Origin of the sequence: Bartonella sp. AP72JLCBS, from assembly GCF_042195705.1 — a bacterium.
GTDB lineage: Bacteria > Pseudomonadota > Alphaproteobacteria > Rhizobiales > Rhizobiaceae > Bartonella.
On sequence record NZ_JBHIOU010000002.1, the window covers coordinates 57,672 to 115,342 of the forward strand.

Consider the following 57,671-nt stretch of genomic DNA (forward strand, 5'->3'; position numbering starts at 1 on the left):
AAAGAACAAAGTTTGACGCGTAAAAGGGGTTAGTTTACAGATGCGTTCAATATCAGGAATAAAGCCCATATCCAACATGCGATCAGCTTCATCAATCACAAGGATTTCAACGCCCATCAGGAGCAGTTTACCGCGCTCGCAATGATCAAGAAGGCGCCCTGGTGTTGCTATAAGAACATCAGCTCCCCGTTCAAGTTTGCGATCTTGGAGTTCAAAAGAAACGCCACCAATCAAAAGAGCAACATTTAAACGATGATTTATGCCGTATTTATCGAAATTTTCTTCAACTTGAGCTGCAATTTCTCTTGTTGGTTCTAAGATAAGCGTACGGGGCATTCGTGCTCTTGCACGACCTTTTTCAAGGAGAGTGAGCATAGGCAATACGAAAGAGGCGGTTTTACCTGTTCCCGTTTGGGCGATTCCTAAAACGTCTTTTCTTTGAAGGACATGCGGAATTGTTTCACTTTGAATAGGTGTCGGAGCTGTATACCCCGCTGATTTCACCGCATTAATAACCTTTGCGGAAAGACCTAAATCATCAAAACTGTTTAAAGATGGTATCATTTTTTTATCAACTGCTCTGTGATTTTAACTGCGCTATCTAATGATGATTATAACCAATATTCTACACTCTTTAAAAGTGTTAAGATGTTTTCACAAAAAAAACTAACTATAACAATCATATACATATAAAACGCATAATACAATCATTAATAGCGAAATTGTTCTGATAAAATGCGCTCATCCCATGAATGATTTGAGTCAAAAAGGATTGAAGCTGTTACTTCTGTTGCCATTGAAATAGTAACTGAATGAACAGATTTAACTTCAATATTATCTGCAGCAGCGTTTACAGGGCGTTTGTCAGGTTCAAGCATATCAAAGCGCACTGTTACTGTATCGGGAAGCAAAGCTCCATGCCAACGCCGAGGGCGAAAAGGGCTAACGGGAGTGAGGGCCATAAGGGGAGCCATAAGAGGTAAGATAGGTCCTTGTGCTGATAAATTATAGGCGGTTGATCCAGCTGGTGTAGCGACGAGGACACCATCACAACTTAATTGTTCCATGCGTACGTTGTTATCAATGGTGATGCGAATTTTTGCCGCTTGATAAGATTGCCGAAAGAGGGATACTTCATTAATTGCAAGCGCCTCGATAGAATCTTGACATTCAGATTTTGCAATCATGCGCAGGGGATGGATTTCTTTTTTATGTGCGGCAGCAATACGATTGGGCAATTTTTTTTCATGAAATTCATTCATAAGAAATCCTACAGAACCTTGATTCATACCATAAATAGGTTTGCCTGTGTTCATGACATCTCGTACGGTTTGTAACATTGTCCCATCACCACCGATTGCAACAACAATATCAGTTTCTTCCAGAGAAGAATGACCATAAACGGAAATTAATTTATGGGTAGCTTTGATAGCCTCCTCAGTTTCTGCGGAAATAAAATGAAAGCGACTTGGTAATGTAGCCATTTAAAAATTATCCTGATACTTATAATTTATGTTGTAACTTATTTTTGAGAGTTTTGAAGTTGTAATAAAAGCTCTTTTTATAATAAAAAGAGCATTGAATAAAGAGAAGTTATTTCAAGGTAAAGTATCATTAAAAAGTAAAAGGAATGCGTCGTTAGATAAATTACAAACGAGTAATTTTTTTATTAGAATGATAATTTAGCATTGAAGCTAAGAGTATGATTAGTTAAAAGACCATAACTGATTTTAATAATCAGTGTGAAGCACCCGTAGCTCAGCTGGATAGAGCGCTGCCCTCCGAAGGCAGAGGTCACAGATTCGAATTCTGTCGGGTGCACCAAATTCTTCAACTTCATATCATCCTAAATAACAAGATTACCTAAAAAGAAGCCAATTTCCTCTTTTATGAAAATGGTTATTTGAGTTGTTTATTAAGTTTTGCAGCGAATAAGCAAATGATTTTAAGAGAAGTAAAATTTACGGCTGCGTATATAATTTTTCGGTTAGTCATTTTGAATATCGAGATAAAAAAGCAAGGTTATCTAAATATGCTTTCAATTTAACTATAAACATTTAAAAAGTACATTTAATTCAATATGTTATTGTACAACTGATCTGGCGATGTTGATAGTAGATCACTAAATATATTGTTTTGAGCATTAAAATAGATAGCTAAATTTGCTTTTATTCTATTTTTGGAGTTAAAGGCTGTTATGGTGATATGGAACGCGGATGAGGAATATCACCAGTTAAAGGAATAATAAGGGGGAAAAAACAACCGTCAAGATTTGAATTGTTTCAAAATGCTGTATTCGATATGGTTTTGATATGGGTATCTGGTGATTTCTCTATACACCAATACTGCCAGTTATGTTGGATGAAGGATTATTTAGCTTTAATCAACTTTCTTATATACCGAACACTAATTATGGTGGTTATTTAGTTGGGAGTATGTTCTTTACGTTTGGCAGTAATTGGGATTATATCTCTTGCTCCTCGCATACTATCTTGTGCAGCTATAGTAATGAGTGCACTTAATTATTTTCATGGCGTTAACACTTAGTCCTTTTGATCCGTTTTGCTGCTGGTGTTGCGAGTGTAGCAATGATGGTTTTGGGTTCTATTATAGTCATACAGCATAGCCATATGGGCGGATTATTGCTTCGCTTTATGCAGGTGTAGAAGTTGGTATTCTACTACTAGGTAATGAATATGTTATTATTAGTTTGAACAGAGCGCTTGATGCAACAAACATTTGGTTTGGAGCTGGCTTAATGTCTGTTCAAAACTTTTAAAAACATACAGGTTTAATTATGATAACTATATCAAAAAACACCTCCGTTATTTCTTTCATTGCAAATGAAACCGCTCCTGTTAATCAGAAAAAACCATCCAAAATATGAATAGATCAATCAAATGGATTTCGTGACTGGTAATATATATATATATTATCGCATTCGTGCTTTAAACGATTTTGGTGATGTAAAAAAAGCGATCTGGATGGCTTTTATTGAAAATGAAAGCAATCTCTCTCATGATGGTAATTGCTGGGTTGCTGATAATGTCTGTGTTGTAAAATCTGGTTGTGTTTATGAAAATATAAGGGGCTATGGCAATGCTGCCATTGGTGGCTATGTGTATGGCAATACCCTTATATGTGATAAAACCCATGTGTATTTTGGTGTTCATGTTTATGACAATGCTCATCTTTCTTATAACGTTTGAGTTTATCATTAAGCGCGGGTTTATGGGAATGCAAAATTATCCGGTAGTGCACGTATTCATAGCAATGCCGCGGTTTATGATCATGCGGTTGTTATAGGCAAGGTTTACGGCAATGCTAGCGTGGGGTGTCATACTAAGGTCTACGGCTCTGTTTATGGCAATGCCAAGATCTCCTGATTATATCGTGATTAGAAGTAATGTATATGGCAATGCAAGAATAAAAAGACATAGCGATTTATATTCGGTTCCCATAAATTGAGAGGTTTATGAAAGTGATGATGTTATCAAGATTGATAAACAGAATAAATGACAGACGTGGAGGGTGCTTCTTTGATGGTTATAAACGCATCATAAAAGAAAGCTGTGCCAATTGATATGACGCTGCTTTTAAATAGAGGTACTACAGATCATACAAAAGAAGTCAATAATGAATGTATGTATACAAAACGTATCATATTGCAAACGCTCTATTCTATTGATTAAAACTGATCAAAAGGAACGTAAATGACAGATATGATCTTTAATCACTCATTTGAATTACAGAACCTATAAACACTTTATGTATGGCTATAAAGCGTATTAAGAATAACGCTCGCATTTTTGAAGTGGTCATTTGACACAAAGTACATTATCAAAATGTCTCAACGCTTGGTAGGTTCATATCAAGACAATCAAGAGAAAATGCGTATTAAGTGAATATTTGTAACAAAACCCGTTGTTTACATTTACGAACATTGGTTTTTAAAAGCAGCTTTTCATAAGACAATAAACAACCGCTTTTTATAAAATCTAAGGCTTTTAAACTGTTATAAATCTAGGTTTCAAACGTATTTATAGAGATATCATTTTATGTCTCTAAACGTTTAAACGTTCATTTAGTGAGGTTCTCATAAGCGTATTTTCACTTTGCATTTAAACATAACTTCTTTTCAAATAAGCCGCTCTATATTTGGGCTGGTAAAATTAACCAGCTCAAATTCGAGTTCGTTAACTTTAGAATAGAGCATTCTTTAAACATTGTCGCTTTTGACTCAAAATTGAGTAAAACACCATGCCTTTGTAATATGATTGCAATCCTTTTGAAATTTATCTACTTATCTTTGTCTTAATAAGTATCCTCAAATTTTAGGGGACTTCATTTGGTTTCGTATTTTTAAACTGTAACTTTTAAAACGTTTTTTGCTTGTTTGCCTGCGTTATATCATTAAAAATCTTTTGATTTCTACGACATAACATTATCAATTTCATTACCTGTTGTGATGATAGTATCTATATAATGTCTGCTTATTATTGACTAACTTTTTAGTAAGCGGCGCTTTAAAATCGACTTGTCTTTAAATCCTTTTATGTGCCCTTAATGAATTAAAACCTATTCTATGATAGTTTCAAATGATTATTTCTTTTAAGGTTTAGCTCAAAAAAAGAGTAAACCCCATACCGTTTTTTAAACGCATGCAATTTATGTTATCGATAATTTCAAACGATTACGTTTTTAATAATGCGATTTGTGTGTGATACAAACGTATCATAAAATTTATGAACTGTTATGAATGATAGCTGCGTTCACTTCATTTGAATGTTTACATGCGTTTTATGGTCTATCCATACATGGTAATTGTTTATGAAAAATGGTTAATTAAATCACGTATAAAAGTGTAGATTTTAAATGGGATTCATATAAAATAATTGCATGCAAACTATTGACTTTATTGTATTTTTTATGAATAAGATTCCATCTCGTTTAGACGTTGTAAAAGAAATCACCAAAGACCTTATTGATAAGATTCTTCTCTTACACGGCGTTATCACTTTTGTTTGCAAAAATCTGCTTGTCTTTTGACTTTTGATATGGATACAACCTCTTTTGAGGTAGAGCAAAGAATTTTTTAATCATGGAGAGTGCAACAGTGTTCTTCAAAAATCTTGATTGGTTTGTTGAAAAAATTAAAGAGGTAGATAATTATTCAGCATGTTATCAACTACCAGATTGTGAAGTACAAATTCTTTATAATGACGCAATTATCAAAGGTTATCAGTAAGTTGATGTTGGAGTTTCGATTAGTACTGGTATTTTAGCTGCTGCCTGTATGGTAATTGATCCCTATCAATTCTCAGCACTTACAAGATCTACAACTTGATTTTTATAAAAAGGGGTTGAGAGTTTGTGAAGAAGGAATATATGCAGATTGGTTGGAATTAAGCGGGATTATGTCTTGAAATAGGCGATAGAAAAAATTGATCTTCATAAATGCTTTTATTCCAGATATGGAGCACCATCTTGGCGAAAGAATGAAGTTGGAGGTACATAAGGTTATCAAGGTAGATTATGCTGATTATAGCTTACTTCATATTGGTGCACTGGCTTTATTGGGTGATGTTGCAACCTTACAATCTTATTATCAAAGTTTCAGTGTAGAGGATCATTTAGGCTTTGATGAAAATACCCAACAGATTCATTTTGAACGTGCATTGGCTTTAGTCAAAGAAGTAGTCAAATCTAAGCAACTCAGCTACGCTTTCATTGCAAAAGTAGTAAAAAATATGAACCATCTGGAAGAAAAACAAAGTTCTTAATAAGAGCTTTCCAGAGAGGTGGAGTTTTATCCATTGGCGGAAATCTGATGTTTGAAAGAGGCTTTCTTGATGTGAAGGTAATGTTGTAATAAATAATTATTATAAATCAATATGTTGTATATATTCATTGTTTTGAGATTAATGACCATTGACAAATAATTTTGCACCATTTTCTCTCTTCCAGCTTTTCGTCAATCATCAATGAAAATTTTTTATAATGGAAAGTTCATTGATAATATAACTTTTGTATGTCATTACTTTACGCTTAAAAAAAATATAAAAATAATGAAATGCAATTGAGTTATCAACTGCTTATTCGTTTCAATTTTTAATCATAAAAAAATCTTTTTATTCATTTTGCTTATAAAAAGAATTAGCTTTTTTCTGGTGATACAAGTGGAGAAATAAGGATTTTAGATATGTTTCGGCGTTCCATTTCAATCACTTTAAAGTGTAAACCATCAGTTTCAAAGCTTTCTCCCTCATTTGGTAAATGACCAAACTGCCAAAGCATAAAGCCTGCCAGAGTCGTATAACGATCTGCTTCATCCACAAGGTTACGCCCAAGATAACCACTTAAACGGCGGATATCAGCATATCCCTCAACAAGAAGACTGCCATTTTCAAGTTGTTCTGCGATCATGAGTTCTTCATCGTCATCAGGAAAGTCTCCTGCAATAGCTTCAAGAATATCGGTTGGTGTTGCAATTCCTTCAAAAGATCCATGCTCATCAACAATAATTGCAAGCTGAATCGAAGAATGACGTAATTGCTCCATCAATCGTAAAACACTTGTATTTTCATGAACAACGAGGGGTTCTCGCATAGCTTTTTTCCAATTAATCTTTTTCCCCTCAGCCAAATTCAAAAGAAGATCTTTTGTCAACGCAACGCCAACAAATTCATCCACTTTTTCACGCGCAAGAATTAAGCGGCTATGTTTAACCTTTTGTAATTCTTCACGCATTTCATTTTCATCAGCATTTAAATCTAACCACTCAATTTCATTACGCGGCGACATGATAGAGCGAACAGGGCGATCAGCTAAATCGAGAACACCACGAATCATCTCCTTTTCTTCTGGTCTAAACAACTCAGAAGCTGCGGCCTGTTCAGCAATAACATCTACAGTCTCAGCAAGGTGACTATCTTTGCTTCCTCCTCCTAAGAGTCTCAAAACAGCATCAGCTGTTCTACTGCGTAGATCATTCGTTTTAATCATTTTTTCACGGTTACGACGTCCAATTTGATTAAAAGCTTCGATAAGAACAGAAAAACCAATAGCAGCATACAAATACCCTTTTGGAATATGAAAACCAAATCCTTCAACAATGAGAGTAAAACCAATCATCATCAAAAAACCAAGACAAAGGATTACAATAGTGGGATGACGATTAATAAAACGCATAAGAGCACGAGATCCGCACATCATTACTCCCATAGCAGCTATGACTGCGATATACATAACTGCTGCCTGCTCTTTTGCAATCATACCTGTTGCGGTAATAATACTGTCTAGTGAAAAAACGGCATCCAGCACCACGACTTGGACGATTACTTGCCAAAAAACAGCATAACCAACGCCTGTTTTTCTTTCATGTGATACTCCTTCTAACCTTTCATGTAATTCTAGCGTTCCCTTTGCGAGCAAAAAGGCTCCACCACCGATTAAAATAAAGCTATGCCAACTAAATACAAAAGATGAAAGTGAAAGAATGACCCTATCGAGTCTCATAACCCATCCAATAACGGTAAGAAGGAAAAGCCGCATAATTAATGCTAAAGTAAGACCTATAAAGCGTGCGCGGTCACGCAAATGCAGTGGCAATTTTTCAGCTAAAATTGCAATAAAGATAAGGTTATCTATTCCTAAAACAATTTCGAGAAAAACCAGCGTGATCAAACCAAACCACGCATGGGGATCAGTGATCCATTCCATCATTCCTTACCTTTTAGAAGCTTAAAAGCGCGCGATTGACAAAAAAAATTCATAGGCTTTTATTCGTATATTGGATCATGAACATTGAATGTAAAAAACTTATATTCAAAGAAAAAAACAGCACAATATTGCTTGAATACATGTGATTGTTGATAAAACAAAATGATGCCCCATCCCGCTTACAACCACAAGAAGGTTCCTCTAATTTTCGCTCGGGCATTATGCTCGATAATCCTCTAACTATAGGTTCTGTATAACAATCAGAACATTTATTTATAAAGCTTCTTATAATGGGTTTATTTTTATATAAGATCAAGTGGTGAATATCATATTTTTAACCTTACAGACAATGAGTTTATATAACAAACAACAAAATATCTGGACATCTATCCTTAGGAGCGTTATAGAAACGCTCATTCTCGTCTTTTGAGAAGCTTATGGGTGATTAGCTCAGTCGGTAGAGCAGCTGACTCTTAATCAGCGGGTCGTGGGTTCGATCCCCTCATCACCCACCATTTTATTTTATACCGTAAATAACTTATTGATTGCGTAATTTTTTTAAGGTACGAGTTGCTAAATAAAATTGGGCAGTAGGATTTCCCCATATCTGTTTGTTTAAAAGTGAAGATTGTTGATATAGCTTAGTCATCGGTGTTTGTACTTTTTAGGGGACTCAAAGAACTTCCAAAGGACATTTAAAGATCTTTTAATGCGTATTGTTTCTTTTTTTTAAGTTGCAATTGGTAAGGAGAAGCCTCTTACCGACAATTGTGTTATTTAAAGGGGTATAAAAATCAACAGTTTTCACTTCTTTTAATATAAATTGATTAAATTTTTTTTGGATTTTTAGCATATTGTTTAAAGACAGAAGAAACTTTACACTTTAGTTGTGTCAGCAGCGTGGATATTTTTTGATAACTCTCCCGCTTAAACAAAAAACTTCTGTAATAATCATCAGTATTCCAAGAGGGTAAATCAAGATAAAATAAAGTAGTTAGCTGGACATACAAGTAATAAAATTAGATCAGTTTAATTGTTTAAAGCTAATACCTGTTAAACGAAAGACAATAAACTTTAATGAGGCTTAAAGTTTTGAAATATTAAGCTGTGTGGTTACGCTATGCTGTCTTTCCGTTAGCTAAACCTCTAAAAATATAAATATTAAGAAAGCCACTCAGATTCATTATAATATATTGATTTATAAAGAATTGATTATTCTTTATTTAAAAAAAACTTTACTATCATAAACTTCTTTTGTTTCAATCCCTCTTATAATGAATTAATTAAAATCATTCATTTTTGCATCATAAATGGGATTAACGTGTGGATAAAGACTATTGAAGAATGGCATAAAAATAATTCTTATTAATGTTCTTAAGTGCTAAAAGTTATCATAACATTGGAAAAATAGTATAATGGCGCAGGCTTGCTCTTTTATTAAGTATAAAGATGATGGTGCAACAATAGCTTTACTATTATACCATTTACGGGTATTGTTGTGTAATGGAGAAGAGCGTTGAGAGAGGTTTCTTAAAAAAGATATGTAAATTGGCAACACGATGGTGTTTTGTTCTTTTATAGGTACATAAAAAAGAAGTCATTGATAGCCTTTTATTTATTCAGGTGGTGTTTTGGGGGCTCTTTTCCAATATTGTTGCGCCTCAAAAATGACGACCACAAATAATGAAAGGATGAGCGGTATAATCAAATAAAACATTCTAAAGACAATAAGTGCTGCAATAACATCGGTTGGATTTATATTGGGCATGCCTGTTATGAAGAGAGCTTCAAGAACTCCTACTCCTCCTGCTGGAGCATTAGAGAGAAGAGTTATCGTAAAAGATGCTAGGAAAACACCAAGAACAGAGATAAAATGAATATCTGCGTTATGTGGGAGAACAGCATATATAATTCCTGCTGCTCCTAAAAGCTCTAGAGGGCTAATGAGAAGCTGTTGAATAACAATTTTCAGCCGGGGATAGGAGAGTTGAATTTTTTTACCCAAGCGTAAGGGCTTTAACTGAAGCCAGCTGCCAAACGTATAAAGTGCTATACAGCTGAGTAAAATTGCTCCAGCCGTTGTTCCGAGCCATTCAGGAAGTTCTTTATGAATGAGGGTGATAATTTCGGGTTGCAGCACCAAAACGATTCCCAAAAGTAAGATTGTGCCGATTACAAAAGTAAAAGAGCAAAAACCTACTAATATTGCGATTTCTGTTCCGTTTAATCCTTTCATTTTATAGGCGCGATAGCGTACAACGGCACCAGAAAAAACTGAAGCACCGATATTGTGTGAAAGAGCGTAGGTTGTAAATGAACATATAGCGATAAAAATCCAAGAAATTTTATGGCCTAGATGTTGCAAGGCAATTCGATCATATCCAGCAAGAGCAGCATAAGCTAGGAGAGAACATAAACAGGCTAATAACCAGTGCTGTGCATTTAAATTGCTCAAGCGCTCCAATACATCCCCAAATGAAATGGCAGAGAGCTTCATGTAAAGAATTCGAATAGATACCAGCATTGCTAAGATACCAATCAATGGCCATATAAATTGCTTTATTTTCACGATTCTGTATCCATTTTATGTTTTCTGTAAATTTTCATGATTGAGCATATTCCTTACAGATCTTCGTTCTGTTATATACTCTATAATGCCATTGGCAATTTCTTCATCATCTGTTACTACAACATCAGCACCTAAATCAATGAGATATGTTGTTTCTGTGTCGGATAATGCATGTGTGATTATCTGGATATCTTTCTTCATATCACGGATATTCACGATACATTCTCCTACTTCAATGGTACTTCGCATTGTAATAACAACTTTATGTGCATTATTTATATTTGCTGCGTTCATTATTTCTTGTTGAATGATATTGCCGCAAATAGCCTCAAAGCCATCTGCAATCGCTTTATCAGAGAGGCGTTTTGATTCTTCTACGATCACTATAGGTTCACCTCTATTTATTAAAGATAATGCAACACACTTACCGATACGACTATAGCCAATAATTACGATATGGTTGTTTTTTAAGGTCATCGGTAAAAAATCTTGGTCAGGATCTTGTGGATCAATATCAATAATTGTTTGGGTATTTTGTGAAGATGCAGAATTTTTTTCTAGACGTTTTTTAATTTTATTACAGGCAATGAAAACAAGAGGATTGAGCAAAATAGAAAAAATTGCTCCTCCAAGAATTAAATCATGAGCGTCATTGTTTAAAAGTCCTAAGCTTAAACTTAAACCAGCAAGGATAAAGGAAAATTCTCCGATTTGGGCAAGGCTTGCAGAAATAGTCAAAGCTGTTGCATTAGAATAGCGAAAAGCTTTAACGATGAAAAAGGCAACAGCAGATTTTCCGATTACGATAATGAATAAGGTTGCTAAGAGAGGGAAAAAATGAGTTAAGAGTTTCTCGGGGTCAAATAACATGCCTACAGAAACAAAAAAGAGAACAGAAAAAGCATCGCGCAGTGGTAAAGATTCTTCCGCGGCACGGTGGCTTAATTCTGATTCGCTCATGACCATACCAGCAAAAAAAGCACCAAGAGAAAGAGAAACTCCAAATAAATGAGCGGCTCCGAAAGCTACTCCTAATGCAATAGCAAAGACGCTAAGACGAAATAATTCACGTGATCCCGATTGTGCGCTCATTTTTAAAAGCCATGGGATAACGCGTCGCCCAATGACGAGCATAAGTGCAATAAATACAATTACCTTCAGGATGGTGAGACCAAAAATACCCCAAATACTTAAATCCAACCATTGAACAAGAGGATCCAACGCTTCTTTTTTGGTATTGCTGAGGGCACTTGCCAAGGAAGGGATGAGGACAAGTATAAGGACCATTGCTAAATCCTCAATAATCAACCATCCAACGGCAATGCGTCCTTTTTCTGTTTCAATAAGATGACGCTCTTGCAAAGCACGTAGCAGGATAACGGTACTTGCTATGGATAAAGCAAGACCGAAAATCAAACTACCACTAAAGCCCCATCCCATAATCAGACCAAGGCACAAACCTAGAAAAGTAGAAAATGCCATTTGTGCAATAGCAGCGGGGACAGCAATAGCTTTGACAGATAAAAGGTCTTTTAATGAAAAGTGGAGCCCAACACCAAACATCAGCAAAATAATACCAATTTCAGCAAGTTGATTAATGATGACGGAATCTATTTTAAATCCGCCTGTATTGGGTCCCACAATAACACCAGCTAACAAATAGCCTACAAGGGGTGAAATACGTAAACGGCTAGCAATCATTCCCAAGAGAAATGCTAAACATAAGCCTGCAACAATAGTTGTGATAAGTGGTGTGTCGTGGAGCATGGATTATTTACTATTCTTGATCAAAAAGCGAATGAATGAAAACGACTATATTTCTATGAGAAGAGAGGCGAGATGTACCATACGCATTAAAGGGCATTTTTATTTCACTTTGATATTTGCACGATTATTTCGCTCACGCCACCAATTTCCTAGCAGGAGTAAAATAGGAGCAGCAATAAAGATAGAGGATGATGTTGCAATAATAATCCCAAAGACCATGGGTAATGCAAAATTATGAACAGCACTTCCACCCCATATCGCCATGGGGAGCATCGCAAGAATTGTTGTGGCTGATGTAAAAAAACAACGTACAAGAACCTGATTAATTGACAGATCAATCAGCTCGCGCAACGGCATTTTTTTATAAAGACGCATATTTTCGCGCATCCTATCATAGACGACAACTTTATCATTTATAGAATATCCAACAATTGTTAAGAGTGCGGCGATAGCCGTTAAATTAAAATCAAATTGAAATAAAGCAAAAAAGCCAATCATTTTTGTGGTGTCTAGAATGAGAGTGATAATTGCTCCAATGGCAAAGAACCACTCGAAGCGTAACCATATATAGAGAGACATGGCAATAGCCGCAAGAATAACAGCAGTAAAAGCAGCTGTGGCAAGCTCACCTGAAATTTTGGGACCAACAACTTCTATTTGATCGAATGTGGTATCGGGATAGATATTTTGTACAGCTGTTTTGACCTTATCAATGGCGGTGGTTTGTTGTGCTTCGCCACCGCTTTGTTTCTGCATGCGAATTAATACGGTATTTTCGTTATCAATATTTTGCAAGGTAACTTCACCAATATTAAGAGTAGAAAGCTTGGAACGCAGAGTTGCTAGATCTGCTGGTCCTTTCGTGGTAATACTCATTTGGCTTCCGCCAATGAAATCAATACCAAAATTTAATCCAGGCTTAAAAAAGAGAAAAACTGAAGCCATTGATAAAACAATTGAGACGCCAATACCAATGAAACGTGCTTTCATAAAGTGGAAAGTTGTGTTTTGTGGCATGATGTTGAAAGCAGAGTGAATATGCAGTTTTTTAATCTTCCATTTACGAACGATCCAAATCATGATGATGCGTACAATGGTGATATTTGTAAACATGGAGATGATAATACCAAGCAACATTGTTACGGCAAAACCACGAACGGGACCGGTCCCGAACCAAAATAGTAAGACGGTCGCTATAATTGCTGTAACATTTGCATCAACAATGGTTGCAAAAGCGTGTTTAAATCCACGATCTAGGGCTGCAAAAGCACCCACACCTTTTCGACTTTCTTCACGGATACGTTCATTGATAAGGATATTAGCATCAACGGCAATACCGATGCCTAAAATAATACCAGCAATACCAGGCAGCGTAAGCGTAGCTCCCAAAAGACTCAGTGCAGCAAATGTTAAAATTGTGTGCAGAGCTAGTGCTATATTGGCAATTAATCCCCAAATACGATAGAGAAGAAAAATAAAAATTGCAACAAGAATAAAGCCAATTATGCCGGTGTAAAGTCCCATTTGGATAGCATCAGCACCAAGATTTGGACCTACGGTTCTCTCTTCAATGACTGTGAGTGGTGCGGGGAGGGAACCAGCACGAAGCAGAGCAGCCAGAGTTGAGGCTTCTTTGGGGTCAAAGTTTCCTGTAATTTGACCTTGTCCATTGGGAATGACACTATTGATGGTCGGAGCGGTTAAAACTTTATTATCCAGAACAATGGCAAAAGGACGGTTAATATTTTGTCGTGTTATATCGGCAAATATTTTTGCACCAGCGGAATCTAGCGTAAATGAAATAATGGAACGTCCTGGTATTTGGGGGTCAAAACCTGCACGGGCATCTTTCAGGACATTTCCATCTAAAGCAATTTGATCATAAATTGCATAATGTTGTGTTGCATCAGTGTATCCAGGGAGAATAGAAACACCTATAGGGGGGTTATTGGGGTCCACATTAGAAGGAACAAGATGAAAACTCATCTTAGCGGTTGTTCCTAAAAGATCACGCAGTTGTTTTGGATCTTGTAGTCCAGGCAATTGGACCATAATACGATCATTTCCGACCTTTTGGATGGCTGGTTCTGAAACACCAACTTGATCTATACGACGACGGATGATTTCTAAGCTTTGTTCAATAGCATTGCTGACACGGTCTTTTATACCAGCTTCTGTTAATGTGACGCGGAGAGTTTCATTTTGAGCACTGATCGTGATGTTATGTTCTGTTGTGCCAAAGCTACTGTGTATGGGGGTTATTAATGTTTTCAAAGCAGAGAGTGCTTTTTCAGTTTGCGATGGGTCAGAAATAAGGGCAATAACGCTATCTTCAACGATACGCACACTTGAGGTGCGGATTTGTTTTTCACGCAATACATTGCGCACATTGCTTAAAACTATATGTAACTGATCGCGTTTTAACGTTTTGCTATCAACCTCGAGCAGGAGAGAAGAGCCTCCTTGAAGGTCAAGACCAAGTGCTACACGGGTGTCGGGTAAGAATTTCGAGTTTTTAACTTGTTCGTGTGAAAATAAATTGGGTAAGGCAACATAAATGCTGCTTAAAAGAATAAAACAATAAAGGGTAGTTAACCAACCAGGTGTACGCATGATATATTCCGTAAATAGGCAATCTAACAGTTATTCAAAGTTAAAAGCACAAGTAAAATAAGATGATCGTTTTTATATTCAAGGAAGAGAATTAAGTATGTTCATTGGGAGGAGCGCGTTTATTTGAGAAATATTGTGTTTTAACGTTACGAAATCGTGTGTCAACAGCTGGAATCTTTATTAAAAAGAAATCCAATGTTAGGATTTTTTGAAAGGTCCTCATAAAAATAGATTCTGTATGGAGTGTTACAAGTTTTTTGTTTTCAGTTGTGGTAACATTCACCTGATCACACTTATGATGTAAATCAAATCTATTCGTTTTAATGACATTATTGGTGTGTGATTGTTTGATTAAATAAGCACGCGTTTCTAGGTTGCTCGTCAAGAATACACCTAAACTGGATAGAAAAATCCAGGTTGTCAAAGGAAGAAAATCTTCTTTTTTGCAATAAAGGTGCAAAAAAAACATGCTAGAGTGCCTTCTTTAATCTTATTGAGTTCAGCTTATTTATCATTCTTTTATCTTATTACCAGTATTATAGGATAAGGGAAAGCTTTTATAAGATTATTCTATAAAAGTTGAAAATATCTACTTTATACCATATTTAAAAGAGAAAAATAAAATCCCTTTTGTGCTCATAAGGTAGATATGTATTCATTTTGTAGAAAAAACATCCACATACTTTTCCTTCTTTTGGGGATTATCTTTGTATTTAATTCTGGTGCATGGGGTAATAGGGGGGCACAAAATACAATTGTCGAACAAACGATAGCTTCTTATTCAGTTGATGAAATTATTCTGCAACAACAGTTGATTATTAAGACTCTTGAAGAAAATACTGAAACTTTAAAAAGAGATTTTGACAGAAAGCCAGAAGATGAGCGTGCTTTAGAAGAATTACGGTTACGTGCACAAGATATCAGTGAACGTGCTATTGAGGCAGCATTTGTTTTGCGTCCTCCTCTTAATGAGATTAATACACTTCTTGATCAATTAATGGAGCTCCATCGTGACGTGAAAAAACTGAAAAGCTCTGTGAAGGAATATTCCTATTTGATAGAGCAAAAAGCTAAAATTAACAGTATCATGCTTCGTTTTGAAGCAATTTTCTTAGCGGCAAATAGAATAGCTGAACTTTCTATTTCTCAATCTCGGGAGCTTTTTAAACGCACGCTTACGTATAGGCTTGAGTTTTCGATTCCGATGGTTAAACATCTCGTCCAAAAAACAAAAGAGGCTTCATCAGATTTTCTTGTGTTGTTAAATTCTTGGTGGAATTTTATATTTTACTTCAAGTTTTTACAACTATTTCTTTGCTTTTTAATTCCACTTTTTATTACTTTGGGACTTTCCTATTTTTCTCAAAAAGTTCTTGTTCATGTGTATTGCCACTTTACGAAGTCTAATGAGGAAATATCTTATTTACAACGCTTATTGATCGCCTTTATTTCAGTTCTCTTACCTTCACTTGTATGTATTCTTTGCGTTTATCTTGTGTTGTTTTTGTTTCGTAGTTTTAACTTAGATCCAGGTAAGCTTACAACAGTTTTTGATATGATAGGTTGTCAAATTATTTTATTATTTTTAATCAATCGATTAGCTGTTGTTCTTCTATCATCGAATAGGCCCCATGTAGGTCTTCTCAAGATTACATCATCGTCTGCTTATCAATTAGTGATTTTACTCACTTCTTTAGGGGGTATTTTGGCATTTGACGCTGTTCTTGATAGTATTTATCAAATCATTTCAGCGCCTCTATCTTTAACAATTGCTAAAAGTTTTATTGCTGTTTTTCTTGTAGCGATATTGCTATTTATAATATCATTTGTACCTTTGCGGTTTAGACGTAGGCGTGTTCAAGAAGAAAAAAAAGAGCCATACTTTTGGCCGTTTTATATACGCATTCCTCTTATTGGCTTGGGGTTACTGCTCTTTGTATTGAATTTTTTAGGTTACGTTGGACTTGCGCGTTTTATTACGCAGCAAATTATGATTGATGGAGCATTTTTAGTTCTCATGTATTTAGGAATACAAAGCGCTCAAGCACTTGGAACTAAAGACCAATTTATGAAAACAACGGTTGGTCATCTTTTGATGCAGAGGTTTCATTTAGAAGAAAAAACGATGAATCAATTGGGAGTTTTTGTGAGCGTTTTTCTCAATTTATTTGTTGTTATATTTTGTGCAATGCCAATTGCTGTACAGTTTGGATTTTCCTATTCTGATTTAAAAGCAGTTTTGTGGCAATCGGTGACCGGTTTTCAGATTGGAAATATTAGTCTTTCTTTGATTTCTCTTGTAACAGGAATTATTTCTTTTTGTGTTTGCTGGTTTCTTATTCGCCGATTTATTGGTTGGTTAGATAATGTGGTGTTGGTTCATGGAGAGTTCGATTCTGGTATACGTAATTCTATCAAAACAGTGATAAGTTATGGAGGCGTTGTTGTATCTTCTTTGACCGGATTATCAATGGCAGGTTTGGATCTTAGAAATTTCGCTCTTATTGCTGGAGGACTTTCACTTGGTATAGGTTTTGGTTTACAGAATATTGTCCAAAACTTTGTCTCTGGACTTATTATTTTAGTTGGAAGACCATTTAAAATAGGGGACTATATAGAATCTGGATCAGTAGGGGGTGTTGTTAAGCGTATTAGTGTGCGTGCAACGGAACTTGAGACAATTCAGCGTAAGACGATTATTATTCCCAATTCAAGCCTTATTAATAACAACGTTAGTAATTGGACACGACGTAATAAAGTAGGACGAATTGATATACCAGTTACTGTATCATCTAAGGTTGCTCCAGAGCATGTTGCTGAAATTTTGTTAGAGATTGCTTCTGCGACAGAAGGCGTTTTAAAAAATCCTATCCCACAGGTGAGTTTTACAGCATTTGATCGTAAGAGTTTTTCCTTTAATTTGGCTATTTATGTGCCTAATATTACCTCATCTTCTCATGTAACCAATGCTCTTCGATTTAGCCTATATAAGCGTTTTGCTGAGGAAGGAATCTTAGAATGCTGAAATATACTTATATTTTGATTACAGTTATTCTATTAAGTATTTTTACCATAACAGCTTTTGCTGCAACAGTGAAGAATACTGATTTAAAGATACAATCTCTTATTGTTGTTGAAGGAAGTATACCTTCAAAAATTTCTTTAAATACTCATCAAACAATTACAATTTGTATGAAGGGATGTTTTATAACTTTTCCTAATAAAGACCGTTTTGCAATAAAGGCAGATGATAATATAGAAATCAGTAGGGGAAGAGCAATTTTTAAATAAAATGATTGAGAATTTTTGTTTGGGGACAAGATTTAGAAGGATAATGATATTGTGTGTAATTAATAATCTCATCCTTTAGAAAATGGTAAAAAAGTATGATTTTAGTATAAAATGGGTGTTTTTTATACTATGTAGAATCTACAGTATGCATTTTGGATGTAAGAATATTGAGGTATTTATAATATTGTTAATGAACATCGATTCTCTAAAAATAATTACATCATTTTTAGATTTTTTTCATAAAAAAAGGCATAAAATATACTATTTTGTGATTTTTTTGCGGTAATTTTAATACAAAATGTTTTATATTTCCTCCTTTTGACAAGATAATATGTATTTTTATTAAATATTTATTATTTGAAGTATTCATTATTCTAATATTTTAAAATTTATTTGATAATATTAAATTTTGGTGTAATGATATATTATTATAGTGATAAATTTAAATGTAACTATAAAGGAGTACATGCAATTTTACAGCATAAGATTTTATAAAAATTTGTTTTTTTAAATGTGATTTTTGATTATATTTAAATTTAGCAATGGGGTATAATTTTATGAATACAAAATTTATAACAGCATCTGTTTTTTCTTTGATTTCACCTTCTATAGTACAGGCTGCAGATGTGGTGGCTCACGAAGAGCCATTACATGTTGCCTCAGAAGTTGTTGCTTCTTCACCTTTTTCTTGGGCAGGTTTTTATTTCGGGGGGCAAGTTGGTGGCTTTTCAAGTAAGATTTCTGCAATAACGCGTGATGTTGATATTCCTCTCTATCCCGATGAGGAGAGTAAAAGTAAACCATGGGTGCCTGTCGAGAAGCAGTATATGCCTGAGCTTTCTGGATTTATAGGTGGTTTTTATGCGGGTGTTAATTTTGATCTCGGTAATAATTTTATTATGGGGATTGATACGGATATCATTTTAACGGAAAAAAAGGATACAAAAACAAGATTTCATGCAGATGAATCGAGTGCTGGTGGAACTGAAGGATCGGGCACTGAAGGATCGGGTACTGAAGGATCGGGTACTGATACTGAGGAATTAGGTACAGAAGGAAAAAGTCGAAAAAAGGCAAAACTTGTCAGAAGACAGGGTAGAGACTTTTCTCGCTCTTCTGCAGAGGATAAAGAAGAGAAAGACAGTTTAACTTTTAATCATACGTTAAAACAAAAATGGACAGGAGCTACACGGGTGCGTGTTGGGTTTTCTGCAGGGCGTGTGATGCCTTATATTGCTGGTGGTGTTGCTTATGGACAGTTTCAGGATATTTTGTCGACAGTAATTACGGGAGGTGAGCCATTTAATAGGACATCGGATGTAACAAAAACGATGATTGGTTATACTCTCGGTGGTGGTGTTGATTTTGCAATGACAGACCATCTTGTTGTGCGTGCGGAATATCGTTACTCAGATTTTGGTAAAAGGAAATTTAAAGACGAGATTGAAGTTAAGTATAAGACGAATGATTTTCGCGCAGGAATAGCTTACAAATTCTAATTTTGTAGGATAAAGGAGCTTAAATTTAAGAGGTCCTATTTCTTTGATAGGGCCTTTATTTTTTAATTTTATGCATTGTAAACACTATTTTATGGTGAAAAAAAAGGGGCTTTGACTTTGAGTGAGAATGAGGAGGTAAGGAAGAGTTACTCAGATTCTTAATTGTTAAGAATAAAAAATTTTTAGTTCACGAGGTGTGGTTGAAACATTTGTTGGCAAAGAAGGATTGCTTCGTCTTTCATATTATTACAGTTATCACTTTATAATACCGTTATAGAGTTGCAAACAGTAAACTTAAAGAGAGTTTTTACTATCTAAGTAATGAGAAAATAAAGAAAATTCACATAGAGTGGTGCGGACGGCGTGCACGTTTGTGCAACAATTTTTTCTTCCCTTAGAACTCTCTACAATATCACCTGATAGCACAGTTTATCTTTTTTCTGTTTAATAACTAATTGTTTTTATTTTATTTTATTTATTAAATTGCCTTTTATATATAATCTTGGTACCAGATGAAAGTGCTCCAAGTGCAATTCAAAAGGTGGTTTTTAAAAGGTGGTTCGAAGAACGTGATAGACTGTCTGTCTTATCTGTAAAAAATCTATCTAAAGGAAAATATGCTGATAGAGCTGGTTTATGGCTTATCAAAACTACACCAGACCAAGGATGATGGGTTTTTAGGTTTGACCTCAATATAAATACGACGAGAAATGGGATTAGGCTCTTGTCGCAATGTATCTTTAAAAGAAGCACTGTTCAAAGCTTTAGCTTGTCGTGATCTTTTAGATCAAAGAATTGACCCGATTCGCCGAAAACAAAAAGAAAATTTACGTCGAGCAGGGGGGTATTTCTTTACGAGAAATTGCCTCTAGTACTTTTGAAGCGAAAAAAAACGAATTGAAAAATGAAGGAAAAGCAGCAAACTGGTTAACACCTCTTGAGTTACATGTTTTTCCTAAACTTGGTGATACGCCAATCATTGAACTGACGCAAATTGATATAAAAGGATGCATTTCTCCCATTTGGAAGACAAAAAACGAAACAGCAAGTAAAGCTTTATCCCGCTTGAATATAGCTATAAAACATGCGGTGGCACTTAGTATAGATGTGGATATGCAATTAAAAGCAAAAGCTTTATTAGAAAAGTTTATTCAAAATACCCCAAATATTCCAGCTATGCTATGGAAAGAAATGCCTAAGTTTTTTCAATCTTAAAATGATGAGCTTGTATCACATCTAGCTTTAAAACTTCTTATTTTGACGGTTTTTTTTATACCAATCAGGCATATTTAGAGATTTATGGATCAATATGGATTATCCCAAAAGAAAATATGAAGAGAATTGTTGGAAAGGTTTCTGATTTTCATGTGCCGCTTACAGCTGAAGCGCTTGCTGTTATTGAAAAAGCAAAAAAATGGTTTTTTATTTGTTGAGAGTTTTGGAAAGCCTATATCTGATGTAGCACTTCCTAAATTCATGAAAGACAAAGGTTTTGATTATAGACTTCATGGTTTCAGATCGATTCTGCGGGACTGGATAGCAGAGACAACGTTAAAAAGCTTGATGATATGTCTGAAGTATAAGCACAAACGGTGTTACATCTTTTGAAAGATAAACAAAACAGGCAAAAGGTAGAAACAGATTCTACTATACAAGATGCCGATATAGCAACGCCACACGAACAGGGAACGGCGGTGTGAGATGGAACAAAGAACAGCGGAATGGTTTCAAGCAAGGCTAGAGAAAGTCACTGCTTAAAATGTTTACAACGTACTCAGTAAGACAGCAAAAGGTTTTCCTACAAGCAAATATGAAGACTACAAAACGAAACTCATGACAGAACGCTTAATAGAGGAAATAAGCCAATCTTATACAACACCTGCTATGCAATGGGGCATTGAACATGAAGAGAATGCCTTAAGAGAATATGAATTCATTTATGACGCAGAAGTCACAAGATGCGGGTTTATCCCCCACCCAAAAATGGAAATGGCGGGGGCTAGTCCTGATGGGTTGATTGGAGAGGACGGTTTAATCGAAGTCAAATGTCCACAATCAACCACGCATTTGCGCTTCTTTATGTATGACGAAATCAAGCCTGAATATATCGCACAGATGCAATTCCAAATGGCATGCACTGGACGCAAATGGTGTGATTTCATGAGCTATAATCCAAACTTTGTAGGCAAATCTACTGGTTTGAGAATGAAAATCAAACGCATCAATCGTGATGAGGAACACATTGAAGAGATTAATAAAGCGGTCGAAATCTTTTTAGGGGAAATAGAACAAGAGATGCAAAAGATTTTGACAAAAGCTGCTTAAACCTATGGGGGTGCTCTCTCCTCCCAGCACCCCCGCCCATTTAATTAATATAAAAAAGAGAAAGGTAATGAGATGATATTTGATGATGGAGATGGATATGTAATAACACGTGAGTGTGCAAAGTTTTTTAGTGTATCCACAACCACGATTCGTAATTGGGTGCTTCAAGGGGGCCAGAGCTATATAAGCTAGGGAGAGCAGTGAGATGGAGAAAGAAAGAGATCTTATCCTTCACTCCAAAGAAAAATAAGGAACAAATTAGCTAAAGTTGTATAAACCGTAGAAGGTGGTCTAAAAGTTGGTCTTAAAATAGCTCTTTAAAGAAAAAATCTATATATTTAATGTGTTAAAGATATAAAATGGTGCCCAAAAGAGGACTCGAACCTCCACGCCTTACGGCACAGGTACCTGAAACCTGCGCGTCTACCAATTCCGCCATCTGGGCTTATAAAATTCATCTAAGCGCATGAAGCAACTCTGTCAATAAAATTATAGAATTTATTTTTTCAGCTTAAAACGATAGCATTGAACTTTTGAGAGAGATCATGATTTTAGAAGTTTAAGGTGTGAGGACTGTCTTTGATAAAATTGTTGAATCCGGATTAAATGTGTAAATAATAGGAATGCCGGTCGCTAATTCTTGAGATATAATTTCCTCACCGGAGAGACCTTCAAGCGCCATAATAAGAGCACGAAGAGAATTTCCATGTGCTGCGATCAAAACAGTTTGAGAGCGCAAAATATAAGGCTGGATATGGTAAAGATAATAAGGCCAGATGCGCGCACCGGTGTCGCGTAGGCTTTCTCCATTCGGCGGCGCAATCGTATAGGAGCGGCGCCACATTTGCACTTGCTCTTGCCCCCATTGTTGGCGTACTTCATCTTTATTTAAACCAGAAAGATCACCATAATTACGTTCATTTAATGCGGGATTTTTTATCACTTCTAAATCTGATTGTCCCATTTGCTCTAAAATGTGCTGAGCGGTTTTTTGAGCTCGCTGTAAGGCAGATGTATAAGCGATATCAAACCTCAAACCATATTCTTTCAGTTTTTTTCCTGCTGCTATCGCTTCTGCATGACCTTTTTCTGTTAAATCGGGATCTTTCCAACCGGTAAAAAGGTTTTTGAGATTCCATTCACTTTGTCCATGACGAATTAGTGTAAGTATGCGTCCCATTATGAATTGCCTCTATTCTATTGATTGTTTAAAATTCATCGTTCAATCCCAAAACATCGAACATTGAATAAAGACCGCTTTCATGATTTTGTGCCCATAAAGCTGCTTTTAATGCGCCATTGGCAAAGATAGAGCGTTCTTGTGCTGTATGTGAAAGAACAATGCGCTCATTGGAACCGGCAAAAATGACACTGTGTTCTCCAACAACTGTCCCACCACGTGAACAGGAAAAGCCAATGGTGCCTTTTTTGCGTTTACCTATATAACCATTGCGTTCGTTGACACACACATTTTTAAGCATAACATTGCGCCCTTCAGCTGCTGCTTGGCCAAGAAGAAGGGCTGTTCCAGAAGGGGCATCAACTTTGTTAGCGTGATGCATTTCATAAACTTCGATATCAAAATCATCGGCTTCTAATGCTTTAGCGGCTTTCTTTACAAGGTTGGCTAAAAGATTTATTCCAAGGCTCATATTTCCAGATTTGACAATAGTTGTATATTTCGCAAAATCTGCAATTTTTTCTTCTTCTGTTTTGCTAAATCCTGTGGTGCCAATAATATGGACAAGGCTTTTTTGAGCAGCGTAGTTAGCATAAAGAATACTGGCTTCTGGTTGTGAAAAATCTAAAATACCTTCTGTATTAGAAAAGGCATTTTCGGGATTGTCAGTGATACTAATCCCAAGAGAATCTGAACCAATTAATGCACTGGCATCTTTTCCTACAAACGGTGAGCCTTTACGTACAAGAACAGCACAAAGTTCTACATCTCTCCTCTGCTGGATTGCTGTAATGAGTTCACGTCCCATTCTTCCATTTGCACCAACAACTGTAAGGCGCATTTTTATCTCCTTATAATACTTTACTGTGCAGTATAGGCAAATTCTTGCCTTCTTTCCAATGGTTCTTTTTCTTTATAGAAAAATTTTTTTCCTGCTTTAATTTATCTTGTTGTGCTGTAAAATACTGTTGTTTAGAGCAAGTGATATAAGATCTACAAATTTAAATAGAGATGTTTTTCGTTGAGTGTGTGATGAATATTCCTAAGTAAGGTTTGCTTATGACACCTAAAGGAGATTGTGTATTACTTTACGCTTTTGTTTCTTTCGTTCTTTAAGGGGGGAGCGTTCTTCATGCAAAACAAGATCTCCCAAACAAAATACACCTATGTTGTCAATTCATGCGCTTTTCTTAAAGAAATATTTATCAATTCTTCTAAACTTATTTTATGATAGTGCTCGTGAGTGGTATCACGAGAGAGTATCCATGAATAATATAACATCTATTCTGCGCCACTATCTTTATGCTTCATAAATAGAGAAAATTAGCATTATCATACGTTTTGTAGCCTTTAATGTTTTAATAATTCTTGGCACTTAGGCATTTTCATTCTTTTCTTTAATATTCTTTCATTTACCAATTCCATTTGTGACGCATAAGAAAGCGATTTTGATTGTTTTAAATGTGATGAAGGTAATGAGAAAAAGGTATTTGGAATTGATGATTAAGGTAAAAAAAAACGATTATTTATCATTGTATATCAATATGTTATCCATAAATAAAATCACGTAAAAGGGGATAAAAACAAGGGGCTAACAAGAAGTTGGATTGTTTTCACACGAGAGTTGGTCGGATTCTTCATCTTTTAGGAAAGTCAGTTAAAAAAATTGTTATGTTGTAAAAACGCATGATGAGGATTTTTTTATTATAGAGCAAATAGTATATATGTTATGCAATGCGTTTTTTCATATATTGGGGAGACTTGAGGATAACATGCGTTAAGTATTGTTATTTTATTTGCCTAGCTTCTAATGATGCTACAGCTCTTGTATTTAAAGAGAGTCGTTAAAATGCTTTCTTAAATATTTTTTATTCCTGTGCTAATCTTTTTTTGTGACACGATAAGAAAGTGATTTTTGTGATTCAATTATAATGGGTTTTATTCTCTGTTTAATACGATCATAAATCAATGTATTATTATATTGTTTATACGCATGCATAAAAATTCATAAAACTATAAATATCCTTTAGATAAAATATCACTTTTATTTTTGTTTGTGAGAGAAGGCTAGAAATCAAGATCTGCATAGTGAGCACTTGCAACAATTCCGCGGACGCGATCTGTTAAAAGAGAACGAAAAGAAGGGCGTGATTTAATTCTCATATACCAGTCTTTGGCAGCAGGAGATTGTTCCCAGTCAATTTCCCCTAGAAAGTCAAGTACAGAAATAGAAGCTGCTGCTGCTAGATCTGCATAGGACAAGGCAGAACCGACTAAGCTATCGCGAGAGGCACAGAGCCAATTGAGATAGTTCATATGTGGTAAAATATTGGCACGTGCATTGCGTAAAATTTGTGAATTAGGAGCACCACCGCCGATGGCAAGTGGCATTTCACGTTTATGGATTCGTTCTCGTACGATATGGCGCGTTGCTTCATTTTCGAATTTATTTAAGAACCAGTCATTGAGACGGCGTACTTCCGCACGATCTAAAGGATTTTCTGGAAAGAGCTTATTTTCTTGTCGTAAACTTCCATGTGTTTCGTCTAAATATTCGCAGATAACAAGAGGACCTGATAATGGAACCTCGTGTTCATCGAGAAAAACAGGAACATGACCAGCGGGATTGAGGGCTAGAAATTCGTGTCTTCTTGCCCATTCATATTCTTCAATCAGTTGAGTGGTTACACCATATTCCCCAAGAATGAGGCGTATGAAGCGCGAGGCAGAGGATAGGGGAGAGTGAAAAAGTGTCAGCATAATTTACACTATCAAATAGAGTTGAAGAGAATTCTTTCAAGTAATCATTTTTATAAAGATGCTTGACTAGAAGTACAAGATCATTAGTAGCTGCTAGTAATTATAATTAATAAATTGCTAATGACTAGGAATTGTTCTCTTATGCGATGGTTTGCAAAATGGCAGCACGTAATTCTTCTAAACCGATAGCTTTTTCTGAAGAGGTTACAAGAAGCTCAGGATAAGCTGCTGGGCGTTTAAGAAGCTTTGTTTGTGTGCTCATAATTAATTTTTCCAAGGCATTTGATTTGATTTTATCGCTTTTTGTCAAAACAATGTGATAAGAAACAGCTGCTTTATCAAGGAGAGCAAGAACATCTTCATCATTATTTTTGATTCCGTGCCGTGAATCAATTAAGATATATACACGTTTTAACGTTGTGCGCCCCCGTAAATAGCTAAAAATCAAATTTGTCCACGCATCAACAAGATTTTTAGGAGCAGCAGCAAAACCATAACCAGGCATATCTACTAATGCTAGAGGGGGAAGGTCTCCTAGTTGCCCACTGAATCCATCGGGGACAAAATAATTAAGCTCTTGAGTCCGTCCTGGTGTATTTGAGGTACGTGCTAAGCTTTTTTGTTGGACGAGTGCGTTGATTAAAGATGATTTTCCAACATTGGAACGTCCTGCAAATGCAATTTCTGGTGGTCCTTCGGGGGGGAGAAAGCGTATTGCTGGTACACCACGAATAAAAATCCAATTGCGAGAAAAAATTCCAGAAAGGGAAGAATCTCTTGTCATTCATGCACTTCTTTTTTGGGTGATCTTCTCCAGATGGCTTTCAGATTATCAAAAAGCTCAATTTTAACTCCTTGGCGCTTCATCATGATACCTTGCTGAATGATTGATAATATATTGTTCCATGCCCAATAGATGACGAGACCAACAGGGAAAGAGGCGAGCATAAAAGTAAAGACAACAGGCATCCATGTGAATATCATCGCTTGGGTTTGGTCTTGAGGAGCAGGATTCATACGCATTTGTAAAAACATCGTTATTCCCATAATCAAAGGCCATGCACCAATCATAAGAAATGTTGGCGTTGTATATGGCAAGAGACCAAACAAGTTAAAAAGAGAAGTTGGGTCGGGTGCCGCTAAATCTTTAATCCAGCCAAAGAAAGGGGCATGGCGCATCTCAATAGTGATATAGAGAACTTTATAAAGAGCAAAGAATATTGGGAATTGAACCAACATTGGCCAACAGCCTGCAAGGGGATTTATTTTTTCGGTTTTATATAGATCTATTATTGCCTTTTGTTGTTTGGTTTGGTCATCGGGATACTTTTCTTTTATTTCTAGCAACCGCGGTTGTAAAAGCTTCATGCGTGCCATAGATTTATAAGATTTATTGGCTAGAGGGAAAAGAAGAGCTTTTAAGAGAACTGTGACAAGAAGGATGGCGATACCAAAATTCCCTGTTTGTTTATAAAGAATATCAATGAGGGAAAACATTGGTTTGGTGATGAAATCAAACCAGCCCCAATCAATTAAAAGAGCAAACTTTTTGATTTTTAGGTCATTTTGATAATTATTAATAATTTCAACTTGTTTTGCACCAGCAAAAAGACGATTTGTAACAGTTTTTGTTTCATTTGGGGCAATCGTTAAAAGCGACCCTAGCAAGTCAGACTGATAATGCGTTTGCAAACGATCAAAATAAATAAAACGGCTTGTATATTCTTTATTTTGCGGGGGAATAACTGCTACAGCCCAATATTTATCGGTAATACCAATCCAACCTCCTGTTACTTTGGAAAAAGTCATGCTTTTTTGCCCATTATCAGGATTTGGGTCAAGCTCTGCTAAGGTTTTATATTTTTCAGTTTTGAGCGAATCTCCTGCAATACCTATCATACCTTCATGAAGTAAATAGGTTGCATTTGTATGTTCTGGTGGTGCAGCACGTGCAACGCGGGCATAGGACGAGAGATGTATTGGTTGATCACTTTCATTGCTGATAGAATCCTCAATGGTAAACATGAAATGATTATCAACAGAAAGGGTCCGCCGGAAGATTTGTCCCTGTCCATTATTATAAATTAAAGTGATGGGTGTTGAAGGAGTCAGGATTGTATTGTTTCCCTCTATTTGCCATTTTGTATCCGATTGTGGCAAGGCTTTTGCTGGCAAAGACGCACTTGCAAAACCAAATTCAGCAAGGTAGGTCGTTTTGAAACCTTTAGGATTTAGCAAATCGATTTCCGGTGATTTTTTATCGACTGTTAAACGATATTTTTTGAGGTGAAGATCATCAAATTGTGCACCAACAAGATTAATAGAGCCTTCCAGTTCATTGGTTTTGATCGCAATACGCTCTGTTTTGTCCAATACAGCTTTCCGGATTTCAGGTGTCATGGGCTGTTCGATGATAGATGTAGCTTGATACGTTGAGGTATCGTCAGAAAAATCTGTCGTGGTAGTAGAAAGGGCTGATTGTTGTTTTGACAATTGCTGTGCGATGACTTGTTGTTTTTGTAACTTTGCTTGTTTGGGAGCAACATGAAGAAATTGCCATGCGATGAGCACTACGAAAGATAAGCCAATAGCGATAAAGAAATTGCGATTATATTCCATCCGTACACCCTTGTTGTTGTTGCTGATGTTTTATTTTTGGTTTTATTCGCCGATTTAATTCACTAATCAAGGATGTAAAAGGTGCATGTAACACATCACGGTACGCTACAATGACATAGTCTGTTCCTGCTTCCATGTGGTTTGTTACACCAACTCTCACGGCCTCACGCAAGCGCCTTTTAATACGATTACGTTTCACAGCATTACCGTTTTTACGGGTAACAGTGAAGCCTACACGTGCAAAAAGAGAATCTTTTCTTTCTGTTGTTTGTTCACGAGATTTAACTTCGAGCAAAAATAAAGGACCACGTCGTTTTTCTCCTGTACGGACAGCCAAAAAGTCTGCTCTTTTGCGAATACGGCAGGGATGTTTTTTCTTCATAAAAGAATATTTCGCAATTTCATTAAATGCCTGCAAGCAGACATTGTAGGTTCATAATAAAAGTTTCACAACGAAGAAACGATGAGCAATCCTCAACGGTTGTGAAAATTTAAATGGTTAAGCAGAAAGCCGCTTACGTCCACGAGCACGTCTTGCAGCAATAACTTTACGTCCTCCAGCTGTGGCCATGCGTGCACGAAACCCATGGCGGCGTTTACGGACAAGTTTAGAGGGTTGGTAAGTACGTTTCATTTATTTAAATACCGCGGAGTGCGGCCCTTCTTAATCTTCGTTTTATGAGTAGTTATGCGCGAGATAAACAATTTTATCCTATCATACGGCTGTTAACCCATAAGGAAAAATATAAAAAAAGTCAATCTTAGATTGTTTTTCTCTCTCTTGAAAGAATACAAAACACCTTATAACTATCTGTAACGCTTTTTTACAATACTGTAGGAGTGTTAGAAAATAACGATTGAATCTACAGAACATAAATAGCTAGGGCCTTAAAGAATTAAAGAAGGTGTGACTGATTACTGTATGCTCAATTTAAAATATCCTTTAAGATTAAGAGTTTTTTTCAGTTTTTGTTTTTACAAAATTTTTATCAGAATATTCATTAAAGTGGTTGTAGCACAAACGTGATTGATAGGATTTTATAGCAGATTTTATGTTTGAGCTTCTTTATTTTAAGGATGGTTTCATATTTTTAAAGAGATAAGAGATGTATACTTTATAATGCTGAGTAAAGTAGAAAATTATCAGGTGATGAACCTTGTAAGTATTTTTCGTTCTTATGCTTATATTTGCTGGTATTTTTATAGAGAGGAAAGAACATGGATCTTATCACAAGTGAGGCTGTCCGCAACGTATTACGTACAATCAAAGGACCAGATCTTGAAAGCGATATTGTGTCGTTGGGTCTTCTTTCAGAAATATTGATTGCTGATGGTAAGGTTTTCTTTTCCATTACAGTTCCTGATGGAGGTGTGCAAAAATGGGAATCATTGCGTCGTTCTGCTGAAAAGGTGGTATGTGCTTTGGAGGGAGTGAAATCTGCTGTTGTTACACTTACAGCAGAAAAAATAACAAAGACAGCACCTAGTCGAAGAGCAAATCTCTTACCGATCAAAATGCCCATAGAAGGTGTGCGGCATGTGATTGCTGTTGCTTCTGGAAAAGGAGGGGTCGGAAAATCTACGATGGCAATAAATATCGCCTTAGCTTTACAAGATTCTGGTTTCAAGACGGGGGTGATGGATGCTGATATTTATGGTCCTTCGTTGCCACGTTTGACAGGACTTGTTAATCAAAAACCACAGCTTATTGGAGAAAAAAAGATTCAACCTCTTGAAAAATTTGGACTTAAATTGATGTCGATGGGATTTTTGGTTGAGGAAGAAAAGCCGGTAGTATGGCGTGGTCCTATGGTTATGGCAGCTGTAACGCAATTGTTACGAGATGTTGTATGGGGGCCTCTGGACGTTTTAGTCGTTGATATGCCGCCCGGTACAGGGGATGCACAATTAACGCTTGCCCAACAGGTACAATTAACAGGTGCGTTGGTTGTCTCTACGCCCCAAGATCTTGCTTTAGTGGATGCACGTAAAGCAATAGAAATGTTCATGAAAGTTAATGTTCCTATTTTAGGACTCATTGAGAATATGAGTTATTTTATCGCTCCTGATACGGGAAAACGCTATGATATTTTTGGCTATGGTGGTGCACGGGCAGAAGCGGAACGTCGAGAAGTCCCTTTCTTAGCGGAAATACCGCTTGATGCAGCTTTACGATTTTCTTCAGATGAAGGAATCCCTATTTTTGTTGCTAAGCCTAGTGAAGAGCATGCTAAACTATATCGTAAAATTGTTGATCAAATAAAAAATCAACTCTTTTGAATGGGGGGGTTATAAGAGAGTTTATTAAAACACAATCATGAAAGACATAAAAATAGTCGCTTCTTTGTAAGAGGAAGTTTTAATGTGTGAATGGAGTATATAGGTTAAATAAACAAAAAATTATTCATGCGTTTGGATAACCTGAAGGGGAACAAAATTGAAGAGCTAGAGCTGTGAGGTAGAAAAAAATATTGGACTTGAGGCAAAAAGAAGAAGACCGAAAATAAAAATAATTTAGAAAAATTGTAAAAGGTTGTAAAAAATATTTTAATAATCAATTTTTTCATAAAAAAGCATTTTTTGATGTGAGTTTTCTTGATATACATCTTCAACATTTAGTTTTTTCTTATTGAGATGATAAAAATATTGGTCAAGTCTTTTTAGAAGCATTCATTTTTTGCAAAGTAGCTTCAAGAGCCATTGTTAAAGCATTCTTTCCCCCTTGTTGAGAAAAGTAATTTGACAAAAATTCATTTGTTCCACCCTTTGTTGAAAACTCTTTTTCAAGCAGTGCAAAATCGAGAGATACAGAACGATCCGTTGCTATAGTTTTACGCATTTCATCTGTAAGATTTCCAAACATCATGGTAAGGAATTCTGCTGATTGTTGTTTTTTTAACCCTTGTGTTATAAACCATTGATGGGCAGTTTTTATAAAATTAAAATATACTCCCATAAGTGAACCAGCTGTCATAAAAAGATTAAACTGCTCTTCCTTATCCAGCACCAATGTGCCCCCCAATGCATCAAATAAAGTGCGCAAAAAGGGATGATTGGGATAGATTGGTGTCAAATTTTTGCATTCTGCAACAAAAGGTAATGGAACAGCACGATAAACTTTATGATTAATCCACTCTTCTATTTCTGCTGCTTTTGCCATAGCAAGTACGGAAATAACCAGCTGTTCTGGACGAAAACAAAGAGAGCGCAAAACGTCTTCTGCAATTTGATTGGGCAAGCAAAGAAAAACACAATCACTAACATCGAGCAACGCTTGGTTATTTTCAGCAATCATAACTTTATCATAAGTGCGTGAAAGGCGCTTTGCTGTTTGTGCATTGCGAGGCGAAACAATAATGGAAGAAACATCAAAGTTGCTTGTCATTAAGCCATTCACCATTGAAGCACTGATTGTACCCGTTCCCAAAAAGCCAAGTCTCATTATCTATTTCTCAGTTTCATATTTTAAAAGGAATTTCAATCAACATCTCAGGTGTTTTAACTAACATAAACGCTAATTGAAGAAGCAACACATAACATAGCAAGAATAATCAAAACCAAATAGATTTTGGGCTTGTCAAAGAGAACGGCAAAAGCAGAAAACCAACCAACAACAGCTGCGGCTAATGCAAATAAAAAACCTGGTTTATTCATAAGCACAATATGCATTGCCATTAAACCACCAATAATTAGCGCTCCAAAAATGATGAGCAAACCTGTTGCAAACTTTTCATAATCATCCATATTTCGCTCCTTATAGCGCTCAATTATTACACACTTTTTAACGCATATGCACATAAAAACGAAATGTTTTTTATTGAATATGGTTAAAACGGGGGGCCGTTTATTGATCAGATGTAAAAAATGCAGGGATATGCTGTGGCCAACGCCAAGGTAAAATTGCAATTAAATCAAAGCGTACAGACAAAAGGGCATAATCTTTTTGCCGTGCGAGCCAAATATCGGCAGCTGCCTCAATTCGCTTTTCATTCATTCGGGAAACCGCTTCCATTGCTTCAGCCAACGTTGAACGTGCTTTAACTTCAACGATTAACACAAGATTTCCGCGTCGTGCAATTAAATCAATTTCTCCACATTTTGTTTTAAAACGCCTTTCGGCAATGTGAAACCCTTTGCAACGTAGCCACAAAGCTGCCAATTTTTCTGCACGAACCCCTCGATAAAAAGACTTTTGTCTGCGTTTTTTTTGTATCATTTTACGCATTTTTTAAAAAGATTAATCGCTGAAAAAGTTCCTGCTTTTTAAAACCGGTTTTTTTTGCAACAAAAGCTGCCGCTTGAGCAGCAGAATGTGTCCGTGCGCGTTCTAATAGCATTTCATCAATTTCTTGATCACTTATCACATTTAAAGAAGAAGATGATTCTCCAACAAGGACAACAATTTCCCCACGAATATGTGCTTGTTTTCTGTAATTTTCTAACAAATTTCCCAAATTGGAAACATCTACTGTTTCAAACTTTTTTGTTAATTCACGACAAATGGCAGCAGGTCGATCAGCCGAAAAAAGAGTGACCATATCCTGTAAAGTTTCAACAAGACGATGCGGTGATTCATAAAAAATCAAAGTTGCTGGAATCTCTTTTAATTGTTCCAACCGTTTTCGGCGCTGTAGCTTTCGTGCACTCAAAAAACCTGCAAAAAAAAAGCTATCAGTAGGAAGCCCTGTCGGTATAAGAGCGGCTAAAAGAGCGGATGCTCCAGGAATAGGAATAATTTTATGACCAGCTTTACGGGCCTCTTCCACCAATCGAAATCCAGGATCAGAAATAAGTGGTGTTCCGGCATCTGAAACAAGTGCTACTGTTTTGTTTTCTGCTAAAGCCGCTAAGAGCTTCGGACCCGCTTTTTGCGCATTATATTCATGATAGAGAAAAGGTTTTTTTTGAATACCGTAACGTTCCAACAAAACACGTGTTACTCGCGTATCCTCACACGCTAAAATATCAATTCCTGCAAGTACTTGCAAAGCACGAAGCGTAATATCTGCAAGATTTCCGATAGGTGTTGCCACAAGATAAAGCCCTGATTCTATAACGGGTGCAGAATAAGCATGCGCACCTATAAAATATGCTTTTTCACACATGCTCTTTTCTTTTCATTAAATTCTCCTCACCACAAGATTTTTATCCATACTCATAAGCCATTTTAGCTCATTTTTTACCAGCACATTTTTTATCATTACAAAGGCTTACCTTATTCGAATAATCGATTACACTACAATAAGATAATTTCATATTTAATATCTTAATTTAACATTATTATCTATTTTGATCCGCGTTATTTTTTCCAGTAAAACAAATTCCAAATGTAACCAATATTCTATCTACCCCATGATTTTCTATAAAGTTTTTCCTTCGAGAACCAAAAAACAATTTTACCCAATGTTATAATCTCATGCTTGTTTGTGCTCTTTTAAAAGCTAAGCTTTTTAGATTATTTCCATAACGCCGATTTTTCAAATATTCTATTGATATCCAAACTGTTTTTCTGAGCAAATGTAAACAGCCCCTTTTGAAACACATACAGTTAACTGGCAGCTGACTTGATCAAATATAAGCTCTTATCAGCAAAATACTTTATTTTTTCATATTCTCTACAGCTTTAACAGTATACAGTATAATGAGTACCTTAGAAAAGTTTAAGGCTAAATTTTATCTTAAACATTTGATTTATAATAGAAAATTTATTATTTTGCCTATTAATTAGGAGCTTTAAATATCGTAACATTATCTCAGCTCTTCTTATAGTCAATTAATCAAAATCATTTTTGTGCATCTTGAAACCTCCTTAAAACAAAGATTATCGCCTCATTGGAGATCGCAGAGAAAATAATGCTGTTAGCTTGTACTTTTTATTTCATAAATATGGAACTGTTCGTTCACAGGATTGCGTTATACCTTTTTCGGATAGTGTCGCAAAATTATTGTTTGATATGAGAGCTATCTCTTAAAAACAAGCCCATGACTGAACAACACAAGTCTGCTTTAATTTTGGATACCTTATTTTTTCTGAAGGATATGCTCCCATAAAAAAACGTAAGTAATAAAAGCGGGGACAATACGTTATCTCTTCTTTTTAGAGGATATTGTGATGCTTTTGAAAGTTTTAAAACCGAATGGACAGATGATAGTAAAGAGGAAAACAGTTTTTTCCTTTCAGATTTGATGTTCTTGCTAAATGAAGCTGTATTTTCGTTTCAGAGATTACTCAAATAGAATATGCAATATTTTTGCTCTAGCTACAAAAGCTGGAACGGCGTGCAGAGCTTTCATTCACCTTAATCTTTCTTTTAAATATACCACTTGTGTTCAATTTGGATGTTGATTTACAAGCAATAGCGAAAGCACAAGCTTTATAAAAAAAACAACTCTATAAAACGCGTCATAGAGTGGTCATGAAAGCTATTTTGTTTTTTATCAGGTGTTTTGCTAATAGCGATAGTCTCCATGGCTTGGCATCTGCTTATTCTTACGGTATTTGTACACATTCATTGCAGTATATTGGTAAGGTTAGATGCAAGGCGATTATCCTTGATGCAAAAATAAAAGGTTAATGTGAGATTAAAGATTTTTTCGTGTCATTATCAGTAGAAACATTATAAAGGGCTTGAACAAGCATGCTCTTTATCTCTTTATCTCACAATGTTTTTTCTACATTCATTCGTGGTTTTTCTTGAGTGAGCATTACTTGGCAAGTGCAGGAGAAAAAATAAACTTGAATTGTACCTCCGTAGGTTTTGCTCTTGGCTAGTTAAAACGACTGATGTTTCTTATGAGAGGGCTAAAAGCATTTTGGATCATATGGGAGAGGGGGTAAAGTAGAACGGGCTTATTTTCCTTCAGGTTTTCGAGAACCGCGGCTGTTCCTTTATCGCAGAATTGTCAAGAATATATTTATTATTGTTTTGTCATTTAAATAAAAAAATTTTGATAAAAATATGTTATGTTTTTCTATTGAAAAAATTCATGCGGTGAAGAGAGTATTTTATATGAGAATAGAGTTCTTTTTACATTGTGAAAGAACGTATGCAGGAAGGTGATTGATAGATTTCTGATCTGAGGGAAATATTTTTATCCATTGCGTTTTGTATATTTCAATTTTAGGAAAATGAACAATGATTATACATTGGGGAATTACATATTGGGATAGAAGGGGCCCTCATTGCCTTGCGGACAGATCCAAGTGATATTTTGGTTTGGATCTTTGATATCGCATGTTTTACAATGTATGCAATTTGAAGCGTTTATCATATAAGTCAGATGATCATTATCCTCTAGCCACTCGTAGACAGCGGCGGGACAATAGCGTGTAGAGGGTCCTCCATAGATTGCATATTCAGAGTCCTTTTGCTTTTTTAATGAGGCTATTTTTAAATGACAAGGTTGATTTTCTTCATGATGCGTATTGGAAAGGGCAACACTTGAAAGGCGATCAAAGGTTACAACGCCATCTGGTTTTGGGTAAGAAATGGGTTGAAATTTTTCTGCTGGTTCAAGGCATGCATAATCTTCCTTTCCGTGGGAGAGTGTTTTAAATAAGGAAAATCCGAACAGTTGTTGCCACCACATATCAAAACCAGCAAGTTTAATTCCATATTTTGTCCCATATTTTGCCCAGAGCGGTTTGGCATTTCGCACTTTATAAAGATCTTTGCCAATGAGCCCTTTTCGCCACTGTTCTTCGATTTCTTTAACCTCATCATGGGCACGCCCTTGTGCAAGAGCGGTAGCCATTTTATCGGCAGCTAATATGCCAGATAAGATGGCATTGTGTGATCCTTTGATACGAGGAACATTGACAAATCCAGCAGAACAGCCAATAAGCGCCCCACCAGGAAAGGTGAGTTTTGGTACAGATTGCCAACCTCCTTCGCTGATAACACGTGCACCATAGGAAAGACGTTTTGCGCCTTTAAAGATTTTATAGAGTTTTGGATGTGTTTTAAAACGTTGAAATTCTTCAAAGGGAGAAAGATAAGGATTTTTGTAATCTAAGTGCACAACAAAACCGACAGAAATGATATTGTTTTCTTGGTGATAAATAAAGCCACCGCCACCGGTATTATTGTCTAGGGGCCAACCAGTGAAATGTTGTACTAAACCGCGTTGGTGTTTGTTGGGGGCAATTTCCCAGAGCTCCTTGAGACCAAGACCAAATTTTTGTGGTTCTCGATTTTTGCTAAGATTAAAATGTTGTATCAGTTGTTTTGCAATTGAGCCGCGTGCTCCTTCCGCAATCAGAGTATATTTTGCCAATAAAGCCATCCCAGGCATATAATTTTTTCCAGGGGTTCCATCTTTGTTAAGCCCCATATCACCGGTGAGAACACCAATGATAGCTCCGTTATCTTTTTGGATGATGGGTTCTGTTGCTGCAAAACCAGGATAGATTTCAACACCCAACGCTTCAGCTTTTTTGCTTAGCCAGCGGCAGACGCTCCCAAGCGAAACGATATAACATCCGTTATTTGATAAGATTTTAGGGTGCAAAATATTGGGAAATACTGTGGACTTTTGAGGCTTTAGAAAAAAAAATTGGTCTTGTGTGACAGGGGTTGTGAAGGGATGGTCGTTATCATTTCGCCATTCTGGTAAGAGTGTGTCGATACCAATGGGGTCAACAACTGCGCCAGAGAGAATATGTGCACCAACTTCGGTTCCTTTTTCAACAATTGTGACAGAAAGCTCAGGATTAATTTGTTTAAAACGAATTGCGGCAGAAAGCCCTGCAGGTCCTGCTCCGACAATGACTATGTCAAACTCCATACTTTCACGTTGGTCATGCAGAGGTGCTTTCATGGCTTATAAAGCTTTCTCCAATTCTGGAATAATTTGGTGGAGATCACCTACAAGGGTGTAATCGGCAATTTGCATGATGGGAGCTTCTTCATCTTTATTAATGGCAACAATAATTTGTGCATCCATTATACCGGCTACATGCTGGATTGCACCGGAAATGCCAACGGCGATATAGAGTTCAGGGGCAACGACTTTTCCTGTTTGTCCAATTTGCCAATCATTGGGAGCATAGCCTGCATCCACTGCTGCGCGGCTGGCACCTAAAGCAGCATTTAATTTGTTTGCAAGAGGAAGAAGCAGGGCCATAAATTTCTCTTGAGAACCAAGACCACGCCCGCCTGATATAATAACACGTGCTGAGGTGAGCTCAGGACGATCACTTTTGTTTGTCTCTGCTTTTACGAAAGAAGAAAGATTTGGATTGGGAGCTGGTGTTATTGTTTTAATGGGAGCAGAATTATTTTGGGAAGGTGTTGGGGTGAAAGAAGCGGTGCGAACTGTTATAATCTTTTTATAATCATTGGTGCGTACAGTTTCAAATGCATTGCCTGCATAAATTGGTCGTTTGAAGGTATTGGGTGAAAGAATGGCGGTAATATCTGAAATTTGCATAAGATCAAGAAGAGCTGCTACGCGCGGCATCACATTTTTCCCAGTACTGCTGGATGCTGCCATGATCACATCATAATCCTTTGCTAACATGAGAATTGTATCTGACATAGGCTCGGCAAGTTGATGGGCTAAATAGTCTGCTTTTGCAATAAGAACTTTCCGCACACCATTAAGTTTAGCACTATTTTCCGCTATCGTTTGAATTTTTTCTCCGCAAACCAGAATATCGATATCATTACTGAGTACGCGTGCAGCGGTGAGTGCTTTTGCTGTTTCTTCTGTATTATGATCGGCCAATAAAAGAATTGCCATAAGTTTTTGCCCTTTTATGTGAGTGTTGCTTTTACTCTAGTGGTGAGAATATTAAATGCAGTTCTTCTGTTTTAAGGCTCTGACAAGTTCTACTACATTTGCCACTTTTATACCGGATTGACGGGGTTTTGGCTCTTCAACGCTTAAAATTGTTAAGCGTGCTTTCGTATCGACGCCAAGATCAGTAAGAGATTTTTGTTCAATGATTTTCTTTTTTGCTTTCATGATATTGGGGAGAGAGGTGTAACGCGGTTCATTGAGCCGTAGATCGGCGGTCATAACCATGGGAAGGGGAAGACAAAGGGTTTGTGTTCCATTATCAACTTCACGAGTAACTGTAGCATGCCCATTTTCTATGTTAAGATGTGAGGCAAAAGTTGCTTGTCCCCACCCAAGAAGAGCAGCGAGCATTTGTCCTGTTTGGTTGCTATCGTCATCAATTGCTTGTTTTCCTAAAAAGACCATGTCGGGTTTTTCTTCATCAACAATGGTTTTGAGAATCTTAGCAATTGCTAAGGGTTCAAGTGTTTGATCCGTTGTGACAAGAAGTGCGCGATCAGCTCCCATTGCAAGTCCTGTTCGTAGAGTTTCTTGAGCTGCTTCTGGGCCAATTGAAACAAGAAGAACTTCTGAAATTTTACCGGATTCTTTTTGGCGAACGGCCTCCTCCACGGCTATCTCATCAAAAGGATTCATAGACATTTTTACGTGAGACAGATCAACGCCTGTATTATCCGGTTTGACGCGTATCTTGATGTTATAATCAACAACACGTTTGACAGCGACAATTATCTTCATAATGATCCTCTTTGTTTGTATGTTACAAGTTTATAGCAATACTCATAAGAAACCAAATTGTTTAGAATGAAGTCTCAATTTATAACTTGTGTTCTCTTTCGTATAAGCTTTTTTATGTTTACTTGTACTTTCTCGTCGTCATTTTCAATCTTCATATTTTTGCATTGCCATAATTGCCTTATTTGCTTGAATAAAAAGTAAAAAAATCAAACTGTCTTGTGAGAATATTCTTTTTTAGTTTCTTATGCTTTGTTTATGATGGTGCAATAGGTCCTTTATGCAATGAAAAATTAAGTGAAAAAGATAAAAATGGGGGAATGATTTTGCTCTTCAAATCTTGAAGACAGAAAAATTAAAGATCTTTCTTTCAAATATTTTAGATAAAGATTGGGGAAAATATTTCTAACAAAAAAGTTTTTGGAAGTTCTTAAAGCTCTATTTACTAAAATAGAGCACACTTTCTCATCATTTGTTGCGATTCTTTTCAAAAAGGTTAATGAGGGGTAGGCGTTTGTGAATACGAAGGGTCATACGATCGACCAGGCGACCAAACAGGTTAGGAACGATAAAGTCTTTTCTTTTGTTGAACAGAAAGAGAGAATGGATACTTCTGTAGAAGTAACGATGTCGGATATTGCTCAAAAATTACGCACCGTTTATGCGCAAATGCAAATGAAGCATTCGCCTCGTTCTTTAATGCAGCAGAATTCGGTAGAAGAGCATTTTAAATCTTACTTAGATGATATTAGTCGGGCCATTTTGGCTGAACATTATATACGTCGTCAAAGAGAAAAAAAGCTTTTCCAGTCTTTAGAGCAGATTAAAACAATTGTTCAAAGTTTGCAGAGTGAAAAAAAAAGCTTAGAAGAAGCAGCGGTAACACGACGGGTGTCTCGTTCAAAATCACCTGATTCTGTTATACAAAAACTTGCTCACATGGAATGTGAGGGAAATCAAGAACACTTATTACTTCAAAAGGTGCGAAATTTTTCGAAAGAAAACAGCATAATTTCACTCCAAACAAATGTTGAAAATACGTTGCAGCAAGAAAATAGAAGCCCTTTGCCCAGTGATGCTCTGAAATCTTCTTTTAAAAAGGTTGAGGGAGTAGTGAAGCATGCTGTGATAGAAGAAAAAGGTATGATGGGTGCTCAGGCATCTAATCATTGCATTGAGAATGATTTTTCTTCTTTAAGGACGCAGTCTCGGGAACATGTCTCGTTTTTATCTTATTTGGTAAAAAAAGGTGTTCTTTGTTTTTTAACCGTTGCATTTGTGGTAGCGATAACGTTATGTTTTTATAGCTTTTTAAAAGGAGCTCGTTTTTTTTAATTTTTATGATGTTGATGTTAATAGATGTGAAATGTATTGCGCATTCATGTTTGTGCGGAAGCTATAGCAACTAAAATTATCCTTTTAAACACGCAACAGAGATTATTGGAAAAGAGGATAATTGGAGAAGGATTCTCTAATTGTAAAAAAACCTCAAATTATCTTGAAGGTTCTGTAAGTGAGTATTTATTTACCAATTGCTGAAATGTCACTCAATATGCTGATCTTGATTGGTATGGGAGTCGTTGCTGGTTTTTTTTCAGGACTTTTTGGAATCGGTGGTGGGTTTCTCATCACGCCGTTATTGATTTTTTATAATATTCCTCCTGCTATTGCTGTTGGAACAGGTGCTAACCAGATGATTGCTTCATCTGTAACAGGAGCAATTACACATTTTAGAAGACGTACGCTCGATATTAAACTTGGTATTCTTTTGGCGATTGGAGGAGGGATTGGTTCTTTAATCGGGATTCAGGTTTTCTCTGTTTTGAAAAAGTTAGGTCAATTAGACTTAATGATTTCGCTTCTTTATGTGATTCTTCTTGGAAGTGTAGGAAGCTTGATGATCGTTGAAAGTTGGTATGATATGATGCGCAAGCGTAAGGCAGGAAAAGCCAATATTCGTCTTGCTGGTCGACATAATTGGATTCATCGCTTACCCTTAAAAATGCGTTTTCGGACATCTAGGATATATGTTAGCATTATTCCAGTTTTAGGGATTGGTCTCATTGTGGGGTTGTTGTCTTCTATTATGGGAATTGGTGGGGGGTTCTTTATGATACCAGCATTGATTTATCTTCTGCGTGTTCCAACCAGTGTGGTGATTGGGACTTCACTTTTTCAGATTACATTTGTGTCTTCTTTCACGACAGTTTTGCAAAGTATGACTAATCAGTCCGTTGATATTGTCTTGGCTTTTTTGTTAATGCTTGGAGGAAGTATTGGTGCGCAATATGGAACACGGGTTGGACGGAAGTTAAAGGCTGAACAATTGCGTATGGCACTTGCATTTTTAGTGTTGATTGTGTGTATGCGTCTTGCTTTTCAATTATTTATACGCCCTGATAATCTTTTCTCTCTGGATATTCTTATGAGATAAAAATGGGTAGATTATTTTCTTTATACATCATTACAGGTTGCTTTTGTTTTATTTCTTTTTCTACATGGTCACATGTTGGGACGCCAGCTACATTCATTGATCAAGTTGACCACGAAACTGTCCAAATTATTGTAACAACGAATACGATTACTGTGGATGCAAATTTTGCTGGTCGTGATCTTTATATTGCTGGTGTTTTAGAAAATATTGATCCGTTATATTCTCGACAGAACCGTTATGATATTGTTGTAAGCTTAGAGGGACAAGATCGGACAATGGTGATGCGAGAAAAAAAACGCAATGCCGGTGTATGGGTCAATACAGATTCTCTTATTTTTAAAAAGGTTCCTCTTTTTTACTCTATGGTCACAACACGTGAAATTGACGATATTACGAGCATTGAAGATTATAAACGCTTAGGGTTAGGATTACTCTATTTGCCATTGCAGACGGATGAACAAGATCAGAAAAAAATACAAATCTTTCGCGATGAACTTATAAAATTACAAAAAGCTAAAAGCCTTTATTATGAGGAAGTGGGTGGGGTTCGTTTTGGTTCTGACACACTTTTCACAGCGCATTTTCGTTTGCCAGCAAATATCCCAGTTGGACATTATAAAGTTCGTGCTTATCTTTTTCGTGATGGACAGTTTATTGATAGTGCTACAACGACTCTTGAAATTGTTAAAGCACATATCACCTATACAATTTTTTATGCAGCGCACAAGTATCGTTTTTTATATGGTATTGTTGCAGTGATTATTGCTATTACTACAGGATTTTTGTGTCGTTTGATTTTTCGAAAAGATTAACGCAAGGAAAATGTTAAGGCTTTTATTTTTTATGAAAAATTCGTAAGATAAGAAAAATAGGCACAACAACAATAGCTCCTGTCATAGTTATATGGAAGAAATTTGTAAGCGTTATAAATCCTGCTTCCCATAGTGATTGAAAAAAATCTACTATTTTTTGTATGAGGTTTCGAGGTGTCCATCCCAAAAAATTCATTACGATGCCAATGAAGAATGAAAGAATAAGCAATTTTAGACTAACGCGGCGTGATTTTCCTCCAAGAAACGCATGAAAAGAATCTAATAATTTTTTTTTTCGCTTCATTTTAATATACTTTCAAAGATCGTGTTTTTTATTGTATTATCATGGTACAGCGATGTTATTATCATAAAGGAAAAACATTTTTTTATTTTTTCTTACTTTTTGAGTTTATCACCTTAGTCTGGTTAACGGTGCTGGTTTTTGAAATATACACATGTTTTATTGCATTTTTTGCGATATTTTCATGGCGCTTCTTTTATTAAATGAAGGGATATCCTTTCGTCTCGAGAATTTGTAGAGAAATTTTATAACGTTTCAGCATTTCTTATCAGAGTGAGAGTTCTAGTATATTGAAGATTTTGTAACGAACTTATTATTGTCGTGTATAGAAATAATATTTCAAGACAGTTTACTTAAAAAAAGACTATCTATTCTAATAAGGGTATGCTTATATAGGTATTATATTTAGATATTTCAACCTTAGTGCATTGAAAAGATCTTTTTTTCTGAAAAAATGTAAGCAATGAATTGAGTGTTGTTAAAGGAGCAAAGATATTAAAAATACGATGTGGAAAAAAGTTTTGTTATGTGTGGGTGCGTAAAGGAATATCAGGGGGAGCCTATGCTCCTTTTATTTAGAAATAAAATATAATTTAAAAGCTGTTATTTGGCAGAGGATTATGGAAAAATTCAAAATTCCTCTTGTAGGGGGAGGAGGTCATGTCGGTTGATGGGTGAATTTTCCTGTTTTGTTAAAATGTCAAATTGTTAGTAGAGCTCTTTGTTATTAAGGCGCTTAAGCTAACAAAGAAGAGTCTTTTGATGGCATAAAAAGGCGAGAGGAAAGAAGAGACAAGCTTACCCGACAAAAGAGAGAAAATAGTGGTTTTATAGTCTTCAATCGTAGGCGTTATGACATCATGAATAGGCTCTGTTATGGGGGAGCATTCATTGTATGTCAGAGTGTTTGTTGTTGCATGTTTTGGTTTGTCTTGGCTTATAGCCATGGGTAGAAGTCCGTGGTTGGTAAGTGGTGTTGTTTGAAGGTTTTAATAATACTTTGTTTGAGGCGCTTATGGATCATCTAACCTTATTATTAAGCATGTGCTTGTTGTGTGGGAAATTTATATAGTAAACTTTAAAAGGAAAAGTCTATGAACTTGAAGAAAAAAATATTACAAAATAGCAGCTCTCTTGTTTCTGCTTTTATAGCTTTGGCGATGGTTGCACAACAAGTTTCAGCAAAAACACCCGCTGATACCCTTGTGATGGCTTGGAATCTTGATGCAATTAGTACGTTTGATCCCGCACAACTTAATGATGTTTATGGAAGTGAAATTGTTCGCAATGTTTGTGATAATTTGGTCGTTTCTGCTACAGATGATGCGGCTAAAATGGTTCCCGCTTTAGCGAAGAGCTGGGATGTTTCAGGTGATGATCACAGTACGGTGATTACTTTTCATTTACGTGATGGTTTGAAGTTTAATGATGGTCGATCAGCCAATGCTAATGATCTTCTTTGGAGTATGAAGCGGATTGTCAAATTGAAGATGGGTAATGCGGCAATTTTTAATGAATATGGAATTACAGAGCAAAATGTTGATGATGCTTTGCAAGCCCCAGATAAGAAAACAGTGGTGATGAAATTTGATAAGCCTTATCCAGCAGAGCTCATTCTTAATAATATTGTTGCAAGTCCGGCAACAGCTTTGCTTGATCGTCAGACAATTATGAAGCATGAAAAAGATGGCGATTTTGGAAATCAGTATTTGAAAAGTCATGCTGCTTGTGTTGGTCCTTATCAGTTAAAAAGTTGGCGCTCTGGAGAAGCTCTTTTGTTGCGTGCAAGCTCTCACTATTGGGGACAAGCGCCTAAACTGAAGCAGATTTTAATTCGCCATGTTGCAGAGCCCGGAACACAACGTTTGTTGTTGCAAAAGCACGATATTGATGTTGCTCGTGATTTGACACCTGAAGATCTTGCAGATCTGCAAAAAACAACAGATGTTAAAATCGAAGAAGTGTTAGAACCAACTATGATGTACTGGGGATTCAATACGACGAATCCTATTTTTGCTAAGGAAAAAGTACGTTTGGCGATGCGTTATCTCATAGATTATGAAGGTCTTGGCAAGAAGCTTCTCAAAGGTGTTGGTGTTCCACGGGCCAGTTTTATTCCTCTTGGCAACTTTGGGGCTTTAGATGAAAAAGAAGGGCAACCCTTTAAACTTGATATTGCAAAAGCTAAGCAGCTTTTAGCAGAAGCTGGTTATCCGAATGGGTTTGAGGCAAATTTTCTCGTATCAAATGCTCCTTATAGGGTGTTAGTTGCTCAGTCACTCCAAGATAGTGCCGCAAAGGCGGGGGTGCGTCTTAAAATTGAACGGATGGCCGGTACACAGTTGTTTTCTAAACTTTATGCACGGGCTTTTGATACGATTTTTGTCGGATGGAATAATGATTCTGCGGATCCTCATACTATGGCTTCACGTCTTGTTTATAATCCAGATAATCGGCTTGAGGCAAAAAATACCGCCTATCCTAGTTGGCAATATGGGTATTTGGATGAAACGATGAATCAAAAGGTTCAGGATGCATTGTTTCAAAAAGATCCGCAAAAACGGGCACAACTCTATGCTGATTTACAACGTGAATTGATGCAAAAAGGACCTTATGCGTTTATCTTTCAGAAATATACTGTTATCGCGATGACGCCTGATATCAAAAAGTGGGTTTGGAATAGTGCGCCACATATTTTTTATAGTAAAATTGAAAAATAAGAGTGTCTTCAATGCTGTTCAATAGATAAAGGGCATCGTCATGATATATTCGGCGTATTGTATAAATTTTAAGCTTTGCAATGCGCCGAAGATCATAGGTAATGCGTGATATATTGTTGAATGTCTTTTCAAGACATTCGTTTAAAGATATTTTTCATTCTCATTAGAGGTGTATTTAAGTGGATGTTAAGATCGATATTTCAATTTTTCTGAATTAGAAAGTGGTCAATTTATTTGTTAAAAAACTGAGTATAACATAAAGAAACGAAGTGTAACAAATATCGCGGAATTTAGTGGTGCTAAAGGTGCAAAGGTTTTGCGATGTTGAAGGAAAGTTTTGTTATGGGGGTACACAAGGGATATCAGTTTTTTATGGTGTTTATATTTTCTTTTGCTTTGAAAGATGATGAGATGTCATTTGGAGGGTGTTATTTTACGGGGAGTGATGAAAAAATTAAATTTTCTTTTGAAGAAGGAATAAAAGTCGTTGCATTTGGCAAACTAACGAATTTTTCTGTTTTATCAAATCGTCAAATTGTTATGAAGGCTCGTTGTTATTAAGGTACTTGAGCTAAAAGGGGTAGTGCTTTGATGGTATAGAAAACGCCGGAAGAAATACGAGACAAGCTTGCTTAACAAGATAGAAAAAATACAGGTTTTATAGTCTTCAATAGTAGGCGTTATGATATCGTGATTAAGCTCTGTTGTTGGTGAGCATTCATTGTATATTAGAGTGTTTTCCTTTGTATGTTTTAGTTTGGCTTATAAGTGTAGACAAGAGGAGTCATTGGCAAGAGGTGCTTGTTCTTGAAGATTTTAAAGTTTGGTCTTTAGGAGTCTATCGTTCGTCTAAACTTAAATTAAGCACGTTTTGCTGCATGGAGAATTTATACAATAAACGTAAAAAGGAAAATTCTATGAAAGTGAAAAGAAAAATATTGAAAAAGGGCAGTTCTTTTGTTTCTGCTGTTCTTGCAATGGGGATGTTTGTGCAACAAGTTTCAGCAAAAACACCCGCCGATACGCTTGTGATGGCTTGGAATCTCGATCCAATAAATACATTTGACCCTGCACAACTTAATGACCGTTATGGAATTGAAGTGGTTAACAATATTTGTGATAATTTAGTCGTTTCTGCTACAGATGATGCGGCTAAAATGGTTCCCTCGTTAGCGAAGAGCTGGGATGTTTCAAGTGATGATCAGAGTACGGTGATTACTTTTCACTTGCGTGATGGTTTAAAGTTTTATGATGGTCGTCCTGCGAATGCCAATGATCTTGTTTGGGGTATGAAGCGGGTTGTCAAATTGAAATTGTCTAATGCAGCAACATTTAATGAATATGGGATTACAGAACAAAACGTTGATGAGGCTTTTCAAGCACCGGATGACAAAACGGTGGTGATGAAATTTGATAAACCTTATCCAGCAGAGCTCATTCTTAGCAATATTTCCACTAATCGCACTACTGCCTTGCTTGATCGTGAGACACTCATGAAAAACGAACAAGATGGCGATATGGGAAACCGATATTTGGCCAGTCATTCTGCTTGTGTTGGTCCTTATCAGCTAGAGAGTTGGCGCCCTGGAGAAGGAATTTTGTTGCGTGCAAGCTCCAATTATTGGGGGGAGGCGCCTAAATTGAAGAAGATTTTAATTCGCCATGTCGCGGAGCCTGGAACGCAACGTTTATTATTGGAAAAACATGATATCGATGTTGCACGTAATCTGATGCCAGAGGATTTGGCAGATCTCCAAGCAACAACGGATATTAAAGTTGAAAAAGTGTTGGCGCCCTCCATGATCATATGGGGATTTAATGCGACAAACCCTATTTTTGCCAATGAAAAAGTGCGTTTGGCGATGCGTTATCTTATTGACTATGAAGGACTCGGTAAGACTCTTCTCAAAGATGTTGGTATTCCACGTGCAAGTTTTATTCCTCTTGGTAATCTTGGAGCTTTGGATGAAAAAGAGGGACAACCCTTTAAACTTGATCTCCAAAAAGCAAAGCAACTTTTAACGGAAGCCGGTTATCCGGATGGTTTTGAGGCCAGTATTTTTGCCGGTGCCTCTCCTTATCCTTTTGCTTTGCCTATTGCTCAGTCTCTCCAAGACAATGCAAAAAAAGTTGGAGTACGTTTTAAAATTGAACGTTTTGTAGGTACGCAGTTGTTTTCAAAATTTTATGCGCGTGGTTTTGATACGATTTTTTTCGGATGGAATAATGGCTCTGGGGACCCCCATACAATGGCTTCACGTCTTATTTATAATCCAGATAATCGGCTTGAGGCTAAAAATACAGGCTATGCGAGTTGGTGCCATGGGTATTTGGATGAAACTATGAATCAAAAGGTTCAAGATGCATTGTTTCAAAAAGATCCCAAAAAACGGGCGCAAATGTATGCTGATTTACAACGTGATTTTATGCAGAAAGGGCCTTATGCTTTTATCTATCAGACATATGTTTCTGTAGCGATGACACCTGATGTCAAAAAATGGGTTTGGAATAGTGCACCACGTATTTTTTATAGTGCAATTGAAAAATAAAAAGGTATCAGGTTTATAAAATATAAAAAAACATGGTCATGATATATTTGATGTATTGCAAAGCTCTTTAATACTTTGCAATACGTTGAATTCTATCGGGAATGGATTACTATGTTGTGTAGAGAATTTTGTTTCAAAACATTCTATTGGGAAGAGAGGTTATTTATTTCGATAAATTCCACGTATATAGATATTAATATTTGATATTTCAATTTATATGTATAAAAAGTAATAAATTTGTTTGTTGCAAAAGACAGGTGTAACGAATAAAGCAAAATTTAGTGTTTCTGAAAAAATGGGGACTTTATAAAATGTTTTGGTGAGAAAAACTGTTGTATGCGGGTACGTGGGGAAACATCAAGCTACTCTTCTCATACCTCAGGTTACATTCCTTATGACTTAAAATATGATAATCTATAGGTTCGAAGCTGTTATTTGATACGGAGTTATAATAAAGTTCGAATTTTCTTCTGAAGAAGGGTGAAAATGGTTACGAAAAAATTTATTCAGGATCATCAAAATATCAAATTGTTTTGAGGCTTTTGAAGCAATTAGAGTAGCGCTTTGATGATACTTTTTAGAAAATCGCAAGAAGAAACTTGAAAAAGAAATCTTTTTAATGAAGCAAGGAAGGATTTTGGTCTGATATGCTCTGAATTATAAGTGCCGTGATGTCGTGAGCTATCGTGCGTGATAGCTTCATTTTAATCAGATCGTTTTGCGTTGCATATGTTCGTTTGTTCTATACGTATTGGGGAGGGAAGGAGCTTTTGAAAAGTGGCTGCTGCTTTTAGAGATTTTGATATTTTACCTCTAGGAGGCGTGTTTTCTAAGCATGATCTTATCATTTTTGCATGTTGTCACATGGGAAGTTATACAATAACCTTAAATCTTAAAAGGAAAATTCTATGAAAGTGAAAAGAAAAATATTGAAAAAGGGCAGTTCTTTTGTTTCTGCTGTTCTTGCAATGGGGATGTTTGTGCAACAAGTTTCAGCGAAAACACCTGCCGATACGCTTGTGATGGCTTGGAATCTTGATACAATAAGTACATTTGATCCCGCACAAATCAATGACCGTTATGGTAATGAAGTTCTTGTTAATGTTTGTGATAATTTAGTCGTTTCTGCTACAGATGATGCTGCTAAAATGGTTCCTTCTTTAGCGAAGAGTTGGGATGTTTCAAGTGATGATCAGAGTACGGTGATTACTTTTCATTTGCGTGATGGTTTGAAGTTCAACGATGGTCGTCCTGCGAATGCCAATGATCTTATTTGGAGCATGAAGCGGGTTGTTCAATTGAAGATGGCTACTGCGGCGACATTTAATGAATATGGGATTACAGAACAAAACGTTGATGAGGCTTTTCAAGCACCGGACGACAAAACGGTGGTGATGAAATTTGATAAACCTTATCCAGCAGAGCTCATTCTTAGCCATTTTGCCACTAGTCGTACTCTTGCTTTGCTTGATCGTGAGACACTCATGAAACACGAAAAAAATGGTGATATGGGAAACCGGTATTTGGCAAGCCATTCTGCTTGTGTTGGTCCTTATCAGCTAGAGAGTTGGCGCCCTGGAGAAGGAATTTTGTTGCGTGCAAGCTCCAATTATTGGGGGGAGGCGCCTAAATTGAAGAAGATTTTAATTCGCCATGTTGCGGAACCTGGAACACAACGTTTATTGTTGCAAAAACACGATATCGATGTTGCACGTAATCTGATGCCAGAGGATTTGGCAGATCTCCAAGCAACAACGGATATTAAAGTTGAAAGAGTGTTAGAGCCATCCGTGATCATATGGGGGTTCAATGTGACAAATCCAATTTTTTCCAATGAAAAAGTGCGTTTAGCGATGCGTTATCTTATTGACTATGAAGGACTCGGTAAGACTCTTCTCAAAGATGTTGGTATTCCACGTGCAAGTTTTATTCCTCTTGGTAATCTTGGAGCTTTGGATGAAAAAGAGGGACAACCCTTTAAACTTGATCTCCAAAAAGCAAAGCAACTTTTAACGGAAGCCGGTTATCCGGATGGTTTTGAGGCCAGTATTTTTGCCGGTGCCTCTCCTTATCCTTTTGCTTTGCCTATTGCTCAGTCTCTCCAAGACAATGCAAAAAAGGTGGGGGTACGTTTTAAAATTGAACGCTTCGTAGGCACGCAGTTGTTTTCAAAACTATCTGCACGTACTTTTGATACAATTTTTTTCGGATGGAATAATGATTCTGCGGACCCCCATACAATGGCTTCACGCCTTATTTACAATCCTGATAATCGGCTTGAGGCGAAAAATACAGGCTATGCGAGTTGGTGCCATGGGTATTTGGATGAAACTATGAATCAAAAGGTTCAAGATGCGTTGTTTCAAAAAGATCCCAAAAAACGGGCGCAAATGTATGCTGATTTGCAACGTGAATTTATGCAGAAAGGACCTTATGCTTTTATCTATCAGACGTATCACACGATAGCGATGACACCTGATGTTAAAAAATGGGTTTGGAATAGTGCACCACGTATTTTTTATAGTGCAATTGAAAAATAAAAAGGTATCAGGTTTATAAAATATAAAAAACATGGTCATGATATATTTGATGTATTGCAAAGCTCTTTAACACTTTGCAATACATTGAATTTTATCGGGAATGGATTACTATGTTGTGTAGAGAATTTTATTTCAGGAATTCTTATAGAAGATGTGTTTGTTTGGATGTTAGGATTGAATATTTTAACTTCTATTGATAGAATTTTCGGATGAAATAATGACTCTAGACATCCCCATACAACGGCTTCAAGTTTTTTTTTACAACCCTGATAATCGATTTGAAATTAAAAATATAAGCTGTTCTAGCCGGTGTTATGGGTATTTTGATGAAGCTATAAATCAAAAGTTTAAAGATGTGTTGTTTCAAAAAGGTTCACAAAAACGGGCGTAAAGAATTGAAAAATGGTAAGTTTGTTTAGTGAAAAAACAGGTGTAACAAATGTGGCAGAATTCACTGTTTCCGAAATAGCAGGGGCTCTAAAGCGTGTTGTTGAAGAAAAGTTTGGTTATGTACGGGTGCGTGGGGAGATATCAGGGTACCGTGGTACTCATGCTTCGGGACATGCTTATTTTGCTTTAAAAGATGATAAGGCACGGTTGGAAGCTGTTATTTGGCGTGGAGTTATGGAAAAGCTCAAATTCCCTCCTGAAGAAGGGATGGAAGTAGTTGCTGTTGGTAAACTTACGACGTATCCAGGGTCATCGAAATATCAAATTGTCATCGAGGCTCTTGAACCAACGGGGGTTGGTGCTTTGATGACACTTCTTGAAAATCGTAAGAAAAAGTTTTTAGAAGAAGGCTTGTTTGATGAAGAAAAGAAAAAAACTTTGCCTTATATGCCTCGAATTTTAGGCGTTGTAACATCACCAACAGGTGCTGTTATTCGTGATATTATTCATCGTATATCCGATCGTTTTCCGTTGCATATTTTGGTTTGGCCTGTACGTGTTCAGGGGGAAACAAGTGGGAGGGAAGTGGCTGTTGCTGTTGAAGGTTTTAATGCTCTTGGTCCAGGTGGACTTATTCCAAAACCTGATCTTATTATTGTTGCACGGGGAGGAGGAAGTTTAGAAGATTTGTGGGGGTTTAATGACGAAGCTGTTGTTCGTGCTGTTTATGAATCTTCTCTTCCTGTTATTTCTGCTGTTGGGCATGAAACGGACTGGACCTTGATTGATTATGTGGCTGATTGGCGCGCTCCAACTCCTACCGCCGCAGCAGAACGGGCTGTTCCTGTTAAGCTTGATCTCGAGGTGCTGGTGGCATCGCTTGATGCACGTTTGCGCAAGGGACTCGCGCGTTATTTGGATTTTTATCGACAAAAATTGCGTGCTACTCTACGAGCTCTTCCGACTGCCGATCAACTTTTTGCTCTACCACGGCGTGGTTTGGATGAAACTTCAAGTCGATTGCAGCGTGCTCTTTGTGTAAGCTACGATAAAAAACGTTTTTCTTTTCATGCACTTGGTGTGCGTCTTTCACCGCGTTTGTTAAATAGTGAAAAAGCACAACGCAATACAAAGGAATATACGGCACGTCTTCAGCGTGCTTTTGTGCGTAGTGTGGAAAAAAAACGGGCTGGGTTAGAGGTAGTATCTAGGCTTTTAAGAAGCACTTCATATCAGAATATTTTGGAGCGCGGTTTTGTTTTGGCTTTGGGGAAAGAGAATAAGCCCATTAAACGCTTGGCTCAGTTTCCTGAAATGGGGCACATAAATTTACGTTTTTTTGATGGAGATATCAGTGTTGCAACACAAGAGCCTATTTCCGCTAAACGGTCAAAACACAAGCAGATAAAGTCGCCAAGCGATGATCAAGGAACTCTCTTTTAATACGGTTAATGCCATGCTTGCGGAAGGTCTTCTTAAGGGAGTAGATGGAAAAGTTCGTTGCGCATGGGCTGGAACGGATCCACTTTATTGTGCTTATCATGATACCGAATGGGGAAAGCCTGTTTTTGAGGATATTCGTTTGTTTGAGAAAATTTGTCTTGAAGGTTTCCAAGCGGGGCTTTCTTGGTTTACAATTTTAAAAAAACGCTCTTTTTTTCGCGTTGCATTTGATCACTTTGACTTTGAAAAGATTGTTCATTACGATGAGCTAAAGGTGAAAATGTTAATGCAGAATAAAGACATTGTTCGCCATCAAGGAAAAATTCAATCAGTGCTTAATAATGCACTTAGAGCACAAGAAATTATAACAGAGTGGGGAAGTTTGTCCCGCTATTTTTGGTCTTTTCAGCCACCACAATCAGAGCGTTATGAAAAGATAGACTTTCAAACACTGTTGGCTAACCCTATGACACCTGCTTCTCTTCGTCTTTCTCAAGACTTGAAGAGACGTGGCTGGACATTCGTTGGCCCCACAATTTGTTATGCTTTTATGCAGTCCGTAGGAATTGTTAATGATCATCTTGAAGGATGTTTTTGTCGATAAATTGGCAAACTTTCTTTTGTAAGAGTAATGATTAATAGGATAATAATTGAATTATTTAATAAATGTATAAATTATACAATTCCGCTGTATAAGATAATTGAAATATACAAACTATACAATATTAATGATTTTCTATTGTTGTTGGCACTAAAAACGATAAAGGTATAATTTTGAGGATGAAAAAACAGACGCAAAAAGGAGTGATATCTTAACTGTTATGTATCTGAAGTGAGATAATGGTAATGTCTTGTATGTTTTAAAGAAACATTTAGTACACCAAAGCCCATTTCGCGACGCAGCCCGTGAATGGTATGACAGATAAGTCCATAATGCACTCCATCTTTAGGTTTATGAAGGAGCAAATCGGCACCATCACACATTTACTAGCTCTCAGTGTTGTGAAACAGTCTTTGGCATTTGTAATGGTTCAGAAGAGTTTTTTTATTTCCGTTAATAACGTGACTGTTATAATTAATGAATATTTTATTCATGTTTGTTGACGAATGCAAAGTGGTTGTTAGATGGGGTGCTGTTGTTGCATTGTTTTTCTTTGCTTGTATGACTGTTGGTTTATTTATATGTAGGTTGATTGCCCAATGCTTACCTAGGCAATATAAAATGAAATGCAGCGATGAAAAATTGAAGTTAAATGACTCAAGCTGCTTGTGTTGGGTTTTATTATCTGATAGCTTTCCTCTATTAGTAGAGTGATCTTGCCGCGTGTGCGCTCCAATTTTTTGGAAGATGATTAAGCTCATGCAGGCTTGTATCCACTACATTGCTTCGTTGAATCTCTGTATGTTTCCGCTGGAAACGAGAGTTCTGTTGCGGTATGTTGTTTTCTATTCTATTTTTATAGTGGTAAAGCAATGATGCACGCCAAAGTTTAGAAGGGTTTATATTCGTTATGTCTTTAGGGGGGAAACGTCTAATGAATTTTATTTTTATCAATGAGAGAATGCATTTTAGTGTATATTCTTTTATTGTAAGCTTTATTTCTCAAAAGATAAAGCGTGGAAGGAATGCTTCTTCTCATTTTTCCTTTATCTTTGTTAACGCGTTTGGTTTTGTTGGTAAAAACGTAAAACTTTTGACACTTAGTTTTCAAAAGATTAAGCAGCTTTTTGTGGGGGATAGCGTTTTAGAAAAGATATTTTCTTATGTCTTTCTGCTGTTCCAGTGTCGTTTTTGTCATGTAGTAAAGATGCGCCGTATCTTGAAACAGTGTTTGAGGGGGATGACTATTTTTAAAGTTTGCATATTTTATTTTAAATGTCGCCTAAAGGAATAGAATAATGAATTCATAAATTTTTGCGTAATGATTTTTTTAAAGCTCACTATTTTTGGGGCGACAAGGCTTATTGATGATTAATAGGGAACTGATATAGTGCATTATCATATGCAAAGAAAGGTTATGAAAAGAAATGTAATACTGGTTAGCAAAACATATATTGTATGTTCGCTATGGTTTATTGAGACGTAAGTCAATGAATTTATCAAGTAGATGACTCTGTGTAGGTGATTAAAAATATAGGCGATTAGAACGTATTTATTCAATGTTATAATTATAAATTTGCTATATTATTTCAGCGTCATTAATTGATAAAAAATAAATAAAGGGAAAAGTTTATGAACTTGAAGAAAACAATATTGAAAAGTAGCAGCTCTCTTGTTGCTGCTCTTATGGCTTTGGGCGTAGTTGTACAACAGGTTTCAGCAAAAACACCCGCTGATACCCTTGTGATGGCTTGGAATCTTGATGCAATCAGTACGTTTGATCCCGCACAACTTAATGATGTTTATGGAAGTGAAATTATTTACAATATTTGTGATAACTTGGTGAGTACTGCGACAGATGATCCTGCTAAAATGGTTCCCGTTTTAGCAACACATTGGGATGTTTCAGGTGATGATCACAGTACGGTGATTACTTTTCATTTACGTGATGGTTTGAAGTTTAATGATGGCAGATCAGCCAATGCCAATGATCTTGTTTGGGGTATGAAGCGGATTGTCAAATTGAAGATGGGTAATGCGGCAATTTTTAATGAATATGGAATTACAGAACAAAATGTTGATGATGCTTTGCAAGCTCCCGATGAGAAAACGGTTGTGATGAAATTTGATAAGCCTTATCCAGCAGAGCTCATTCTTAATAATATTGTTGCGAGTCGTGCAACAGCTTTGCTTGATCGTAAGACGATTATGAAACACGAAAAAGATGGCGATTTTGGAAATCAGTATTTGAAAAGTCATGCTGCTTGTGTTGGTCCTTATCAGTTAAAAAGTTGGCGCTCTGGAGAAGCTCTTTTGTTGCGTGCAAGCTCTCACTATTGGGGACAAGCGCCTAAACTGAAGCAGATTTTAATTCGCCATGTTGCAGAGCCCGGAACACAACGTTTGTTGTTGCAAAAGCACGATATTGATGTTGCTCGTGATTTGACACCTGAAGATCTTGCAGATCTGCAAAAAACAACAGATGTTAAAATCGAAGAAGTGTTAGAACCAACTATGATGTACTGGGGATTCAATACGACGAATCCTATTTTTGCTAAGGAAAAAGTACGTTTGGCGATGCGTTATCTCATAGATTATGAAGGTCTTGGCAAGAAGCTTCTCAAAGGGATTGGTATCCCACGGGCCAGTTTTATTCCTCTTGGCAACTTTGGGGCTTTAGATGAAAAAGAGGGGCAACCCTTTAAACTTGATATTCAAAAAGCCAAGCAACTTTTAGCAGAGGCTGGTTATCCAAACGGATTTGAGGCAAATTTTCTCGTGTCAAACACTCCTTATACTTTGTTACTTGCTCAGTCACTCCAGGATAGTGCTGCACAGGCGGGCGTGCGTCTTAAAATTGAACGTGTAGCAGGTACACAGTTATTTTCAAAAGTGGATGCTCGAGCTTTTGATACGGCTTTTATCGGATGGAATAATGATTCTGCGGATCCTCATACCATGGCTTCACGTCTTATTTTCAATCCAGATAATCGTTTTGAGGCTAGAAATACAGCCTATCCTAGTTGGAAGCATGGGTATTTTGATGCTAAGATGAATCAAAAAGTTGAAGAAGCGTTGTTTCAAAAAAATCCGCAAAAACGAGCGCAACTCTATGCTGATTTACAACGTGAATTAATGCAAAAAGGACCTTATGCGTTTATCTTTCAACAATATAGCGTTGTCGCGATGACGCCTGATGTCAAAAAATGGGTTTGGAATAGTGCACCGCGTATTTTTTATAATAAAATTGAAAAATAAGTGTGTCTTTTTAGTGTTATCAAAGCTAAAAAGAGCTTAATCATAATTGCATGATGAAAATATTCTCCCATATAAAGCTCTTCAGTTTTTTTAGGATGAAACTGTGAGGGATGTTTGTGTAGTAGCAGTATATAATTAAGATCGTTTATAGGGAGCGATGAATATAGAAAGTTATATTGGGGAGGATCTTTGTTTATGGTTATAGATTCTCTGCATCCCGAATATAGACTGATGTATAAGAAAATTATTTTGTAGATGCTTAGTTTGATTAAATGAAATTGATGTCTAATGCTATGCTATTTAAGCAAAATCACAATCACTTTGTGTGAAAAGGTAGAAGAATACAAAAGGAAGAGATAAAATGGGAAAACAAAGAATATTGAAAAAATTTTCTATTTTATTAAGCTCAATCGTTTTTTTTAATGGGGCTGTAACATCGGCATTCAGTGCCTCATCTAAAGATATATTGGTAATGGCATGGAATATTGATTCAATTAGTAGTTTTGATCCAGCGCAAACTGTTGAGGTTGTGACGAGTGAGTTATTGACGAATATTTGCAGCGCGTTAGTGCAATATGATGAGCATGATCCTACAAAAATTCGCCCTGCTATGGCAAAATCTTGGGACGTTTTAGACAATGGCAAAAGAATAGTCTTTCATCTTCGTGATGATTTAAAGTTTAATGATGGAAGGATGGCTACAGCGCAAGATTTGGTATGGTCGATGCGACGGATTATTAAATTAGGATTAAGCTATGCTCAATCTTTAATGGATTATGGGTTTACCAAAAACAATATTGAAACAAATATTCAGGCTCTTGATGATAAGACTTTACAATTAAAATTAGATAAACCCTATCCTATTCAGCTCATATTGACTGTTATTGGACAATCTTATGCTTCTGCTTTGCTTGATCGGAAAACAATTGAAGCACAGAGTATTAACGGTGATATGGGGAATAAATATTTAGCAACACATACAGCTTGTGTTGGACCTTATAAATTGGTGAGCTGGTCTCCAGGAGATAAAGTTGTGTTAGAGGCGACACAACATTATTGGGGCGATGTGCCTAAAATTAAGCAGATTGTTGTGCAGCATGTAGCGGATTCATCAAGTCAAAGACTTCTTTTGGAAAAAGGTGATGTGGATATAGTGCGTGATCTTTCTTCAGAGGATATTTTAGATCTTGAAAAAAAAGGAGGCCCAGTCAAAATTAGTCGTGTTTTGCGTCCGCAGATTATTTACTTATCGTTAAATAATAAGAATGCAATTTTTGCGAATGAAAAGGTCAGATTGGCACTTCGTTATTTGGTTGATTATGAAGGTCTTGGAAAAACTGTTTTGAAAGGGATTGCTATTCCTCGGGCAACTTATATGTCTTTAGGTGTTCCAGGTGCTTTAGATGAAAAAGAAGGTTTGCCTTTTCAGTTGGATTTGAAAAAAGCAAAACAACTGATTACTGAAGCTGGTTATCCTAATGGGTTTAAAGCTAATCTTTTAGTTGGAAGCCTTAGTTATATGTCGTCTGTTGCACAGTCTATTCAAGCCAATGCACGCAAAATTGGTGTTGAGCTTACAATTGAAAAAATGGCACAAAATCAATTGTTGAGCCGTGTACGTGGTGGAAATTATGATACTGCTATTATGGGGTGGGGGAGTGCCGATCCTGATGGACATCCTGCTTCATTAAATCACGTGTTTAACCCTGATCCAACATTTACAAAAAAGCACAATATGT

44 protein-coding genes, 3 tRNA genes and 2 pseudogenes (2 of these 49 cut by a window edge) are annotated in these 57,671 nt (G+C 36.5%); 25 read left to right on the forward strand and 24 right to left on the reverse strand.

The window, feature by feature from the left end; all coding sequences use genetic code 11:
- Positions 1 to 564 carry the 5' end (the start) of a DEAD/DEAH box helicase gene (locus ACFILO_RS01500; RefSeq protein ID WP_375620798.1) on the reverse strand. Its footprint begins 840 nt before the window's first position, so 564 of the gene's 1,404 nt are visible here — the first part of the coding sequence; it begins with the start codon at positions 562 to 564; its stop codon lies off the left edge, out of view.
- Between the two features lie 146 nt (positions 565 to 710).
- Positions 711 to 1,484, reverse strand: coding sequence for an NAD kinase (locus ACFILO_RS01505; protein WP_375612145.1), 774 nt, complete (start codon positions 1,482 to 1,484; stop codon positions 711 to 713).
- Positions 1,485 to 1,747: 263 nt separating this feature from the next.
- Between ACFILO_RS01505 and ACFILO_RS01510 the strand changes: the two genes are divergently transcribed.
- From ACFILO_RS01510 to ACFILO_RS01525, 4 genes are all read left to right on the forward strand, one after another.
- Positions 1,748 to 1,824 (forward strand) — tRNA-Arg (locus tag ACFILO_RS01510).
- Positions 1,825 to 2,354: 530 nt separating this feature from the next.
- On the forward strand, positions 2,355 to 2,522 hold the full coding sequence (locus tag ACFILO_RS01515) for a hypothetical protein (RefSeq protein ID WP_375613483.1): 168 nt from the start codon (positions 2,355 to 2,357) through the stop codon (positions 2,520 to 2,522).
- A gap of 387 nt (positions 2,523 to 2,909) precedes the next feature.
- Positions 2,910 to 3,209, forward strand: a complete 300-nt coding sequence (locus tag ACFILO_RS01520) for a hypothetical protein (RefSeq protein ID WP_375677732.1) — start codon at positions 2,910 to 2,912, stop codon at positions 3,207 to 3,209.
- Positions 3,210 to 5,498: 2,289 nt separating this feature from the next.
- Positions 5,499 to 5,783, forward strand: coding sequence for a DUF6990 domain-containing protein (locus ACFILO_RS01525; RefSeq protein WP_375677733.1), 285 nt, complete (start codon positions 5,499 to 5,501; stop codon positions 5,781 to 5,783).
- 373 nt (positions 5,784 to 6,156) lie between these two features.
- Here the strand turns inward: ACFILO_RS01525 and ACFILO_RS01530 are convergent, their stop codons facing one another.
- A complete protein-coding gene (locus ACFILO_RS01530; RefSeq protein ID WP_375677734.1) occupies positions 6,157 to 7,725 on the reverse strand; it encodes a TerC family protein in 1,569 nt (522 codons plus the stop codon).
- Positions 7,726 to 8,161: 436 nt separating this feature from the next.
- On the opposite strand from ACFILO_RS01530, the gene ACFILO_RS01535 reads away from it, so the two are divergent.
- Positions 8,162 to 8,237, forward strand: a tRNA-Lys gene (locus ACFILO_RS01535).
- A 1,100-nt stretch (positions 8,238 to 9,337) separates the two neighbouring features.
- Here the strand turns inward: ACFILO_RS01535 and ACFILO_RS01540 are convergent.
- The 4 genes from ACFILO_RS01540 to ACFILO_RS01555 form a co-directional block, all read right to left on the reverse strand.
- Positions 9,338 to 10,291: a YbhN family protein gene (locus ACFILO_RS01540; protein ID WP_375613484.1), complete on the reverse strand. Its 954-nt coding sequence runs from the start codon at positions 10,289 to 10,291 to the stop codon at positions 9,338 to 9,340.
- Positions 10,292 to 10,306: 15 nt separating this feature from the next.
- On the reverse strand, positions 10,307 to 12,058 hold the full coding sequence (ybaL, locus tag ACFILO_RS01545) for a YbaL family putative K(+) efflux transporter (RefSeq protein ID WP_375613485.1): 1,752 nt from the start codon (positions 12,056 to 12,058) through the stop codon (positions 10,307 to 10,309).
- A gap of 99 nt (positions 12,059 to 12,157) precedes the next feature.
- Entirely contained in the window at positions 12,158 to 14,671 is a 2,514-nt protein-coding gene (gene secD / locus ACFILO_RS01550; protein WP_375620802.1) for a protein translocase subunit SecD, read from the reverse strand.
- A gap of 91 nt (positions 14,672 to 14,762) precedes the next feature.
- The gene (locus ACFILO_RS01555; RefSeq protein WP_375613487.1) at positions 14,763 to 15,140 is read right to left on the reverse strand and encodes a hypothetical protein; all 378 of its coding nucleotides are present in this window, start codon (positions 15,138 to 15,140) and stop codon (positions 14,763 to 14,765) included.
- A gap of 180 nt (positions 15,141 to 15,320) precedes the next feature.
- Between ACFILO_RS01555 and ACFILO_RS01560 the strand changes: the two genes are divergently transcribed.
- The 7 genes and pseudogenes from ACFILO_RS01560 (at position 15,321) to ACFILO_RS01590 (ending at position 22,052) form a co-directional block, all read left to right on the forward strand.
- On the forward strand, positions 15,321 to 17,696 hold the full coding sequence (locus ACFILO_RS01560; protein ID WP_375677735.1) for a mechanosensitive ion channel domain-containing protein: 2,376 nt from the start codon (positions 15,321 to 15,323) through the stop codon (positions 17,694 to 17,696).
- A complete protein-coding gene (locus ACFILO_RS01565; protein WP_375612155.1) occupies positions 17,690 to 17,962 on the forward strand; it encodes a hypothetical protein in 273 nt (90 codons plus the stop codon). Before ACFILO_RS01560 ends, ACFILO_RS01565 begins: the two co-directional genes overlap by 7 nt.
- A 557-nt stretch (positions 17,963 to 18,519) precedes the next feature.
- The gene (locus ACFILO_RS01570) at positions 18,520 to 19,461 is read left to right on the forward strand and encodes an outer membrane protein (protein ID WP_375632356.1); all 942 of its coding nucleotides are present in this window, start codon (positions 18,520 to 18,522) and stop codon (positions 19,459 to 19,461) included.
- A gap of 710 nt (positions 19,462 to 20,171) precedes the next feature.
- Positions 20,172 to 20,333 carry a hypothetical protein gene (locus ACFILO_RS01575; protein ID WP_375613490.1) on the forward strand — a complete coding sequence of 54 codons (162 nt, stop codon included), beginning with the start codon at positions 20,172 to 20,174 and terminating at the stop codon, positions 20,331 to 20,333.
- 25 nt (positions 20,334 to 20,358) lie between these two features.
- A complete protein-coding gene (locus ACFILO_RS01580) occupies positions 20,359 to 20,676 on the forward strand; it encodes a phage integrase central domain-containing protein (protein WP_375677736.1) in 318 nt (105 codons plus the stop codon).
- 486 nt (positions 20,677 to 21,162) lie between these two features.
- Positions 21,163 to 21,786, forward strand: a pseudogene (locus ACFILO_RS01585) (lambda exonuclease family protein).
- Positions 21,787 to 21,858: 72 nt separating this feature from the next.
- Positions 21,859 to 22,052 (forward strand): annotated as a pseudogene (locus tag ACFILO_RS01590) (helix-turn-helix transcriptional regulator).
- A 94-nt stretch (positions 22,053 to 22,146) separates the two neighbouring features.
- On the opposite strand, the gene ACFILO_RS01595 reads toward ACFILO_RS01590, so the two are convergent.
- The 8 genes from ACFILO_RS01595 to rpmH all read right to left on the reverse strand — a co-directional run bounded on the left by ACFILO_RS01595 (position 22,147) and on the right by rpmH (position 28,979).
- Positions 22,147 to 22,231 (reverse strand) — tRNA-Leu (locus ACFILO_RS01595).
- A 114-nt stretch (positions 22,232 to 22,345) separates the two neighbouring features.
- The gene (locus tag ACFILO_RS01600; protein ID WP_375633246.1) at positions 22,346 to 22,966 is read right to left on the reverse strand and encodes a 2,3-bisphosphoglycerate-dependent phosphoglycerate mutase; all 621 of its coding nucleotides are present in this window, start codon (positions 22,964 to 22,966) and stop codon (positions 22,346 to 22,348) included.
- 28 nt (positions 22,967 to 22,994) lie between these two features.
- Positions 22,995 to 23,807: a 4-hydroxy-tetrahydrodipicolinate reductase gene (gene dapB, locus ACFILO_RS01605; RefSeq protein ID WP_375677737.1), complete on the reverse strand. Its 813-nt coding sequence runs from the start codon at positions 23,805 to 23,807 to the stop codon at positions 22,995 to 22,997.
- Between the two features lie 1,226 nt (positions 23,808 to 25,033).
- Positions 25,034 to 25,726: a glutathione S-transferase family protein gene (locus ACFILO_RS01610; RefSeq protein WP_375612254.1), complete on the reverse strand. Its 693-nt coding sequence runs from the start codon at positions 25,724 to 25,726 to the stop codon at positions 25,034 to 25,036.
- 139 nt (positions 25,727 to 25,865) lie between these two features.
- Entirely contained in the window at positions 25,866 to 26,510 is a 645-nt protein-coding gene (yihA, locus tag ACFILO_RS01615) for a ribosome biogenesis GTP-binding protein YihA/YsxC (protein ID WP_375652905.1), read from the reverse strand.
- On the reverse strand, positions 26,507 to 28,345 hold the full coding sequence (yidC, locus tag ACFILO_RS01620) for a membrane protein insertase YidC (protein ID WP_375632516.1): 1,839 nt from the start codon (positions 28,343 to 28,345) through the stop codon (positions 26,507 to 26,509). Before yidC ends, yihA begins: the two co-directional genes overlap by 4 nt.
- On the reverse strand, positions 28,335 to 28,727 hold the full coding sequence (gene rnpA, locus ACFILO_RS01625; RefSeq protein ID WP_375612257.1) for a ribonuclease P protein component: 393 nt from the start codon (positions 28,725 to 28,727) through the stop codon (positions 28,335 to 28,337). Before rnpA ends, yidC begins: the two co-directional genes overlap by 11 nt.
- A 117-nt stretch (positions 28,728 to 28,844) precedes the next feature.
- Positions 28,845 to 28,979, reverse strand: coding sequence for a 50S ribosomal protein L34 (gene rpmH / locus ACFILO_RS01630; RefSeq protein WP_005864709.1), 135 nt, complete (start codon positions 28,977 to 28,979; stop codon positions 28,845 to 28,847).
- Positions 28,980 to 29,563: 584 nt separating this feature from the next.
- Here rpmH and ACFILO_RS01635 point away from each other — a divergent pair.
- On the forward strand, positions 29,564 to 30,625 hold the full coding sequence (locus tag ACFILO_RS01635; protein WP_375613496.1) for an Mrp/NBP35 family ATP-binding protein: 1,062 nt from the start codon (positions 29,564 to 29,566) through the stop codon (positions 30,623 to 30,625).
- A 370-nt stretch (positions 30,626 to 30,995) separates the two neighbouring features.
- Here ACFILO_RS01635 and ACFILO_RS01640 read toward each other — a convergent pair whose 3' ends face one another.
- The 4 genes from ACFILO_RS01640 to rsmI form a co-directional block, all read right to left on the reverse strand.
- The gene (locus tag ACFILO_RS01640) at positions 30,996 to 31,787 is read right to left on the reverse strand and encodes a pyrroline-5-carboxylate reductase (RefSeq protein WP_375613497.1); all 792 of its coding nucleotides are present in this window, start codon (positions 31,785 to 31,787) and stop codon (positions 30,996 to 30,998) included.
- A 56-nt stretch (positions 31,788 to 31,843) separates the two neighbouring features.
- Positions 31,844 to 32,089, reverse strand: coding sequence for a hypothetical protein (locus ACFILO_RS01645; RefSeq protein WP_375612261.1), 246 nt, complete (start codon positions 32,087 to 32,089; stop codon positions 31,844 to 31,846).
- Positions 32,090 to 32,189: 100 nt separating this feature from the next.
- Positions 32,190 to 32,558, reverse strand: a complete 369-nt coding sequence (locus tag ACFILO_RS01650) for a YraN family protein (RefSeq protein ID WP_375613510.1) — start codon at positions 32,556 to 32,558, stop codon at positions 32,190 to 32,192.
- Between the two features lie 4 nt (positions 32,559 to 32,562).
- A complete protein-coding gene (gene rsmI, locus ACFILO_RS01655) occupies positions 32,563 to 33,450 on the reverse strand; it encodes a 16S rRNA (cytidine(1402)-2'-O)-methyltransferase (protein ID WP_375613498.1) in 888 nt (295 codons plus the stop codon).
- A gap of 1,311 nt (positions 33,451 to 34,761) precedes the next feature.
- On the opposite strand from rsmI, the gene ACFILO_RS01660 reads away from it, so the two are divergent.
- The gene (locus ACFILO_RS01660) at positions 34,762 to 34,920 is read left to right on the forward strand and encodes a hypothetical protein (protein ID WP_375638534.1); all 159 of its coding nucleotides are present in this window, start codon (positions 34,762 to 34,764) and stop codon (positions 34,918 to 34,920) included.
- Between the two features lie 580 nt (positions 34,921 to 35,500).
- On the opposite strand, the gene ACFILO_RS01665 is transcribed toward ACFILO_RS01660, so the two are convergent.
- From ACFILO_RS01665 to ACFILO_RS01675, 3 genes are read right to left on the reverse strand one after another with little or no spacing between them, the layout of a single operon-like run.
- On the reverse strand, positions 35,501 to 37,165 hold the full coding sequence (locus ACFILO_RS01665; RefSeq protein WP_375638536.1) for a 4Fe-4S dicluster domain-containing protein: 1,665 nt from the start codon (positions 37,163 to 37,165) through the stop codon (positions 35,501 to 35,503).
- Between the two features lie 3 nt (positions 37,166 to 37,168).
- Entirely contained in the window at positions 37,169 to 38,089 is a 921-nt protein-coding gene (locus ACFILO_RS01670) for an electron transfer flavoprotein subunit alpha/FixB family protein (protein ID WP_375632511.1), read from the reverse strand.
- Between the two features lie 51 nt (positions 38,090 to 38,140).
- Positions 38,141 to 38,887, reverse strand: coding sequence for an electron transfer flavoprotein subunit beta/FixA family protein (locus ACFILO_RS01675; RefSeq protein WP_375677738.1), 747 nt, complete (start codon positions 38,885 to 38,887; stop codon positions 38,141 to 38,143).
- A gap of 513 nt (positions 38,888 to 39,400) precedes the next feature.
- Here ACFILO_RS01675 and ACFILO_RS01680 point away from each other — a divergent pair.
- The 3 genes from ACFILO_RS01680 to ACFILO_RS01690 all read left to right on the forward strand — a co-directional run bounded on the left by ACFILO_RS01680 (position 39,401) and on the right by ACFILO_RS01690 (position 42,130).
- Positions 39,401 to 40,219 carry a hypothetical protein gene (locus ACFILO_RS01680; protein ID WP_375677739.1) on the forward strand — a complete coding sequence of 273 codons (819 nt, stop codon included), beginning with the start codon at positions 39,401 to 39,403 and terminating at the stop codon, positions 40,217 to 40,219.
- A gap of 178 nt (positions 40,220 to 40,397) precedes the next feature.
- The gene (locus tag ACFILO_RS01685) at positions 40,398 to 41,318 is read left to right on the forward strand and encodes a sulfite exporter TauE/SafE family protein (protein WP_375632509.1); all 921 of its coding nucleotides are present in this window, start codon (positions 40,398 to 40,400) and stop codon (positions 41,316 to 41,318) included.
- A gap of 2 nt (positions 41,319 to 41,320) precedes the next feature.
- Positions 41,321 to 42,130 carry a TIGR02186 family protein gene (locus ACFILO_RS01690; RefSeq protein ID WP_273790722.1) on the forward strand — a complete coding sequence of 270 codons (810 nt, stop codon included), beginning with the start codon at positions 41,321 to 41,323 and terminating at the stop codon, positions 42,128 to 42,130.
- 22 nt (positions 42,131 to 42,152) lie between these two features.
- Here ACFILO_RS01690 and ACFILO_RS01695 read toward each other — a convergent pair whose 3' ends face one another.
- Positions 42,153 to 42,434: a DUF6460 domain-containing protein gene (locus tag ACFILO_RS01695; RefSeq protein ID WP_375621636.1), complete on the reverse strand. Its 282-nt coding sequence runs from the start codon at positions 42,432 to 42,434 to the stop codon at positions 42,153 to 42,155.
- Positions 42,435 to 43,525: 1,091 nt separating this feature from the next.
- On the opposite strand from ACFILO_RS01695, the gene ACFILO_RS01700 reads away from it, so the two are divergent.
- The 6 genes from ACFILO_RS01700 to ACFILO_RS01725 all read left to right on the forward strand — a co-directional run bounded on the left by ACFILO_RS01700 (position 43,526) and on the right by ACFILO_RS01725 (position 52,677).
- Complete coding sequence (locus ACFILO_RS01700; protein ID WP_375677740.1) at positions 43,526 to 45,151, forward strand: ABC transporter substrate-binding protein; 1,626 nt, start codon at positions 43,526 to 43,528, stop codon at positions 45,149 to 45,151.
- A gap of 342 nt (positions 45,152 to 45,493) precedes the next feature.
- Entirely contained in the window at positions 45,494 to 45,712 is a 219-nt protein-coding gene (locus tag ACFILO_RS01705) for a hypothetical protein (RefSeq protein WP_375612270.1), read from the forward strand.
- Positions 45,713 to 46,068: 356 nt separating this feature from the next.
- The gene (locus ACFILO_RS01710; RefSeq protein WP_375652934.1) at positions 46,069 to 47,700 is read left to right on the forward strand and encodes an ABC transporter substrate-binding protein; all 1,632 of its coding nucleotides are present in this window, start codon (positions 46,069 to 46,071) and stop codon (positions 47,698 to 47,700) included.
- 908 nt (positions 47,701 to 48,608) lie between these two features.
- Positions 48,609 to 50,240, forward strand: a complete 1,632-nt coding sequence (locus ACFILO_RS01715) for an ABC transporter substrate-binding protein (protein ID WP_375677741.1) — start codon at positions 48,609 to 48,611, stop codon at positions 50,238 to 50,240.
- Between the two features lie 402 nt (positions 50,241 to 50,642).
- A complete protein-coding gene (gene xseA / locus ACFILO_RS01720) occupies positions 50,643 to 52,073 on the forward strand; it encodes an exodeoxyribonuclease VII large subunit (protein ID WP_375677742.1) in 1,431 nt (476 codons plus the stop codon).
- The gene (locus tag ACFILO_RS01725; protein WP_375632504.1) at positions 52,051 to 52,677 is read left to right on the forward strand and encodes a DNA-3-methyladenine glycosylase I; all 627 of its coding nucleotides are present in this window, start codon (positions 52,051 to 52,053) and stop codon (positions 52,675 to 52,677) included. The genes xseA and ACFILO_RS01725 overlap by 23 nt, the downstream gene beginning before the upstream one ends.
- Positions 52,678 to 52,892: 215 nt before the next feature.
- On the opposite strand, the gene ACFILO_RS01730 is transcribed toward ACFILO_RS01725, so the two are convergent.
- Positions 52,893 to 53,057, reverse strand: coding sequence for a hypothetical protein (locus ACFILO_RS01730; protein ID WP_375646395.1), 165 nt, complete (start codon positions 53,055 to 53,057; stop codon positions 52,893 to 52,895).
- Between the two features lie 1,249 nt (positions 53,058 to 54,306).
- On the opposite strand from ACFILO_RS01730, the gene ACFILO_RS01735 reads away from it, so the two are divergent.
- Positions 54,307 to 55,932 carry an ABC transporter substrate-binding protein gene (locus ACFILO_RS01735; protein ID WP_375677743.1) on the forward strand — a complete coding sequence of 542 codons (1,626 nt, stop codon included), beginning with the start codon at positions 54,307 to 54,309 and terminating at the stop codon, positions 55,930 to 55,932.
- 361 nt (positions 55,933 to 56,293) lie between these two features.
- Positions 56,294 to 57,671, forward strand: the 5' portion of a protein-coding gene (locus tag ACFILO_RS01740; RefSeq protein WP_375632502.1) for an ABC transporter substrate-binding protein. It continues 239 nt past the right edge of the window; the window shows 1,378 of its 1,617 coding nt (coding positions 1-1,378); it begins with the start codon at positions 56,294 to 56,296; its stop codon lies off the right edge, out of view.

Coding starts and splice junctions, on each gene's coding strand:
- ACFILO_RS01505 (WP_375612145.1), bottom strand. CDS start 1,484: ATGGCTACATTACCAAGTCGCTTTCATTTTATTTCCGCAGAAACTGAG.
- ACFILO_RS01515 (WP_375613483.1), top strand. CDS start 2,355: ATGTTGGATGAAGGATTATTTAGCTTTAATCAACTTTCTTATATACCG.
- ACFILO_RS01525 (WP_375677733.1), top strand. CDS start 5,499: ATGAAGTTGGAGGTACATAAGGTTATCAAGGTAGATTATGCTGATTAT.
- ACFILO_RS01530 (WP_375677734.1), bottom strand. CDS start 7,725: ATGATGGAATGGATCACTGATCCCCATGCGTGGTTTGGTTTGATCACG.
- ybaL (WP_375613485.1), bottom strand. CDS start 12,058: ATGCTCCACGACACACCACTTATCACAACTATTGTTGCAGGCTTATGT.
- secD (WP_375620802.1), bottom strand. CDS start 14,671: ATGCGTACACCTGGTTGGTTAACTACCCTTTATTGTTTTATTCTTTTA.
- ACFILO_RS01555 (WP_375613487.1), bottom strand. CDS start 15,140: ATGTTTTTTTTGCACCTTTATTGCAAAAAAGAAGATTTTCTTCCTTTG.
- ACFILO_RS01560 (WP_375677735.1), top strand. CDS start 15,321: ATGTATTCATTTTGTAGAAAAAACATCCACATACTTTTCCTTCTTTTG.
- ACFILO_RS01565 (WP_375612155.1), top strand. CDS start 17,690: ATGCTGAAATATACTTATATTTTGATTACAGTTATTCTATTAAGTATT.
- ACFILO_RS01570 (WP_375632356.1), top strand. CDS start 18,520: ATGAATACAAAATTTATAACAGCATCTGTTTTTTCTTTGATTTCACCT.
- ACFILO_RS01575 (WP_375613490.1), top strand. CDS start 20,172: ATGGGATTAGGCTCTTGTCGCAATGTATCTTTAAAAGAAGCACTGTTC.
- ACFILO_RS01600 (WP_375633246.1), bottom strand. CDS start 22,966: ATGGGACGCATACTTACACTAATTCGTCATGGACAAAGTGAATGGAAT.
- dapB (WP_375677737.1), bottom strand. CDS start 23,807: ATGCGCCTTACAGTTGTTGGTGCAAATGGAAGAATGGGACGTGAACTC.
- ACFILO_RS01610 (WP_375612254.1), bottom strand. CDS start 25,726: ATGCTGACACTTTTTCACTCTCCCCTATCCTCTGCCTCGCGCTTCATA.
- yihA (WP_375652905.1), bottom strand. CDS start 26,510: ATGACAAGAGATTCTTCCCTTTCTGGAATTTTTTCTCGCAATTGGATT.
- yidC (WP_375632516.1), bottom strand. CDS start 28,345: ATGGAATATAATCGCAATTTCTTTATCGCTATTGGCTTATCTTTCGTA.
- rnpA (WP_375612257.1), bottom strand. CDS start 28,727: ATGAAGAAAAAACATCCCTGCCGTATTCGCAAAAGAGCAGACTTTTTG.
- rpmH (WP_005864709.1), bottom strand. CDS start 28,979: ATGAAACGTACTTACCAACCCTCTAAACTTGTCCGTAAACGCCGCCAT.
- ACFILO_RS01635 (WP_375613496.1), top strand. CDS start 29,564: ATGGATCTTATCACAAGTGAGGCTGTCCGCAACGTATTACGTACAATC.
- ACFILO_RS01640 (WP_375613497.1), bottom strand. CDS start 31,787: ATGAGACTTGGCTTTTTGGGAACGGGTACAATCAGTGCTTCAATGGTG.
- ACFILO_RS01645 (WP_375612261.1), bottom strand. CDS start 32,089: ATGGATGATTATGAAAAGTTTGCAACAGGTTTGCTCATCATTTTTGGA.
- rsmI (WP_375613498.1), bottom strand. CDS start 33,450: ATGTGTGAAAAAGCATATTTTATAGGTGCGCATGCTTATTCTGCACCC.
- ACFILO_RS01660 (WP_375638534.1), top strand. CDS start 34,762: ATGAAAGCTATTTTGTTTTTTATCAGGTGTTTTGCTAATAGCGATAGT.
- ACFILO_RS01665 (WP_375638536.1), bottom strand. CDS start 37,165: ATGAAAGCACCTCTGCATGACCAACGTGAAAGTATGGAGTTTGACATA.
- ACFILO_RS01670 (WP_375632511.1), bottom strand. CDS start 38,089: ATGGCAATTCTTTTATTGGCCGATCATAATACAGAAGAAACAGCAAAA.
- ACFILO_RS01675 (WP_375677738.1), bottom strand. CDS start 38,887: ATGAAGATAATTGTCGCTGTCAAACGTGTTGTTGATTATAACATCAAG.
- ACFILO_RS01690 (WP_273790722.1), top strand. CDS start 41,321: ATGGGTAGATTATTTTCTTTATACATCATTACAGGTTGCTTTTGTTTT.
- ACFILO_RS01695 (WP_375621636.1), bottom strand. CDS start 42,434: ATGAAGCGAAAAAAAAAATTATTAGATTCTTTTCATGCGTTTCTTGGA.
- ACFILO_RS01700 (WP_375677740.1), top strand. CDS start 43,526: ATGAACTTGAAGAAAAAAATATTACAAAATAGCAGCTCTCTTGTTTCT.
- ACFILO_RS01705 (WP_375612270.1), top strand. CDS start 45,494: ATGGGGGTACACAAGGGATATCAGTTTTTTATGGTGTTTATATTTTCT.
- ACFILO_RS01710 (WP_375652934.1), top strand. CDS start 46,069: ATGAAAGTGAAAAGAAAAATATTGAAAAAGGGCAGTTCTTTTGTTTCT.
- ACFILO_RS01715 (WP_375677741.1), top strand. CDS start 48,609: ATGAAAGTGAAAAGAAAAATATTGAAAAAGGGCAGTTCTTTTGTTTCT.
- xseA (WP_375677742.1), top strand. CDS start 50,643: ATGGTAAGTTTGTTTAGTGAAAAAACAGGTGTAACAAATGTGGCAGAA.
- ACFILO_RS01725 (WP_375632504.1), top strand. CDS start 52,051: ATGATCAAGGAACTCTCTTTTAATACGGTTAATGCCATGCTTGCGGAA.
- ACFILO_RS01730 (WP_375646395.1), bottom strand. CDS start 53,057: ATGTGTGATGGTGCCGATTTGCTCCTTCATAAACCTAAAGATGGAGTG.
- ACFILO_RS01735 (WP_375677743.1), top strand. CDS start 54,307: ATGAACTTGAAGAAAACAATATTGAAAAGTAGCAGCTCTCTTGTTGCT.